Below are 57671 nucleotides of genomic sequence, written 5' to 3'. Positions count from 1 at the left end.
TCCCGGGCTCCGGGCTCGGCCCCGCGACCGAGGTGAGCTGGACCGTCGCCACGGACAAGGCGTTCACCTCCGTCGTGGCTACCGGCACGGCGACCACCACCGCCACCTCCGACCACACCGTCAAGGCCGACGTGCGCGGACTGCAGCCCGCCACGGACTACTGGTTCCGCTTCACGGCCGGCGGTGTGACCTCGCCGGCCGGCCGCACCCGTACCGCGCCCGCCGAGAACGCCGCCGCCGACCGGCTGCGCTTCGGGGTGGTCTCCTGCGCCAACTGGGAGGCCGGGTACTTCTCCTCCTACCGGCACCTGGCCGCCCGCGGTGACCTGGACGCCTGGCTGCACCTGGGCGACTACATCTACGAGTACGGCACCGGGGGCTACGCCGCCCGCGGCACCGTCGTCCGCCCGCACGCGCCCGCCCACGAGATCGTCACGCTGGCCGACTACCGCACCCGGCACGGGCGCTACAAGACCGACACCGACCTGCAGGCGCTGCACGCCGTGGCCCCGGTCGTGGCGATCTGGGACGACCACGAGTTCGCCAACGACGCCTGGTCCGGCGGCGCCGAGAACCACACCGAGGGCGCCGAGGGCGCCTGGACGGCCCGGGTGGCCGCCGCCAAGCAGGCCTACTTCGAGTGGATGCCGGTGCGTCCCTCGGTGGCCGGCACCACCTACCGGCGGCTGCGCTTCGGCAAGCTCGCCGACCTGTCCCTGCTCGACCTGCGCTCCTTCCGCTCCCAGCAGGCCTCGATCGGCAGCGGCTCGGTGGACGACCCGGACCGGACGATCACCGGCCGGGCCCAGCTGGACTGGCTGAAGGCCGGTCTGAAGGCCTCGGACACCACCTGGCGGCTGATCGGCAACTCGGTGATGATCTCGCCGGTCGCCTTCGGCGCGCTGCCGGACCACCTGCTGGCGCCGCTGGCGAAGCTGCTCGGCCTGCCCGCAGAAGGCCTGGCGGTCAACGTCGACCAGTGGGACGGCTACACCGACGACCGCCGCGAGATCCTGGCCCACCTGCGGGACAACGGCATCCGCAACACGGTGTTCCTGACCGGCGACATCCACATGGCGTGGGCGAACGACGTCCCGGTGAAGGCGGCGACCTACCCGCTGTCGGCCTCGGCCGCGACCGAGTTCGTGGTCACCTCGGTCACCTCCGACAACCTGGACGACATCCTCAAGGTCGCCCCGGACACCGTCTCCACGGTCGCCGAGGCCGCCGTGAAGGCCGCCAACCGGCATGTGAAGTGGCTGGACATGGACTCCCACGGCTACGGCGTGCTGGACATCACCGGCGAGCGGGCGCAGATGGACTACTACGCGCTCTCCGACCGCACCGACCCGAACGCCTCGTCGACCTGGGAGCGTTCGTACCGCACCCTGTCGGGCACGCAGAAGGTCGAGCGGGTCTACTCGCCGGTACGCTGAGCCTCCCGAACGTCGATTTCCGGCCAACCCCCCGTGCCGTGCGGGGACCGGCCGGCGCGGGGCGGGCGGTGGGGAGCCCCCGGGTCCGAATCCGGACACACCGCCCGCCCCGCGTTCCGCGGTGTTACGCCGGCCGGCACGGACCCTCAAGGGTCCTTCGTTGTCTAGGGATTACCCTCTGTCCGCCAATGGGCCGGAAGGGGGCTGCACCGGTTCTGGCATGGACACATAACCTCCGGGCGGCGAGGAGGAAATTCCTCCCGTACGTCCCACGAGGAGTGCCCCCACATGTCACGCACCCCCCGTTCCCGCCGTCTCGTCGGTCTCGCCGCCGTGGCCGGAACCCTGGCCCTGCTCCCCCTCACCGGCGCGACGGCCACCGTGAGCAGCGCCTCCGCGCACGCGAGGACCCCCGCGGAGCAGTGCGCGGACAGCGGCGACGCCGCGGCCCGCAAGATGAAGGGCTCCACCGCCCACGAGCCCAACGCCATCAGCGACGCCACCGCCAAGGCGATGGACGCGGACCTGAGGAAGCGCGTCGCGAAGATCAAGGCCGAGAGCAAGGGATCCCGGGTCGCCGCCGCCGCGACGACGACCATCCCGGTCTACTGGCACGTCATCCACAGCGGCAGCACCGGCAAGCTCAGCGCCGCCGCCGTCGCCGGCCAGATAGCGGTGCTCAACGCGGCCTACGCCGGCCAGGGCACCGGCAACGTCGACTCCGGCTACCGGTTCTCGCTGGTCGCGACGGACTACACCGACAAGGCCGCCTGGTACAACCTGACCGAGGGCTCCTCGGCCGAGACCTCGATGAAGACCAGCCTCCGCAAGGGCGGCGCGAGCGCGCTCAACATCTACTCGGCCAACCTCCAGGACGACCTGCTCGGCTGGGCCACCTTCCCGAGCTGGTACGCCGGCGACCCCGAGGACGACGGCGTGGTCATCCTCGACGCGTCCGTCCCCGGCGGCTCCGCCACCAACTACAACCAGGGCGACACCGCCACCCACGAGGTCGGCCACTGGATGGGCCTCTACCACACCTTCCAGGGCGGCTGCGGCGCCAACGGCGACTACGTCTCCGACACGCCCGCCGAGAAGACCGCCGCCAGCGCCTGCCCGACCGGCCGTGACACCTGCACGGCCGGCGGGGTGGACCCCATCCACAACTTCATGGACTACACCTACGACTCCTGCATGTACCAGTTCACCGCAGGCCAGGTGAGCCGCATGAAGAGCTCGTGGGCCGCCTACCGGGCGGGCTGACGCCACCGTCCGCGTCCGGCCGGTCACGGGGCCGGCCGGCCGCGGCGGCGAGGGCGGGGAGCGCGGGAATGGCATCGGCTGTCGGACCCCCGGCGTAGGATTCCAACGCCGCCAGATGACGACCGATGCCGGAGGTGTCGCTTCCCGTGACCACGCCGTTCACCCACCTTCACGTCCACACCCAGTACTCCCTGCTGGACGGAGCGGCGCGGCTCAAGGACATGTTCAAGGCCTGCGGTGAGATGGGCATGACGCACATCGCCATGACCGACCACGGCAACCTGCACGGGGCGTACGACTTCTTCCACCAGGCCAAGGGCGCCGGGATCACGCCGATCATCGGGATCGAGGCGTACGTCGCCCCCGAGTCGCGGCGGAACAAGCGCAAGGTCACCTGGGGCCAGCCGCACCAGAAGCGGGACGACGTCTCGGCCTCCGGTTCGTACCTGCACAAGACGATCTGGGCGGCGAACGCGACGGGTCTGCACAACCTCTTCCGGCTCTCCTCCGACGCCTACGCCGAGGGCTGGCTCACCAAGTACCCGCGCATGGACAAGGAGACCATCGCCCAGTGGTCGGAGGGCCTGATGGCCTCCACCGGCTGCCCCTCGGGCGAGGTGCAGACCAGGCTCCGCCTCGGCCAGTTCGACGAGGCGGTGAAGGCCGCCGCCGAATACCAGGACATCTTCGGCAAGGAGCGGTACTTCCTGGAGCTGATGGACCACGGCATCGAGATCGAGCGCCGGGTCCGCGACGGGCTGCTGGAGATCGGCAAGAAGCTCGGCATCCCGCCGGTCGTCACCAACGACTCGCACTACACCTACGCGAGCGAGGCCGACGCCCACGACGCGCTGCTGTGCATCCAGACCGGCAAGAACGTCTCCGACCCGGACCGCTTCCGCTTCGACGGCACGGGCTACTACCTGAAGACGACGGACGAGATGTTCGCCATCGACTCCTCCGACGCCTGGCAGGAGGGCTGCCGCAACACCACGCTGCTGGTCGCGCAGCAGGTCGAGACCGAGGGCATGTTCGAGGCGCGGAACCTGATGCCCCGCTTCGACGTCCCCGAGGGGTACACCGAGGTCACCTGGTTCCGCGAGGAGACCATGCGCGGCATGCAGCGCCGCTACCCCGGAGGCATCCCGGACGACCGGATCAAGCAGGTCGAGTACGAGATGGACACCATCATCCAGATGGGGTTCCCCGGCTACTTCCTCGTCGTCGCCGACTTCATCATGTGGGCCAAGAACAACGGCATCGCCGTGGGCCCCGGCCGCGGTTCCGCGGCCGGCTCGATCGTCGCGTACGCGATGGGCATCACCGACCTCGACCCGATCGACCACGGCCTGATCTTCGAGCGCTTCCTCAACCCCGAGCGCGTCTCCATGCCCGACGTCGACATCGACTTCGACGAGCGCCGGCGCGCCGAGGTGATCCGGTACGTCACCGAGAAGTACGGCGCCGACAAGGTCGCCATGATCGGCACCTACGGCACGATCAAGGCCAAGAACGCGATCAAGGACTCGGCCCGCGTCCTGGGCTACCCGTACGCCGTCGGCGACCGCCTCACCAAGGCGATGCCCGCCGACGTCCTCGGCAAGGGCATCCCGCTCTCCGGCATCACCGACTCCTCGCACCCGCGCTACAGCGAGGCCGGCGAGATCCGCTCGATGTACGAGAACGAGCCTGACGCCAAGAAGGTCATCGACCTCGCCCGCGGCGTCGAGGGCCTGGTCCGGCAGATGGGCGTGCACGCCGCCGGTGTGATCATGTCCAGCGAGCCGATCGTGGACCACGCCCCGGTCTGGGTGCGGCACTCCGACGGCGTCACCATCACGCAGTGGGACTACCCGAGCTGCGAATCGCTCGGCCTGCTGAAGATGGACTTCCTCGGCCTGCGCAACCTCACGATCATGGACGACGCGGTCAAGCTCGTGAAGGCCAACAAGGGCGTCGACATCGAATTGCTGGCCCTGCCCTTCGACGACCCCAAGACCTTCGACCTGCTCGCCCGCGGCGACACCCTCGGCGTCTTCCAGTTCGACGGCGGCCCCATGCGCTCCCTGCTGCGCATGATGAAGCCCGACAACTTCGAGGACATCTCCGCCGTCTCGGCCCTCTACCGGCCGGGCCCGATGGGCATGAACTCGCACATCAACTACGCCCTGCGGAAGAACAAGCAGCAGGAGATCACCCCGATCCACCCGGAGCTCGAGGCCCCCCTCAAGGAGGTCCTCGACGTCACCTACGGCCTGATCGTGTACCAGGAGCAGGTGCAGAAGGCCGCCCAGATCATCGCCGGGTACTCCCTCGGCGAGGCCGACATCCTCCGCCGCGTCATGGGCAAGAAGAAGCCCGAGGAACTGGCCAAGAACTTCACCATCTTCCAGGAGGGCGCCCGGAAGAACGGCTACAGCGACCAGTCGATCCAGGCGCTGTGGGACGTGCTGGTGCCGTTCGCCGGCTACGCCTTCAACAAGGCGCACTCGGCCGCGTACGGCCTGGTGTCGTACTGGACGGCCTACCTCAAGGCCAACTACCCGGCCGAGTACATGGCCGCGCTGCTCACCTCCGTGCGCGACGACAAGGACAAGTCGGCGATCTACCTCAACGAGTGCCGCCGCATGGGCATCAAGGTGCTCCCGCCGAACGTGAACGAGTCGGACGCGAACTTCACCGCGCAGGGCGACGACGTCATCCTGTTCGGCCTCACCGCCGTCCGCAACGTCGGCCAGAACGTGGTGGACTCGATCATCCGCTGCCGCAAGTCCAAGGGGAAGTACACCTCCTTCCCCGACTTCCTCGACAAGGTCGAGGCCGTGGTCTGCAACAAGCGCACCGTGGAGTCCCTGATCAAGGCCGGCGCGTACGACGAGATGGGCCACACCCGCAAGGGCCTCACCGAGCACTACGAGCCGATGATCGACAACGTGGTCGCGGTCAAGCGCAAGGAGGCCGAGGGCCAGTTCGACCTCTTCGGCGGCATGGGTGACGACGCCGGGGGCGACGAACCGGGCTTCGGGCTCGACGTCACCTTCTCCGACGTGGAGTGGGACAAGACGTACCTCCTCGCGCAGGAGCGCGAGATGCTCGGCCTGTACGTCTCCGACCACCCGCTCTTCGGCATCGAGCACGTCCTCAACGACAAGGCGGACGCCTCCGTCTCGGCCCTGGCCGGCGACTACGCCGACGGCGCGATCGTCACCATCGGCGGCATCATCTCCGGTCTGCAGCGCAAGATGACCAAGCAGGGCAACGCCTGGGCCATCGCCACCGTCGAGGACCTCGGCGGCTCCATCGACTGCATGTTCTTCCCGGCCACGTACCAGTTGATCTCGACCCAGCTCGTCGAGGACGCCGTCGTCTTCGTCAAGGGCCGGCTCGACAAGCGCGAGGACGTGCCGCGCCTGGTGGCCATGGAACTGATGGTCCCCGACCTCACCGACGCCGGGACCAACGCGCCGGTGACGATCTCCATCCCGACGGTGAAGGTGACCCCGCCGCTGATCGCCCGCCTCGGCGAGGTGCTCGCCAGCCACAAGGGGAGCACCGAGGTCCGGGTGCGGCTGCAGGGCGCCCGCAAGACGACGGTGCTGCGGCTCGACCGCCACCGCGTCACTCCCGACCCGGCACTCTTCGGCGACCTCAAGGCCCTCCTGGGCCCCTCCTGTCTCGCCACCGCCCAGCAGCAGGCGGGCTGATCACCTCCCGCGCGAGCGGGCGGACGTGCCGAGGGTGGCACCCCTTCCGGACGGGGTGCCACCCTCGGTCGTGAGTGTCCGGCGCTCGCGCGCTAGTTGTGGCCGAACTTCTTCTGCCGCTTCTGCGACACGTGCGGTTCGGCGCCCGGGACCGTCATCGCCATCTGCTCGCGTCCGCCTGCGCTCTTCGCGTGCTCTTCGGTGGTCGCGGCGCTGCGGTCGTGGTGCTGGCCGGTACGTTCGCCCCGGTTCTTGTTCTTGCCCACGATTCCTCCTTGGGGGAAATCTCGGATGATGGGCCGCACTCAGGCTTGCACGGGAGTACGAAGGTCGCATTTCGGGCAGTTGCAGAGTGTGGCGCGCCGGTGATCGCGTAACCGGTCACAACGCCCCGGTGTTCGGGCAGACTCGGGGCAACAGCGTTACCGGGGGGACGGACGGCAGGACTTTCGGAGAAGAGGGTGAGACCGATGGACCGCTGCGTCGTCCTCGTGGATGCCGGCTACCTGCTCGGGGCTGCCGCGAGCCTCCTCGCCGGAGAGCCCTCACGGTCCAGGATCACGGTCGACCACGCCGAGGTCGTCGCGGGCCTGCGGGAGCGCGCCGAGAAGGAGACGGGCCAGCCGCTGCTGCGGATCTACTGGTTCGACGGCGCCCCCGACCGCGTCCCCCAGCCGGAGCACCGCAGACTGCGCGTGATGCCCCGGGTGACGGTCCGCCTGGGCGCGCTGACCCGGACCGACGGCCGCTGGGCGCAGAAGGGCGTCGACGCGGCCATGCACGCCGAGCTGTCGGAGCTGGCCCGCAACCGCGCCTGTTCCGACGTCGTCCTGGTCACCGGCGACGGCGACCTCCTGCCCGGCATGATGTCGGCGAAGGAGCACGGCGTCGCCGTCCACCTGTGGGCCGTGCAGGCCGCCGACGGCGACTTCAACCAGTCCGAGGACCTGGTCGCCGAGGCCGACGAGCGGCGCGTCCTGGACCGGGAGTGGATCACTCGGGCCATCCACGTGCGCGAACCCGCGGGGGTCTGCGCGCCCCTCACCCCGCGGCCCGAGATCGCCGCGATCCTGTCCGCGCCGCTGCCCGAGACCACCCGCAGCGCCGAGCCGCAGCCCGCGGCGGACCAGCCCGCGGAGCCGGCCGCCGTCGCGCCCCAGGTCGTCACCGTCGAGCGCAACGGCACCCGCCCGAACCCGCAATCGCCCGCCGCCGCGACCGGCAAGGGCATGGTGCCCACCCCCAAGGACGTCGCCGGCATCGTCCACCGCGGGCACTCCTCCCCGCACCCCGCCTCCCCGTCCGCCACCGGGGCCACCCTGCGCTGGTCCTCCGACCGCGGGCTGGTCGGCGGCGCCGAGGCCGCCGACGCGGGCCTGCCCACGCTGGCCCAGCTCACCAGCCCCGAACAGCGCTGGGCGGACCGCGAGGAGGACATCACCGCCGTCAGCGGCGACCCGTACGAGGTCGGCCAGGTCTTCGCCCGCCGCTGGATCGGCCGGCTCACCGACACGTCCCACCTCCAGGTGCTCTCCGCCGAGTACCCGCGCGTCCCGCACCGCATCGACGGCGAGCTGCTGCGCTACGCCGCCCGGTTCGGGCTGCTGGCCCACAAGGACGACCAGATCGACGAACACGACCGCTACGCCATCCGGGCGGGCTTCTGGCGCGAGATCGACGCCCGCGCGGTCGTCGCGAGGGCCTCTCCGGGGGAGTGAGCGCGCCCGGACCCGACCCTGCGGCACGTCCCGGCCGGGATGCAGCGTAGGCTCGATGCTCGTGAGTACGGGCACGGGACAGGGCGCCACCACGCGGACGGCGATGGTGGTGACCGTGCGCGGGCTGGTGAAGAGCTATCCGGCCGGGCGGGGGCGGCGCGGCGCCGCGAGCCCCCCGGTGCGCGCCAACGACGGCATCGACCTGGACATCCGGGGCGGTGAGATCTTCGGGCTGCTCGGCCCCAACGGTGCCGGAAAGACGACCTTGGTACGCCAGTTGACGGGGCTGCTGCGCCCCGACGCGGGCACCGTCCAGCTCCTCGGGCACGACCTCGTCCGGCACCCGGAGCGCGCGGCGCGGCTGGTCGGCTACCTCGGCCAGGAGTCGAGCGCGCTGGACGAGCTGACCGTCGCCCTGGCCGCCGAGACCACCGGACGGCTGCGCGGTCTGGACGCCAGGGCCGCGCGCGCCGAGCGGGACGCCGTCCTGGAGGAGCTGGACCTGACGGCCCTGGCCTCACGGCCGGTGAAGAGGCTGTCGGGCGGGGAGCGGCGGCTCGCCTGCTTCGCCGCCGCCCTGGTGGGCGAGCGGCCGGTGCTCGTGCTGGACGAGCCGACCACCGCCATGGACCCGGTCGCCCGGCGCGCGGTGTGGGCGGCGGTCGACCGGCGGCGCGCCGAACGCGGCACCACCGTGCTGCTGGTCACCCACAACGTGATCGAGGCGGAGACCGTACTGGACCGGGTCGCGGTCATCGACGACGGCCGGGTCATCGCCTGCGACACCCCGGCCGGGCTGAAGGCACTCGTCGCCGACGAGGTACGGCTGGACCTGGTGTGGCGGGAGACGCCCCCGCTGTCGGTGCCCGTCGTGGCGGCCCTGCGCGACGCCGCCCACGTCACCGGGCGCCGGTGGACGCTGCGGCTGCCGCAGCAGCGGGCCCGTTCCGTGGTCGCCGAGCTGACCGGCGGCCCGGCCTTCGGCGCGCTCGACGATTTCACCCTGACGGCGCCGAGCCTGGAGGATGTCTACCTGGCGCTCGGCGGCCGCCGGAAGGGACTGGTCAAGGCGTGAACGGCGGCAACGGCGAAGACGTGACCCTGGACGTGGACCGGAACGTGGACCTGGACGTGCGCGGCACCGCGCAGCGGGGCGGCGTGGAGTGACGATCATCTCCGCGGGAGCGGACACCCGGACGGCGGCACCGGCGGCGCCCGCCGCCCCCCTCGGCGAGGCGGCCGCGACGCTCGCCCCGCGCGCCCGGCTGCTGCCGGCGATGGCGGCGGTGTACCGGGCGCAGCTGTCCCGGGCGAAGGTCGCCCGGATCCCGCTGCTGTTCGTGGCGACCTTCCAGTCGGTCGGCATCATGATCATGATGCGTGGCGTCGTCGACGGCGGCCCGGCCGCGCGTGCGGTGGTCGCCGGGTCGAGCGTGCTGGTCGTCGCCTTCGTGGCGCTGAACCTGCTGGCCCAGTACTTCGGGCAGCTGCGCGCCTCCGGCGGGCTCGACCACTACGCCACCCTGCCGGTGCCACCGGCCGCCGTGGTGCTGGGCGTGGCAGGCGCGTACGCGTCCTTCACCGTGCCCGGGACGCTCGTGACGGCGGGCATCGGCTGTGCGCTGTTCCAGCTGCCGTTCGCCCACCTGTGGATCCTCGCCGCGGTCATCCCGCTGGCGGGGGCCGCGCTGTCCGGGCTGGGCGCGGCGCTCGGGCTGTTCGCGCCGCGCCAGGAACTGGCCACCCTCGCCGGTCAGCTCGGCATGTCCGCGGCGCTGCTGCTGGGAGTGCTGCCGGCCGGCAACCTCCCCCGGCCCATCGGCTACGTACGGGACCTGCTGCCCTCCACCTACGGCGTGGAGGCCTTCATCCGCAGCTTCGACGCCCACCCCGACTGGCTGGCGATCACCACCGACCTGTCGGTGTGCGCGGCCGTGGGCCTGGTGTCGCTGGCCGTGGCCACCTGGGCCTACCGCCGGGCGGCCTGCCGGTGACCCGTGGGTGTGGTGCCGGTGAGGTGCCGGTGCCGCGTGCCACGGAAGGACCTGGCACGATGGCAGGGTGACCGCACCCCTGACCCCCCATGATCAATGGCCGCCCGCGCCGCTGCCGCCGTTCCCGCAGCAGGAGAGCCGCATGGATCCCGTCCGGGAGCTCAAGAGCGGCGCGCTGACCGCGGTGCTCGTGGCCGTGGCGGGCGTGGTCCTCGGCCTGCTGTGGCTGTGGCTCGCGCCGCGGATCCCGCTGGTCTCCGACGGCAAGGCGGTCTACCTCAAGGACACCGAGGGGGAGCAGGCGATCGGCGCCGACGGCGTCTTCGTGCTGCTCGGGCTCGGCATCGGAGTGCTGACCGGGGCCGTCGTCTTCTGGCGCAACCGGCGCGGAGGCGTCGGCGTCGTCCTCGGCATGGCGGTGGGCGCGGTACTGGGCTCCCTGCTGGCCTGGCGGCTGGGCACCTGGCTCGGCCCCACCAGCGACCTGATCGCGCACGCCAGGGCGGTCGGCGCGAAGAAGGTGTTCGACGGCCCCCTCGCACTGCAGGCCAAGGGCGCGCTCCTGGCCTGGCCCGTAGGGGCCGTCCTCACCCATCTGCTGCTCACCACGGGTTTCGGCCCCCGCGACGAGCAGCCCCCCACCGTGCAGTGGACGCCGCCGCCCCCGGGCGCGTGACCCGCGGCCCGCAGGTCACGCCGGGCGCCTGCCGTGGTTGGCGTTGCGCTTCTTGATCCGCCACTTGCGCTTGCGGGTGCGCTTGGACATCGGGCCTCCCCTGGACCGGGTGTGCTTCCCGGCAGAGTGCGCCCGTACGGGCCCGCCGTCCAGGGGTCAGGCGCGACCGATCGGCGCGACGACCGCGTCCGTGAGCCGCACCAGGTCCTGCGGCGCCAGCTCGACCTCCAGGCCGCGCTTGCCCGCCGAGACGAAGACCGTGGGGTGCTCCAGCGCGGAGGCGTCCACGACGGTGCGCAGCCGCTTGCGCTGCCCCAGCGGGGAGATGCCGCCCCTGACGTATCCGGTGGTCCGCTCGGCGGCGGCCGGATCGGCCATACCGGCGCGCTTCCCGCCGGCCGCGGAGGCCAGCGCCTTGAGGTCCAGTGAGCCCGCGACGGGGACGACGGCGACGGTCAGCGCCCCGTCCACGTCGGCGACGAGGGTCTTGAACACCCGGTCGGGGGAGGTGCCCAGCGCCTGCGCGGCCTCCTCCCCGTAGCCGAGCTCCGAGGCGGGGTCATGGGCGTACGCGTGCACGGTGAAGGCGGCACCCGCCTTCTCCAGGGCGACGGTGGCGGGCGTGCCGCCGGAGGATGACTGCTTCTTCTTGGCCATGGCGCTGTGAGGATACGTCAGTTCGGGCTCGGGACCTGCCGGGTCAGGTCCACGGCGGGCAGGGTGCCGAGCTTGTTGATGACGGCCGCCTCGCGGCGCAGCAGCCGCAGTTCCCGCTCCAGCCGGGCCGCGGTGTCCGGGGCCTCCAGCAGGGCCTGCTTCTCCGGGGTCTCGGCGACGGTCGCGGCCGCCACCAGGTACGACAGCACGGTCGGGTCGTCCGGCAGCTCCTGGCTCCCCGCCAGGCTCCGCTCCCGCGCCCCGGCCAGCCGCTTCTGGTAGGTGCGGAAGGCCCGCGCCACGTCGGCCGCCAGCGCCCCCGACCCGGTGCCGGGCTCCTCCGGGACCGCCTCGACCTCTCCGACCAGGTACGGCCCTGAGGCGTCCACCGACAGCAACCGGAAGCGCGTCGTACCGGTCGCCACGACGTCGAAGCCGCCGTCCTCGCGCTCCCCGATCGTCGCCGCGTCCGCGGTGCAGCCCAGCGCGTACAGCGCCCCGGACAGGTCCGGCGCGTACCCGGCGGCGGCCTCCTCCGCCCCGGCGGGGGCGACCTCGTGGCCGTCCCGGATCGCCACGACGCCGAAGGTGCGCGGCGCGTCCTCCGGCAGGGCCAGCAGGTCGCGGAAGAGCGCGCGGTAGCGCTCCTCGAAGACGTTCAGCGGCAGCACGAGCCCCGGGAAGAGGACGGAGCCGAGCGGGAAGAGCGGAAGGCGAGCGGTCACGGTCAGCAATCCTAGGGCCTGCGGCGTTCACCCCCATCGTCGCCCTCGTCCCGCACCACCCGTTTTCGCCCCGGACGACCCGTATGCGGCCATCGCCCCCCACCGGGCGCACCGGCTCGCCGGGCCCGCAGGCCCGCGGCGGCGTCAGCCGCGGCGCAGCAGGCGGGAGGCGCCGGCGGCGACCGTGGTGGCGAGGATCCAGCCGAGCATGCTGAGGACCGCGGCGGCCCATTGGGCGTTGCCGGTCAGGCGCCAGGCGTTGTCCTGCCCGAGGTTGATGACCGGCAGGAGCAGGTCGAGGGCGAACAGGGAGGGGTTCCAGTGGGGGAAGGCGCCGCCGTCGACGGGATCGGGCCTGCCGTGCGCGGTGAAGAAGACCGCGCCGAAGGCCCAGAGCAGCGCCATCCATATGGCGGCGCGGCCCGGGCGGTAGCCGTAGCCGACGGTCACGTCCTGCAGGTAGCCCCAGAGCTTGCCCGCCAGGGGGAGGGTCTCGCGGCGCCGGCGTTGCTTGGCCAGCAGCACCTCGCGGGCGTCGGCGTCCTCGCCGCTCGCGCGCAGGGCGGCCGACAGGTGCTCGTACGGCTCGGGGCTGTACTCAGGGGTGGCCGCGGCCAGCCAGGCGATCCGGGCGCGCAGCGGGAAGGCGCCCTCGGGGCTGAGGGAGCCGTAGGCGAAGCCGGTCAGGTCGAGACCGCCGGCGTCGGGCCAGCAGGTACGGCTGTCCGTGAGGTTGCCCACCCGCGCGCCCGCCAGCGAGATCGTCCCGGTCGGGGGCTGGTCGAGGGTGAGCCGCAGCTCGGGCGTCTGGATCCGGCGCAGTGACAGTTGCTGGCCGCCGGTGAGCCGGAACCGCGCCTGGTGGATGATCACCGCGTTGCCGAACCGGCCGTCGTCCAGCCGCACTCCGCCGTCCGAGCTGAAGCGCCGGGTGCGCACGCCCAGCGGCGGGGTGCCGCCGCCGGATCCGCCGGTGCCGACGTAGCCCGCGCTCAGGTAGAGGGTGTGCTCGACGGTGACCCGGGCCGCGTTGAGCGCGTAGCGCCCGTACGGGTTGTGCAGCCGGCTGCCGCGCAGGCTGAGCCGGCCGCCGATGCGGGCGCTGCGCAGGCTGATCTCGCCGGTCGCCTCGATCAGCTCGGCCTCGACGTCCTGGGCGACGCTGAGCCCGTCGGCCGCCAGCGCCCGGCCGTGCCGGTCCTTGCGCAGGGTGATCTGGTTGAGCAGCAGGTCCGTGCCGATGTGGGCGTCGGTGAGCCGTATCCCGCCCTCGATCGTGCACTGCGGCAGGTGCAGGTCCCCCGAGGTGTGCAGACGGGCCGCCTCCAGCCGCGGTATGGCGCAGCGCACCATGCGCAGGGTCGTGAAGCTGCACTCCGCGAGCAGCACCTGTTGCTCGAAGCGGCAGTCGTGCAGCTCCACATACGGCACCACCGTGCCGCCCGAGAGGTTGAGCTGACCGCTGATCTGGGCCCCGGACAGCTTCACGCACGACACGCGCCCCGAGGCGGCCTGCGGCCCGTCGAGCAGCAGCTTGGCGATCACCTCGGCCCGCACCGTGCGGTCCGGTCCCCAGAAGCGGTCGGCGGCCGGGTCGTCCCGCTCCGGGATGCCGGTGCGCAGGTCGTACAGCTCTCCCCGGCGGAAGGCCTCCCACAGGCCCTGCTCCACAGCGCTCCAGTCGTGCGGCGGCGCGACGTCCGACGGCTCGGTCACCGGTTTCCCTCCCGTGGCTGGCGACGACGACGGAAACGCTAGCCGGGGAGATCATGGGACGGGGCCCGTACGCGTATCACGGACTGATACTCGACGAAGGCCGTGAGGGCGGTTCTCTACACTTGGGAGGGTGATCTCCCGAATCGATCTGCGCGGCGACGCCTTCCCGGCGGACGGCGTCGACCGCGACCTGCTGCCCCGTGCCGAGCTCGACGTCGAGGCCGCACTGGAGAAGGTGCGCCCGATCTGCGAGGACGTGAAGCATCGTGGCACCGCGGCACTGATCGACTACGCGGAGAAGTTCGACGGCGTCACCATCGACCGGGTGCGCGTTCCGGCCGAGGCGCTGACCCGGGCCCTGGCGGAGCTGGACCCGAAGGTGCGGGCCGCGCTGGAGGAGTCGGTCCGCCGCGCCCGGCTCGTCCACGGCGAGCAGCGCCGCACCGACCACACCACGCAGGTCGTGCCGGGCGGCACGGTCACCGAGCGCTGGGTGCCGGTGGAGCGCGTGGGCCTGTACGTGCCCGGCGGCCGCTCGGTCTACCCGTCCTCCGTGGTGATGAACGTGGTGCCCGCGCAGGAGGCCGAGGTCGGCTCGATGGCCGTCGCCTCGCCCCCGCAGAAGGAGTTCGGCGGGCTCCCGCACCCGACGATCCTCGCCGCGTGCGCGCTGCTCGGCGTGGACGAGGTGTACGCCGCGGGCGGCGCCCAGGCCGTCGCGATGTTCGCATACGGCACCGAGGAGTGCCGTCCGGTGAACATGGTCACCGGCCCCGGCAACATCTGGGTCGCCGCCGCCAAGCGCCTGCTCAAGGGCCGCATCGGCATCGACGCGGAGGCCGGCCCGACCGAGATCGCCATCCTCGCCGACGCCACCGCCGACCCGGTGCACGTCGCCGCCGACCTGATCAGCCAGGCCGAGCACGACCCGCTGGCCGCCGCCGTCCTGGTCACCGACTCCGTGGACCTCGCCGAGGCGGTGGAGAAGGAGCTGGAGACCCAGGTCGCGGCGACCAAGCACGTCGAGGACCGGATCGCCCCCGCGCTGTCCGGCCGCCAGTCCGGCATCGTCCTGGTCGACGGGATCGAGCAGGGCCTGCAGGTGGTGGACGCCTACGCGGCCGAGCACCTGGAGATCCAGACCGCGGACGCCGCCGCCGTCGCCGCCCGGGTGCGCAACGCGGGCGCGGTCTTCGTCGGCGCGTACGCGCCCGTATCGCTCGGCGACTACGCGGCCGGCTCCAACCACGTCCTGCCCACCGGCGGCTGCGCCTGCCACTCCTCGGGCCTGTCCGTGCAGTCCTTCCTGCGCGGCATCCACGTCGTGGACTACACCCGCGAGGCGCTCGCCGGGATCGCCGCGCACGTGGTGACCCTGGCCGACGCCGAGGACCTGCCCGCGCACGGCGCCGCGGTCCGCGCCCGATTCGATTGGACGGTACCGGGTCCGTGACCGGCATCGACGACCTGCCCATCCGGGACGAGCTGCGCGGCAAGTCCCCCTACGGCGCCCCGCAACTCGACGTCCCCGTACGCCTGAACACCAACGAGAACCCGTACCCGCTGCCCGAGGCGCTGGTCGAGCGGATCGCCGAGCGGGTCCGCGAGGCCGCCCGCGACCTCAACCGCTACCCCGACCGGGACGCGGTCGAGCTCCGCACCGAACTGGCCGGGTACCTGACCCGCACCGCGGGCCACGAGGTGGGACTCGCCAACGTGTGGGCCGCCAACGGCTCCAACGAGGTCATCCAGCAACTGCTGCAGACCTTCGGCGGCCCCGGGCGCACCGCGATCGGCTTCGAGCCCTCGTACTCCATGCACGGGCTGATCTCCCGCGGCACCGGCACCGGCTGGATCTCCGGCCCGCGCCGCGAGGACTTCACCATCGACGTGGCCGCCGCCGCGCGGGTCATCGCCGAGCAGCGGCCGAACGTGGTCTTCATCACCTCCCCCAACAACCCGACCGGCACCGCCGTCGCCGCCGACACCGTGGTGGCGCTGTACGAGGCGGCCCAGGCGGCCCGGCCCGCGCTGGTGGTGGTCGACGAGGCGTACGGCGAGTTCAGCCACGGTCCGTCCCTGCTGCCGCTGATCGAGGGCCGCCCCAACATGGTGATCAGCCGCACCATGTCCAAGGCCTTCGGCGCCGCCGGCCTGCGGCTGGGCTACCTCGCCGCCGACCCGGCGGTGGTGGACGCCGTCCAGCTGGTCCGGCTGCCGTACCACCTGTCCGCCGTCACCCAGGCCACCGCGCTGGCCGCCCTGGAGCACACCGATACGCTGCTGGGGTACGTCGAGCAGCTGAAGGCCGAGCGGGACCGCCTGGTCGGCGAGCTGCGGGCGATCGGCTGCGAGGTCACCGACTCCGACGCCAACTTCGTCCAGTTCGGCCGCTTCGAGGACAGCCACCGCGCCTGGCAGGCGATCCTCGACCGCGGCGTGCTCGTCCGCGACAACGGCGTACCGGGCTGGCTGCGGGTCACCGCGGGCACCCCGGCCGAGAACGACGCGTTCCTCGAAGCGGTACGCGAGCTGAAGAAGGAGCAGTAACCACATGACCCGCGTCGGCCGCGTGGAGCGCACGACCAAGGAGACCTCCGTCGTCGTCGAGCTCGACCTCGACGGCACCGGCAGGACCGAGATCTCCACCGGAGTCGGCTTCTACGACCACATGCTCGACCAGCTCGGCCGCCACGGCCTCTTCGACCTCACGGTCAAGACCGAGGGCGACCTGCACATCGACACCCACCACACCATCGAGGACACCGCCCTCGCGCTGGGCGCCGCCTTCAAGCAGGCGCTCGGCGACAAGGTGGGCATCTACCGCTTCGGCAACTGCACCGTGCCGCTGGACGAGTCCCTCGCCCAGGTCACCGTCGACCTGTCGGGCCGCCCGTACCTGGTGCACACCGAACCCGAGAACATGGCGCCGATGATCGGCTCCTACGACACGACGATGACCCGGCACATCCTGGAGTCCTTCGTCGCCCAGGCGCAGATCGCGCTGCACGTCCACGTCCCGTACGGGCGCAACGCCCACCACATCGTGGAGTGCCAGTTCAAGGCGTTGGCCCGGGCCCTGCGCTACGCCTCCGAGCGCGACCCGCGCGCCGCGGGCATCCTCCCGTCGACGAAGGGCGCCCTCTGATGAGCAAGCCGGCCGTTCTCTTCATCCTGCTCGGCCTCTTCCTGGCCGGCGGGGTGTACTCCTTCTGGAAGCAGAAGATGCCCAAGAGCATCGTCGTGCTGCTCGGTGTCGGCTCGGCCATGTCGCTGGCGGCCGGCCTGCTGCGGCTGTAGGGGGTTCCGGCAGATGAGCAAGGCCGCCAAGAAGGTCGTGGTCCTCGACTACGGCTTCGGCAACGTCCGTTCCGCCGAGCGCGCGCTCGCCCGGGTGGGCGCGGACGTGGAGATCACCGCCGACTTCGACAGGGCCATGAACGCCGACGGGCTGCTCGTCCCCGGCGTCGGCGCCTTCGCCGCCTGCATGGCCGGGCTGAAGGCGGTGCGCGGTGAGTGGATCATCGGCCGCCGGCTGTCGGGCGGCAGGCCCGTGATGGGCATCTGCGTCGGCATGCAGATCCTCTTCGAGAGGGGCGTCGAGCACGGCGTCACCACGGAGGGCTGCGAGGAGTGGCCCGGCACCGTGGAGCCGCTGCGCGCACCGGTCGTGCCGCACATGGGCTGGAACACCGTCAAGGCGCCCGAGGACTCCCGGCTGTTCGCCGGCCTGGACGCCGAGGCCCGCTTCTACTTCGTGCACTCCTACGCGGTGCGCAGCTGGGAGCTGGAGACCGCCAACCCCGGCATCCGGGTCCCGAAGGTCACCTGGGCCACGCACGGCGAGCCCTTCGTCGCGGCGGTGGAGAACGGTCCGCTGTGGGCCACCCAGTTCCATCCGGAGAAGTCCGGCGACGCCGGCGCCCAGCTGCTGACCAACTGGCTCGACACCTTCAAGGACTAGGACGTACGCCGCCATGAGCACGACGCACCGCCTCGAACTCCTTCCCGCCGTCGACGTCCGCGACGGCCAGGCCGTCCGCCTCGTCCACGGCGAGTCCGGCTCCGAGACGTCCTACGGCGACCCGATGGCCGCCGCCCTGGCCTGGCAGCAGGCCGGTGCCGAATGGCTGCACCTGGTCGACCTGGACGCCGCCTTCGGCACCGGGGACAACCGGGAGCAGATCGCCGAGGTGGCCCGCTCCATGGACATCAAGGTCGAGCTGTCCGGCGGCATCCGCGACGACGGGACGCTGGCCGCGGCGCTCGCCACCGGCTGCACCCGGGTCAACCTCGGCACCGCCGCCCTGGAGACCCCGGAGTGGGTCGCCAAGGTCATCGCCGAGCACGGCGACCGGATCGCGGTCGGCCTGGACGTCCGCGGCACCACCCTGCGCGGCCGCGGCTGGACCCGCGACGGCGGCGACCTCTACGAGACGCTGGCCCGCCTGGACTCCGAGGGCTGCGCTCGCTACGTCGTCACCGACATCAACAAGGACGGCACCCTCCAGGGCCCCAACGTCGAACTGCTCAGGAACGTGTGCGCCGCGACCGACCGGCCGGTGGTCGCCTCCGGCGGTGTCTCCTCCCTCGACGACCTGCGCGTCCTGGCGACTCTGGTCCCGGAGGGCGTCGAAGGCGCCATCGTGGGTAAGGCCCTGTACGCCAAGGCGTTCACCTTGGAAGAGGCTCTGGAGGCTGTGTCGCGATGACCCAAACCCCTGCCGTACGGCGTGTGCAGAGCGACAGCCCCTGGGAGGAGCAGTTCGGTTTCGCACGTGGCGTCGCGGCGGGGGACCGGGTCCTCGTCGGCGGCACGATGCCGTTCGTCGGCACCATGCTGTACGGCGAGGGCGACCCGTACGAGCAGGCCAAGACGGCGTTCACCAACGCGCTCGGCGTGCTGGAGGAGTTCGGCCTCGGCGCCGAATCGGTCGTCCGCACCCGCATGTATCTCACCCACACCCGCGACGTGGACGCGGTGGGCCGGGCCCACAAGGAGTTCTTCGACGCCGTGCGACCCACCGCGACGGTGGTCGTCGTCTCCGGTTTCGTGGACTCCCGGGTCCTGGTCGAAGTCGAACTGGAAGCATTCCGAGGAGCTTGAGCACCATGACCCTGGCGGTCCGAGTCATCCCCTGCCTGGACGTGGACAACGGCCGGGTCGTCAAGGGCGTCAACTTCCGGAACCTGCGGGACGCCGGCGACCCCGTCGAGATGGCCAAGCTGTACGACGCCGAGGGCGCCGACGAGCTGACCTTCCTCGACATCACGGCCTCCTCCGGCAACCGCGAGACGACCTACGACGTGGTGCGGCGCACCGCCGAGCAGGTCTTCATCCCGCTCACCGTCGGCGGCGGCGTGCGGTCCGCCGAGGACGTCGACAAGCTGCTGCGTGCCGGGGCCGACAAGGTCGGCGTCAACACCGCCGCGATCGCCCGGCCCGAGCTGCTGCGCGAGATCGCCGAGCGGTTCGGCCGCCAGGTGCTGGTGCTGTCCGTGGACGCCCGCCGCACCGACGCCGGGACGCCGTCCGGCTACGAGGTGACCACGCACGGCGGCCGCCAGGGCACCGGCATCGACGCCGTGGAGTGGGCGCACCGCGCGGCCGAGCTGGGCGCCGGCGAGATCCTGCTCAACTCGATGGACGCCGACGGCACCAAGGACGGCTACGACACGGAGATGATCGCCGCCGTCCGCAAGCACGTCACCGTCCCCGTCATCGCCTCCGGCGGCGCGGGCCGCCTCACCGACTTCCCCCCGGCCGTCGCGGCCGGCGCCGACGCCGTCCTGGCCGCCTCCGTCTTCCACTTCGGCGACCTGCGCATCGGCGAGGTCAAGCGGACCCTGCGGGACGCCGGGCACCCGGTGCGCTAGGCCGTGTCGTCAAATGAGCGCCGGCCGCCCGGAGGGCGGGCCCAGCGGCGTCTGGTGCGGTGCATCGCAAGGCGGAGAGTCGTCCTCGTAGTGGGTTACTCGGACGATTCGACAACGCAGCGTGGGGGCACCCCCGGCCGAAGGCTGGGGGAGTGCCGTGCCAGGCGTCGCCGAGCAGGCGGGCATTTGACGACACGGCCTAGGCCGGCCCGTTCCGGCCCGCGGCCCGGACGGCGACGCGGTCGCAGGCCAGGAGCGGCCGCGCGGCGGCGAGGGTGAGGGCGGTGAGGGTGACGCCGCTCGCGGCGCTGACGGCGGCCGCGGGGAGGGAGCCGTCGGCGAGGATCAGGCCGCTGACGGCTGAGCCGCCCGCGATGCCGGTGGTGACCAGGGTGACCAGCCAGGCAAAGGCCTCGGTGACGGTGCCCGCCGGGGCGAGTTCGCCGGTGAGCCCGAAGACCACGGTGAGCAGCGGCGCGAAGAACACCCCGCTCAGCAGGGCGGCGACCACCATCGGCAGCGGGCCGGGGACCAGGGCGAAGGGCCAGAAGGTGACGGCCATCCCGGCGGCGGTGACGGCCGCCTTGGTGGCCGGGTCCGCCCGCCAGGGCAGGACGGCGATCAGCAGGGCGCCGATCAGGGCGCCGGTGGAGTTCAGCGCCAGCAGGGTGCCCGCGCCGCCGGGCAGCGGGTGGCGCTCGGCGTAGGCGACGGCGAAGACGTTGAACGTGCCCAGGGCCCAGCCGCATCCGGCCAGCGCGCACAGCACTACCACCAGGGCCCGGTTGCGCAGCGGACCCAGCCAGTCGACGGAACGGGTGGCGGAGGCCCAGGCGCGGGAGGGCGCGGAGGTCGCGACGGAGAGCGCGCCCACCACCCCGAGGACGGCCGCGGCCAGCAGCGCCAGCCGGGCCGGGCCGAGCACCGCCAGCCCGCCGACCAGGAGCGGGCCGGCGATGAAGACCAGCTCCTGCGCACCGGCGTCCACCGCGTACGCCGACTCCAGTTCGTCCGGCTCGACGAGGTCCGGCCAGAGCGCGCGCAGGCACGGCTCCAGCGGCGGCGAGGCGGCCCCGGCGACGGCCGGGCCGAGCACGGCCACCGCCGTGCTGCCCGGTGCGGCGGCCAGCGCGGCGAAGCCGCAGGCCGAGACCAGCGCCGAGACGATCAGCACGCGCGGCTGGCCCAGCCGGTCCGCCCACCGTCCGAGCAGCGGCCCGCCGATCGCTCCGGACACCGCGTAGACGCCCCCGGCGGCGCCGACCAGCCGGTAGTCGGCGCCGGCCGCGCGCAGCGCCAGCGCGATGGCCAGGGCCGCCATGGCGGTCGGCAGCCGTCCGACGAGCGAACCGGACAGCAACCGGCCCACATGGGGCCGGCGGAGCAGCTTCAGGTACGGCACACGTCACCCACGGAGGTCGAGCGCTGCGGCGATCACGTCGTGCACCAGGGTCTCACCGGACGCCCGGTTCTCCTTCAGCCGTTCGAGGTCCTCCGGGCCGAACCAGCCGTACTCCGTGTGCTTGCCCGGCTCCAGGCGCGGACGCGCGAGGTCCCCGTCGACGTCGACCACGAAGTCCGCCTCATGGCGCAGGCCTTGACCGTCGTCGCCCTCCCAGGTGGACACCCCGATCAGCCGCCGCACGGCGCGCAGCCGCCAGCCGGTCTCTTCCTCCACCTCGCGGGCGAGGGCCGCCAGGAGGGTCTCGCCGGGCTCCACATGGCCGCCGACGATGTCCCAGCAGTCCGGGAAGAGCCTGCGGCCGGGGGAGCGGCGCTGGGCGAAGGCCCTGCCGTCCGTGTCGAGGACCACCGCCCCGACGGCCCAGGTCTCGCCCGGGCGCGGCACCGGTATCCCGGGCCCCGCCGACCCTACGTCCGTTCCCGTCCCACCCTGGTTCGCGCCCATGGCCGCAGAGCGTAGCCCGATGTGCAGGATCAGTTGCGCAATTTCTGTTGCGCAAATTTCCTTTCCTATCTAGCCTCCCGGGTATGCCCGATGAAGAGGCGGAGGAGAACTCCGCAGACCCCCGCAGGATCACCGACCTCGACGCGCTCAAGGTCTTCACGCACCCGCTGCGCATCGAGCTCTACCGCGCCCTGTTCACCGCCCGCACCGCGACCGCCTCCCAGCTGGCCGACCAGGTCGACGAGGCGGTGTCGCTGGTCAGTTACCACCTGCGCAAGCTCGCCGCGCACGGCTTCATCACCGAGGCCCCCGGGCAGAGCTCGGACGGCCGCGAACGGTGGTGGAAGGTCAGCTCCGAGCGCGGATTCACCTTCCGCACCTCGGACTTCGCCGACCGCCCCGAGGGCGCCGCCGTCATGGGCGAGGTGACCCGGCAGCTCCTCGCCACCCGCTACGCGCGCTACGCCGCCTACCTCGACCAGCAGTTCGCCTGGGACAAGGAGTGGACCGACGCGTCCTTCAGCTCCGAGTACATGCCCCGGCTCACCGCGCAGGAGATGCGCCGGTTCGGCGATGAGCTGGGCGAGCTGGTCATGCGCTGGGTCGACCGCGGGCGCGCCGCCGAGGAGGCGGGCGACACCGAGGGCCGTGAGCACGTCGCGGTGCACCTGTACGGATTCCCCCACCGGCCGTGAACCCCGAAGGAGGCGACCGCATGACGGCGCCCGCCACCGCCGCACCGTCCCTGTCCCCTTCCCGTGCCCCCGCCCACCGGGACGCCAACGTCCTGCGCTGGCTCGCCGCCTTCACCGCCTCTCTCGTCGGCGACGCCGTGTGGTTCCTCGCCCTGTCCTGGGCCGCCACCCGCGCCGGCGACCCCGGGCGGGCCGGCCTGGTCCTCGCGGCCGGCGCCGTGCCGCGCGCGGTGCTGATGCTCGGCGGGGGAGTGCTGGCCGACCGGTTCGGGCCGCGACGCATCGTCATCGGCAGTGATCTGACCCGGTGCGCGGTGATGTTCGCGGCGGCCGCGCTGCTCGCCCTCACCACCCCCGGGCTGTGGGCGCTGGCCGTCGTCGCGGTGCTCTTCGGCGCCGTGGACGCGGTGTTCCTGCCCGCCGTCGGCGCCCTGCCGCCGCGCATCACCGGCCCGGACCAACTGGGCCGCCTGCACGGGATGAAGGGCATCGCGATGCGGGTCGGCAACGTGGCCGGCGCGTCGCTCGGCGGCACGGTCGTCGCGACCGGGGGCGCCCCCACCGCGTTCGCCGTCGCGGGCGTGCTGTTCGCGGTCTCGCTCGTGCTGCTGCTCGCCGTCCGCGTGGCCCCGCTGCCGCCCGACGACGGTGCCGCGCAGGCGGACGGCACCCCGTGGCGGGAGCTGGTGGACGGCCTGCGCCACATCCGGGGACGGCGCGCGCTCACCGCGCTCATGGTCGTCATCGCGGTCGGCGAGCTCGGTTTCACCGGGCCGTTCAACATCGGCCTCGTGCTGGTCGCCGCCGACCGGGGCTGGGGCGCCGCCGGGCTCGGCTGGATCGTCAGCGGCTTCGGCGCCGGCGCGGGCGCCGCTTCACTGCTGCTGACGGTGCGCGGCCGGCTGCCGCGCGCCGGGCTGGCCCAGGCCTGCTGCCTGGGGCTGGGGGCGGTCGCGGTTGCCGCCTTCGCCTTCGTCCCCGCGCTGCCGGGGGCGGTCGCCGTGGCCGTCGTGATCGGCCTCGTGGCAGGACTGAGCGGGGCACTGTGCGGAGCCCTGCTGCAGACCCTCACCGAACCCGCCTACCTCGGCCGGGTCAGTTCGGTGGCCGCGCTGTTCTCGCTCGGCGTCGCCCCGATGAGCTACCCGCTCACCGGGGCCGCCATCGGCGCCTGGGGTCCGCAGCCGGTGTTCGTCGTCAGCGCGGCGGTCGCGGCCGCGGGAGCCGTCGCGGGACTCGCCGCGCCGGCGCTGCGGCGGGCGGAACTCGCCCGCCGCCCCGGGTAGCCGGACTCAGGCGGTGATCCCGAGCCTGGCGTCGTACAGCCGGGTCACCGCGTCCTTGTCGCCCTCGGTCTCCACCCGGGCGGAGTCCTGCCGGCCGAAGGCGAACAGCAGCAGCTCGCCGGGCTCCCCGGTGACCGTGACGACCGGGGCGCCGCGGTGCGCCACCGCGGTCTGCCCGTCCGGACGGCGCAGCACCACGCCGACCGGGGCCTTGCGGCCCAGCAGCCGGGCGGAGCGCTCCAGCCGGGACCAGAGCAGTTCGGCGAAGACGGGGTCCAGTTCGCGCGGCGACCAGTCCGGCTGGGCCCGGCGCACGTCCTCGGCGTGGACGAAGAACTCAACGGTGTTGGCCGCCTCGTCGATCTGCTTGAGGGCGAACGGCGACAGCCGCGGCGGCCCGGTGCGGATCAGCCGGATCAGTTCCTGGAAGGGCCGTTCCGCGAACTCCTTGCGCACACGCTCCGACCGGTCCGCGAGGAAGGGGATGACCAGGCCGGCCGAGGCGTCACCGCGGCGCTCCCGCACCACGATGTGGGCGGCGAGGTCGCGGGTGGTCCAGCCCTCGCAGAGGGTTGGCGCCTCGGGTCCGGCACTCTCCAGCAGGTCGGCGAGGAGCAGACGTTCACGCTGGGCATGAGTCGACATGACGTCAGCCTACGTCCGGCCCCCGCCGGTGGGCAGCAGCTACGGCAGCGGTTTCGTCAGCTTCTTGCCGTCCAGCTTGTTGCTGAGGGTCAGGGAGCAGGAGATGGTGTCCTTGCCCTGCACCTGGTAGCCCGAGAGCTTCGGGTACAGCGCGTAGTAGTAGTACCCGGGGTTGTCCTTGACGTCCTTCAGGCGCTTGGCGGCGTCCGCCTCGCACAGCTTCAGGACCTTGGCCTTGAGCGCGGCCTCGGTGTCGAAGGTGCCCGTGATGGTCTCGTTGGCGATGACCTCGGCGTCGTGCGGGCCGTTGCAGGAGACCGTCGTGACCTCGGTGACGCCGCTGTCCAGGCCCGGATCGTCGAAGCACTGGCCGGGGCTGAGCACGACGTACTTGCGGAAGGTCTCCGAGGGGTCCGGCTCCGTGGACGCGGTCGCCGTGTCCTGCGTGGCGGGGGCCGAGGCCGTGGGGCTGCTGCTCGTGGACCCGGTGGCGCCCTTGTCGTCGTCCTCGCCGCCGCTCAGCGCGATCGCCAGGCCGCCGACGACGACGGCTATCAGGACGACCGCGCCGATGACGATCGCGGCCACCTTCGCGCCGCCACCGCTGCGCGGCGGCTGCGGCGGGGGCGGGTAGCCGTAACCGCCGCCCTGCTGCGCAGGCCCGGGGAACTGCGGCTGGTTCTGGTACGGCTGCGGCTGGTACTGCTGCTGCGGCTGGGGTTCGTACTGCGGCGGGCCGAAACCCCCCGGGGGCGGCCCGAAACCGCCGCCCTGTCCGGGGCGCGGGTCGTCGGGCGGCGACGGCGGAGGAAAACTCATGGACGAAGCATGCCCCATACGGGTGAGCGGGGTGAGGGCAGGAGCCGAAGTCACGCCGCCCGCAGCGGGCAGAATGGGGGTATGGAATCCCCGCTCGACCCAGCCGTCGCCGCCCGTCTCAAGCGCACCGCCGACGGCCTCGTCCCCGCCGTCGCGCAGCAGTACGACACCGGCGAAGTCCTCATGCTCGGATGGATGGACGACGAGGCGCTGCACCGCACCCTCACCACCGGCCGCTGCACCTACTGGAGCCGCAGCCGCCAGGAGTACTGGGTCAAGGGCGACACCTCCGGGCACGTCCAGCACGTGAAGTCCGTGGCCCTGGACTGCGACGGCGACACGATCCTCGTCAAGGTCGACCAGGTCGGCGCGGCCTGCCACACCGGCGACCGCACCTGCTTCGACGCGGGCGAACTGCCGCTGGCCTGAAGCGGCCGCGCCCGGGCACTAGGCTGCGGACCATGACCACGGGCACCGTCACCCCCGACCTCGACACCTTCCGCAAGCTGGCGCAGGACCGCCGTGTCATCCCGGTCAGCAGGAAGCTGCTGGCCGACGGGGACACCCCGGTCGGCCTGTACCGGAAGCTCGCCGCCGAGCGCCCCGGCACCTTCCTGCTGGAGTCCGCGGAGAACGGCCGCTCGTGGTCCCGCTACTCGTTCGTCGGCGTCCGCAGCGCCGCCACCTTGACCGAGCGCGACGGCCGGGCCCACTGGCTCGGCACGCCGCCGGTCGGCGTGCCGGCCGGGGGCGACCCGCTGGAGGCGCTGCGGGCCACGATCGAGGCCCTGCACACCCCGCGCGACCTGCACGACGACGCGGGCCTGCCGCCGTTCACCGGGGGCATGGTCGGCTACCTCGGCTACGACGTCGTGCGCCGCCTGGAGCGCATCGGCGACCACGCCCGCGACGACCTGGGCCTGCCCGAGCTCACGATGCTGCTCACCTCCGACCTGGCGGTGCTCGACCACTGGGACGGCTCGGTGCTGCTGATCGCCAACGCGATCAACCACAACGACCTCGACACCGGCGTCGACGAGGCGTACGCCGAGGCCGTGCGGCGGCTCGACGCCATGACCGAAGACCTGGCCCGTCCCGTGGACTCCGCGCCCGCCGAGCTGCCGCCGTCCCGGCTGCCGGAGGAGGTCACCTCGCGCTTCGGCGGCGCCGCGTACCAGGCCGCGGTGGAGACGGCCAAGGAGTACATCCGGGCCGGCGACGCCTTCCAGGTCGTGCCCTCGCAGCGGTTCGAGACCCCCTGCCCGGCGAGCGCGCTCGACGTCTACCGCGTGCTGCGGGCGACCAACCCCTCCCCCTACATGTACCTGCTGCGCTTCGACGGCTTCGACGTCGTCGGCTCCAGCCCCGAGGCGCTGGTCAAGGTCGAGGACGGCCGGGCCATGGTGCACCCCATCGCGGGCACCCGCCCGCGCGGCGCGACGCCCCAGGAGGACCAGGCGCTCGCCGACGAACTGCTCGCCGACCCCAAGGAGCGCGCTGAGCACCTGATGCTGGTCGACCTGGGCCGCAACGACCTCGGGCGGGTCTGCGAGCCCGGCAGCGTCGAGGTCGTCGACTTCATGTCGATCGAGCGGTACAGCCACGTCATGCACATCGTCTCCACCGTCACCGGCAGCCTCGGCGCCGGCCGCACGGCCTTCGACGTCCTCACCGCCTGCTTCCCCGCGGGCACCCTGTCGGGGGCGCCCAAGCCGCGGGCGATGCAGATCATCGACGAGCTGGAGCCCACCCGGCGCGGGCTGTACGGCGGCGCCGTGGGCTACCTCGACTTCGCCGGGGACTCCGACACCGCCATCGCCATCCGCACCGCGGTGCTGCGCGGCGGGACCGCCTACGTCCAGGCCGGCGCCGGCATCGTCGCCGACTCCGACCCGGTCAGCGAGGACACCGAGTGCCGGAACAAGGCCGCCGCGGTGCTCCGCGCCGTCGACACGGCGGGCCGGATGCGCGGCGGGGCGTGACCGCCACCGGCAGGACCCGCGTGCCGGGGCGCGGCAGCGACGGGGGATAGTGGTCCGGTGAGCAGTTCCGTACCCCAGCCCCGCACCGTCGCAGAACCGTCCGGCGAGCCCGCACCCCGCCGGGCGGCCGGCCGCGGCAGCCTCGTCCTCGCCCTGGCGAGCGGCGTGGCCGGCGCCGCGGTCGTGCTCCTGGCCTCGGGCAAGACCTGGCAGAAGGGCAGCGCCCCGTTCGCCGGCGGCGGGATGCCGGTCAGTGTCTCCGGCCACCAGGTCACCGGGGTGCCGGGCGCGCTCGCGCTGGTGGGACTCGCCGCCCTCGTGGCGGTCTTCGCCGTACGGGGAGCGGCCCGGCTGCTCGTCGGCGGGCTGCTCGCGCTGTGCGGGGCCGGGGCCCTCGCGGCGGCGCTGCTCGCGCTCGGCGACACCGCGGCCCTGGACGCCGCCGCGGCGACCGCCAGCGGCCTCAGCCGTACGACCGTCACCGGGGCCGCCACCAGCGCCTGGCCGGGCGTCTCCGCGGCCGGTGGGGCGCTGCTGCTGTCCGCAGGCGCCGTCGCCCTCCTCCGCGCCCGGACCTGGCCCGGGATGTCGAACCGGTACGACCGCGACACCCCGAAGGCGTCGCAGCCCGCCCGTACCGCCGCACCCGCCGCCGGCGAGGAGCGCCCCGAGGACCTGTGGAAGGCGCTGGACCGCGGCGAGGACCCCACCGAGGCGCCCTGACGCGCCGGGCCACCCCCCGCGCGCGGAGCGTCAGCGGAACGGGGGACAATGGCGCCTGACGCGCGCCATCGCGCGGGCGGAGCAACTGACGACCCTTTTGTAGAACGACTTGGGAGCACTCATGGCGGGCAACAGCCACGGACACACCCCTGCCGCCTGGACCGGCGTGACCATCGCCTTCATCGGCTTCTGCGTCGCGGCTGCCTTCGTCGTCCTGGCGGAGCCGATCGGTATGTTCGCCGGCCTGGCGGTCGCCGCCCTGGGCGGTCTGGTCGGTCTCGGCATGCGCGCCGCGGGCCTCGGCAAGCCGGTGCCGGAGAAGCAGCACGGCTGACCCGGGCACGGACCCCGCAGCCGCCGCCGGCGCATCCGCCGGCGGCGGCTGCGTCCTTTCCGGCCACCCCGGGTGTCCCTGCCGGCCGCGGCGCGGGACAATCACCGCGTGACCGAGACCGCCGCCAGGCCGAAGCCGATTGCCCTCGCCGCCCCGCTGGGCGTGCTCGGCGGTGTCGCCGCCGCCTTCGCGTACGTCGGCACCTTCGACCCGAACGAGGCCGGGCACTACCCGGTCTGCCCCCTGCTGCACTACACGGGCCTGTACTGCCCCGGCTGCGGCGGGCTGCGCAGCGCGTACGCGGTCGTGCACGGCGACTTCGGCACGGCGTTCGGCCTCAACGCGCTGGCCGTGGCGGGCTACCTGCTCTTCGCCGTGGTGTGGACGGTCTGGCTCATCCGGACGCTGCGCGGCCGGCCCTTCCCGCTCGCGCTGCGGGCCGTCCACTGGTGGGCGATCACGGGTGCCGTGCTGCTCTTCACCGTCGTCCGGAACCTTCCGTTCGGGACCGCGCTGGCGCCCTGACCAGCGACGAAGGGACGACCGGACCGTCCGTCCGGTGGGCCCCCGCCCCGCCGGATGCGGGTCCTCCGCCCACCGGCGGTTACCATCGCAGTGCTGGTGGAACATCTCACTGGCTTGATCGTTTCGCTTTCGGAAGGGGTCCTCTCGCGTGAGTGTGCTCGACGAGATCATCGACGGAGTCCGCGAGGACCTCGCCGAGCGGCAGGCCCGGGTCTCCCTCGACGAGCTCAAGGAGCGGGCGGCGAAGGCGCGCGACGCCAAGGACGGCGTGGCGGCCCTGCGCGGCGACAGCGTCAAGGTCATCTGCGAGGTCAAGCGGTCCAGCCCCTCCAAGGGCGCTCTGGCCGCCATCGCCGACCCCGCGGGCCTGGCCGCGGACTACGAGGCGGGCGGCGCCGCCGTCATCTCGGTCCTCACCGAACAGCGCCGCTTCGGCGGCTCGCTGGCCGACCTCGAGGCCGTCCGGGCCAAGGTCGACATCCCCGTGCTCCGCAAGGACTTCATCGTCACCGCCTACCAGCTCTGGGAGGCCCGCGCCTACGGTGCCGACCTGGCGCTGCTGATCGTCGCGGCGCTGGAGCAGGACGCGCTGGTCTCCCTGATCGAGCGGGCCGGGTCCATCGGGCTCACCCCGCTGGTCGAGGTGCACGACGAGGAGGAGGTCGAGCGCGCCGTCGACGCGGGCGCCCGCATCATCGGCGTCAACGCGCGCAACCTCAAGACCCTCGAGGTCGACCGCGGCACCTTCGCCCGCGTCGCCCCGGAGATCCCGGACCACATCGTCAAGGTGGCCGAGTCCGGCGTCCGCGGCCCGCACGACCTCATCGCCTACGCCAACGACGGCGCCGACGCCGTCCTCGTCGGCGAATCGCTGGTGACCGGCCGCGACCCCAAGGCCGCCGTGGCCGACCTCGTGGCCGCCGGCGCGCACCCCGCGCTGCGCCACGGACGGGGCTGACCGGCACCATGACGACCTACGCGCGACTGGCCCGGGGCTGCCGTCCCCGTGGCTGCCGCGCGCCCGCGCGGCGCGTCCTCGGCCGCCGCGTGCGCTACCACATCGGCTGCGAGCCGGGTCAGATCAACGGGCGCCGATGGCGCTGACGGCAGCGCCGTCCTCCTGATGACCGGGGCACGGGCGTGCCCACCGGCGACCGCGCCGGTGAGCGTCCCGCCGTGCTCCCCGGCCGCGGGCGTGCGCATGCCGCCGGCGGCGCCGAACGCGCCGTAACGTGACCATTGGTACGCGAAACCCTGGGGGCTGCCGACGCACGCCCCCGAAGGAGCCGAGAACGTCATGTCCGAAGACTTCTTCATCCCCGACCCCGAGGGCCGGGTGCCCAGTGCCGAGGGCTACTTCGGCCGGTTCGGCGGCAAGTTCATCCCGGAGGCGCTGGTCGCCGCCGTGGACGAGGTCGCCGTGGAGTACGACAAGGCAAAGTCCGATCCGGCCTTCGCCGCGGAACTGAACGACCTGCTGGTGCACTACACCGGCCGGCCGAGCCCGCTCACCGAGGTGCCGCGGTTCGCGGAGCACGCCGGCGGGGCACGGGTCTTCCTCAAGCGGGAGGACCTCAACCACACCGGCTCGCACAAGATCAACAACGTGCTGGGCCAGGCGCTGCTCACCAAGCGCATGGGCAAGACCCGGGTCATCGCCGAGACCGGCGCCGGCCAGCACGGCGTGGCGACGGCCACCGCCTGCGCCCTGTTCGGCCTGGAGTGCACCATCTACATGGGCGAGGTCGACACCGAGCGCCAGGCGCTCAACGTCGCCCGCATGCGCATCCTCGGCGCCGAGGTCATCCCCGTGAAGTCCGGCAGCCGCACGCTGAAGGACGCGATCAACGAGGCGTTCCGCGACTGGGTCGCCAACGTGGACCGCACCCACTACCTCTTCGGCACGGTCGCGGGCCCGCACCCCTTCCCGGCGATGGTGCGCGACTTCCACCGCGTCATCGGCGTCGAGGCCCGCCGCCAGATCCTGGAGCGCGCGGGCCGGCTGCCGGACGTGGTCGCCGCCTGCGTGGGCGGCGGGTCCAACGCGATCGGCCTGTTCCACGCCTTCATCCCGGACGGGTCCGTGCGTCTGGTGGGCCTGGAGGCGGCAGGGCACGGCGTGGACTCCGGCGAGCACGCGGCGACGCTCACCGTCGGCGAGCCCGGCATCCTGCACGGCTCCCGCTCCTACGTCCTGCAGGACGACGAGGGCCAGATCACCGAGCCGTACTCGATCTCGGCCGGCCTGGACTACCCCGGCATCGGCCCCGAGCACGCCTACCTCAAGGAGACCGGCCGCGCCGAGTACCGCCCGGTCACCGACGACGAGGCGATGCAGGCGCTGCGCCTGCTGTCCCGCACCGAGGGCATCATCCCGGCCATCGAGAGCGCCCACGCCCTCGCCGGCGCGCTGGGGGTCGGCCGGGAGCTGGGCGAGGAGGGCCTGGTCCTGGTCAACCTCTCCGGCCGCGGTGACAAGGACATGGACACGGCCGCCCGCTACTTCGGGCTGTACGACGAGTCTGAAGGAGCACAGCGGTGAGCGGGCAGATCGAGCTGCTGGACCGGACCCTGGCCGGTGCCAGGGCCGAGGGGCGCGCCGCCCTGGTGGCCTACCTCCCGGCCGGTTTCCCGACCGTGGAGGGCGGCATCGAGGCGGCGAAGGCGGCCCTGGAGGGCGGTGCCGACGTCGTCGAGATCGGCCTGCCGCACAGCGACCCCGTGCTGGACGGCCCGGTCATCCAGACCGCGGACGACATCGCGCTGCGCGGCGGTGTGCGGATCAAGGACGTGCTGCGCACGGTGCGGGAGGCGCACGCCGCGACCGGGAAGCCGATCCTGGTCATGACGTACTGGAACCCGGTGGACCGCTACGGCACCGAGCGCTTCGCGGCCGAGCTGGCAGAGGCGGGCGGCGCGGGCTGCATCCTGCCGGACCTGCCGGTGGAGGAGTCCGAGGTGTGGCGGAAGGCCGCCGAGCAGCACGGACTGGCCACCGTCTTCGTGGTCGCCCCGAGCAGCCGGGACGAGCGGCTGGCGAAGATCACGGCGGCGGGCTCCGGCTTCGTCTACGCGGCCTCGCTGATGGGCGTCACCGGCACCCGTGAGAGCGTCGGCGCCGAGGCGGCCGACCTGGTGCGGCGCACCCGGGCCCAGACCGAGCTGCCGGTCTGCGTGGGCCTGGGCGTCTCCAACGCCGCCCAGGCGGCCGAGGTGGCGGGTTTCGCGGACGGGGTGATCGTCGGCTCGGCGTTCGTCAAGCGGCTGCTCGACGCGCCGGACCTGGAGCAGGGCCTGGCCGGGGTGCGCGAGCTGGCGGCGGACCTCGCCCAGGGCGTCCGCCGGTAGCGGCGCCTCACTCTTCCGGGCGAAACATGGGCCGGGGGTACGCGCGAGCGTGCCCCCGGTTCGTTGTGCCTGGGTGTGAGCGAGAAGAACCGTGAAGGAAAGCGCAGTGCCCGGGACCGGCTGCAGGAGCAGCGCGCGGAGGACGAGCGCCGGCACAAGCGCAAGAGGACGCTGATCGTCGCGGGCTCCGTGGTGGGGGTCCTGGCCGTCGGCGCCGTCATCGGGATCGTGGTGGCGGGCAGCGGCGGTGGTTCCGGCGCCCCGGCCGTCACCCCGGTGGGCGCGACCGGCAAGGACAAGCTGGCCCTCCCCAACGGCGCGAGCGACGCCCCGTCCACCCTGACCGTGTACGAGGACTTCCGGTGCCCGGCCTGCGCGGCCTACGAGAACGAGCTCCGCGACACCATCCACGCCCTCCAGGACCAGGGCCAGCTCAAGGTCGAGTACCACCTCGTCCGGCTCATCGACGGGAACCTGGGCGGTACCGGATCGCTCAACGCCGCCAACGCCGCGGCCTGCGCGCAGGACGAGGGCAAGTTCCGCGCGTACCACGACGTCCTCTACCGGAACCAGCCGCAGGAGAACGACGACCACTTCGCCGACAAGACCTACCTGCTGGAGCTTGCGGGCAAGGTGCCGGGACTGAAGACCGACGCCTTCACCACCTGCGTGAAGGACGGCACGTACGACGACTGGGTGAACGCCAACAACGAGGCCTTCGGCGCCGCCGGCTTCAACTCCACGCCCACCATCCTGCTCAACGGCGGGGGGAACCTGCTCGCCAAGGGGCAGCCCAACCTGACCGCGGACCGGCTGAAGCAGCTGGTCACCGAGGCCAACAAGGGCAAGAAGCCCGGCACCGCGACGCAGGGCGCCACCCCGCCGAGCGCTTCCGGGTCGCCGGGTGCGCCGGGATCGGCGAGCGGCTCCGCGACCGCGGGAGGCTCTCCCGCGGCCTCGCAGGGCGGCTGAGCTCCCGCCCGTTATCCAGCCGTTGCCGGGCGGGTGCCCGCCGCACCCGCCCGGCACGGTAGCGTCGGCAGTGCCATGGAACTCATCGCCTTCATTCCCAGCCCGTCGCGCGGGGTCATCCACCTCGGCCCCATCCCTCTGCGCGGCTATGCCTTCTGCATCATCATCGGTGTCTTCGTGGCCGTGTGGCTCGGCGGCAGGCGATGGGTCGCCCGCGGCGGACTGAAGACCACGGTCGCCGACATCGCCGTCTGGGCGGTGCCCTTCGGCCTGGTCGGCGGCCGCCTCTACCACGTGATCACCAGTTACGAGCTCTACTTCGGTGAGGGCAAGGACTGGGTCAACGCGTTCAAGATCTGGGAGGGCGGCCTCGGCATCTGGGGCGCCATCGCCCTGGGTGCCCTCGGCGCCTGGATCGGCTGCCGGCGCCGCGGCATCTCGCTGCCCGCGTACGCCGACGCCGTGGCGCCGGGCATCGCCTTCGCACAGGCCATCGGCCGCTGGGGCAACTGGTTCAACCAGGAGCTGTACGGGCGCGCCACCGATGTGCCCTGGGCGCTGAAGATCGACAGCGCCCACCGGCCGGCGGACAGCCTGGACGTCGCGACGTACCACCCGACCTTCCTCTACGAGTCGCTGTGGTGCGTGGGCGTGGCCCTGCTGGTCATCTGGGCCGACCGGCGCTTCCGGCTCGGCCACGGCCGCGCCTTCGCGCTCTACGTCGCGGCGTACACCGTCGGGCGCTTCTGGATCGAGTACCTGCGCGTCGACGACGCCCACCACGTCCTCGGCCTGCGTCTCAACGACTGGACGTCGATCCTGGTCTTCGTCGCCGCCGTGGTCTACATCGTGGTCTCGGCGAGGCTGCGGCCGGGCCGTGAGGAGGCCGTCGAGCCGGCGGCCGTCGCCGCGGCCGAGGCCTCCGCGGAGGGGACGGACCCCGACGCGAAGGCCAAGGACGCCAAGGACGCCGAGGGCGAGCAGGCGACGGACACGGAAGCGGACGTGGACGCCGAGAAGACCGAAGCCGACGGGGCGGAGCCCGGCCCGGACCGGGACGAGGAGGACGGCGCCGTCCCCGTCGACGCCGAGGCCAAGCCCGCCAAGAACCTCTGACGCGTACGTCGCGCAGCCCGCGGCCGCCGTTCACCACCCTGGTGACGGCGGCCGCGGCGTTTCGTCTCCGGGCGCGTTTTCGCAGGTAAGGCAGGCTTTCCTTGCTGGAAACGCAGGGAATTCGAGCGTACGGTCGAGGCGTTCGAGGGAGGGACGCGGGGATCGCCGCCCCGGGGGAAGGAGCAGATCGACCATGCCGTCAGCCATGGAGGACGAGCGGGTCGCGCCGTACCACGTGGCGCACCACACCCACCGGGACGTCAGCGGCGGCTGGCTTCGTCCGGCCGTGTTCGGGGCGATGGACGGCCTGGTGTCGAACCTCGCGCTCATGACCGGCGTCGCGGGCGGCAACGTCGCCCCCTCGACCATCGTGATCACCGGATTGGCCGGACTCGCGGCGGGCGCCTTCTCGATGGCCGCGGGCGAGTACACCTCCGTCGCCTCCCAGCGGGAGCTGGTCCAGGCAGAGCTGGACGTCGAGCGGCTGGAACTGCGCCGCAACCCCACGGACGAGCTGCGCGAACTGGCCGCGCTGTACGTCGCCCGGGGCGTCGAGCCGGAGCTGGCCGAAGAGGTGGCCCGGCAGATGTCCAGGGACCCGGAGCAGGCCCTGGAGATCCACGCCCGCGAGGAGCTGGGCGTCGACCCGACCGACCTGCCGTCGCCGCTGGTGGCGGCCGGTTCCTCGTTCGTGTCCTTCGGCGTCGGCGCCCTGCTGCCGGTGCTCCCGTACCTGATCGGCGCAACGGTGGTCTGGCCCGCGGTGATCGTCGCGCTGATCGGTCTCTTCCTCTGTGGGGCGGCTGTGGCCCGTGTGACGGCGCGCAGCTGGTGGTTCAGCGGACTTCGGCAGCTCGTCTTGGGCGGAGCCGCCGCCGGGGTTACCTTCGTTCTGGGCGCGCTGTTCGGCACCGCCGTCGGCTGAGCCGGGTGACGGCCACAAGCCACTTGTTACCCGCTCGTTTCAGCGCGACCAACACAGGGCATCAGTCTGTGGCGCCGTGGGCAGTGTCGCCTGCGTCTCACGTGAGCGATGCTGGCCCATACTGCCTGCTCGTAGCGCTGCTTAGTCCACATGATGGAACTGGCTATCCACTTTTCGGCCATCCGGCCATCATGTAACCTGCACGAAATCGCAGAGGGCCAACGTCGTCCCTAGTGCGCATGTCATATGCCAGATGACGACGACGGGAGAGCCGATGCGTTCCGCGTCCACGCACCCCCAGACCGCCGGCTCCGGTTCCGGCCGGTGGTCCCACATGGACGGGCGTCCCGCCCCCCAGGGGATGTACGACCCCCGCAACGAGCACGACGCCTGCGGCGTCGGCTTCGTGGCCACCCTCACCGGCGAGGCGGACCACGCGCTCGTGGAGCAGGCACTGACCGTGCTGCGCAACCTGGAGCACCGCGGGGCCACCGGCTCCGAGCCGGACTCCGGCGACGGCGCGGGCATCCTGATGCAGGTCCCGGACGCGTTCCTGAGGGCGGTCGCCGGTTTCGAGCTGCCCGCCGCCGGCCGGTACGCGGTCGGCACGGCCTTCCTGCCCGTCGAGGACGAGGACCGCCGCAAGGCCGTCGAGTCCATCGAGCGGCTGGCCGCCGAGGAGGGACTGACCGTCCTCGGCTGGCGCGAGGTGCCGATCGGCCCCGACGTCCTCGGCGCCACGGCGCGCTCGACGATGCCGCACTTCTCCCAGCTCTTCGTCTCGGACGCCGAGGACGCGCGGTCCGGGATCGACCTCGACCGCCCCGCCTTCGTGCTGCGCAAGCGCGCCGAGCGCGAGGCGGACGTCTACTTCCCGTCGCTGTCGGCCCGGACGCTCGTCTACAAGGGCATGCTGACCACCGGCCAGCTGGAGCCCTTCTTCCCGGACCTGTCCGACGAGCGCACCGCCACCGCCATCGCCCTGGTGCACTCCCGCTTCTCCACCAACACCTTCCCCAGCTGGCCGCTGGCGCACCCGTACCGCTTCGTCGCCCACAACGGTGAGATCAACACCGTCAAGGGCAACCGCAACTGGATGCGCGCCCGCGAGTCGCAGCTCGCCTCGGGCCACTTCGGCGGCGACCTGGACCGGATCTTCCCGGTCTGCACGCCGGACGCCTCGGACACGGCGACCTTCGACGAGGTGCTGGAGCTGCTCCACCTCGGCGGCCGCTCGCTGCCCCACAGCGTGCTGATGATGATCCCCGAGGCGTGGGAGAACCACGACTCGATGGACCCGGCCCGGCGCGCCTTCTACCAGTACCACTCCACCCTGATCGAGCCCTGGGACGGCCCGGCCTGCGTCACCTTCACCGACGGTTCCGTCGTCGGCGCCGTCCTGGACCGCAACGGCCTGCGTCCGGGGCGCTACTGGGTCACCGACGACGGCCTGGTCGTGCTCGCCTCCGAGTCCGGCGTGCTGGACGACATCTCCCCGGACAAGGTGGTCCGCAAGGGCCGGCTGCAGCCCGGGAAGATGTTCCTGGTCGACACGGCCCGGCACCGGATCATCGAGGACGACGAGATCAAGGCCCAGCTCGCCGCCGAGCACCCCTACGCGGAGTGGCTGGAAGCCGGCCTGATCCACCTCAACGACCTGCCCGAGCGCGAGCACATCGTGCACACCCACGCCTCGGTCACCCGCCGCCAGCAGACCTTCGGGTACACCGAGGAGGAGCTGCGGATCATCCTGGCGCCGATGGCGAAGACCGGCGGTGAGCCGCTGGGCTCCATGGGCACCGACTCGCCGATCGCGGCGCTGTCCGAGCGGCCCCGGCTGCTCTTCGACTACTTCACCCAGCTGTTCGCGCAGGTCACCAACCCCCCGCTGGACGCCATCCGGGAGGAGCTGGTCACCTCGCTGATCAGCGCCGTCGGCCCGTCCGGCAACCTGCTGGAGCCGTCGCCGGCGTCCTGTCGCAACATCACCCTGCCCTTCCCGGTGATCGACAACGACGAGTTGGCCAAGCTCATCCACATCAACGCCGACGGCGACATGCCGGGCCTGAAGGCCGCGACGCTGTCGGGCCTGTACCGGGTCTCCGGCGGCGGCGAGGCCCTGGCCGCGCGGCTCACCGAGATCTGCGCCGAGGCCGACGCCGCCATAGAGGACGGCGCCCGGCTGATCGTGCTCTCCGACCGGCACTCGGACGCCGAGCACGCGCCGATCCCGTCGCTGCTGCTCACCTCCGCCGTGCACCACCACCTCATCCGCACCAAGCAGCGCACCCAGGTGGGCCTGCTGGTCGAGGCCGGCGACGTCCGCGAGGTGCACCACGTCGCGCTGCTCATCGGCTACGGTGCCGCGGCGGTCAACCCGTACCTGGCGATGGAGTCGGTCGAGGACCTGCTGCGCGCGGGCACCTTCCTCCAGGGTCTGGAGCCCGAGGCGGCCATCAGGAACCTGATCAAGGCGCTGGGCAAGGGCGTACTGAAGGTGATGTCCAAGATGGGCATCTCCACCGTCGCCTCCTACCGCGGCGCGCAGGTCTTCGAGGCCATCGGCCTGGACAACGACTTCGTCGACACCTACTTCCACGGCACCACGACCAAGCTCGGCGGCGCCGGCATCGACGTGGTCGCCAAGGAGGTCGCCGCCCGGCACGCCAAGGCCTACCCCGCCTCCGGCATCGCCCCGGCGCACCGCCGGCTGGAGATCGGCGGCGAGTACCAGTGGCGCCGCGAGGGCGAGCCGCACCTGTTCGACCCGGAGACGGTCTTCCGGCTGCAGCACGCCACCCGCTCGCGCCGCTACGACATCTTCAAGCAGTACACGGACCGGGTGAACGAGCAGTCCGAGCGCCTGATGACGCTCCGCGGCCTGTTCGCCTTCAAGGACGGCGAGCGCGCCCCGATCCCGGTCGACGAGGTCGAGCCGGTCTCCGAGATCGTCAAGCGCTTCTCCACCGGCGCCATGTCGTACGGCTCCATCTCGCGCGAGGCGCACGAGACGCTGGCCATCGCCATGAACCAGCTGGGCGGCAAGTCCAACACCGGCGAGGGCGGCGAGGACCCGGACCGCCTGTACGACCCGGCGCGCCGTTCCGCGATCAAGCAGGTCGCCTCCGGCCGCTTCGGCGTCACCTCGGAGTACCTGGTCAACGCGGACGACATCCAGATCAAGATGGCCCAGGGCGCCAAGCCCGGTGAGGGCGGCCAGCTGCCCGGCCACAAGGTCTACCCGTGGATCGGCAGGACCCGGCACAGCACCCCCGGTGTCGGCCTGATCTCGCCGCCGCCGCACCACGACATCTACTCCATCGAGGACCTGGCGCAGCTGATCCACGACCTCAAGAACGCCAACCCGCAGGCCCGCATCCACGTGAAGCTGGTCTCCGAGGTCGGCGTCGGCACGGTCGCGGCGGGCGTCTCCAAGGCCCACGCCGACGTCGTGCTGATCTCCGGCCACGACGGCGGCACCGGCGCCTCCCCGCTGACCTCCCTGAAGCACGCGGGCGGCCCCTGGGAGCTGGGCCTGGCCGAGACGCAGCAGACGCTGCTGCTCAACGGCCTGCGCGACCGCATCGTCGTCCAGACCGACGGCCAGCTGAAGACCGGCCGCGACGTCGTCATCGCCGCCCTGCTGGGCGCCGAGGAGTTCGGCTTCGCGACCGCCCCGCTGGTGGTCTCCGGCTGCGTGATGATGCGGGTGTGCCACCTGGACACCTGTCCGGTCGGCATCGCCACCCAGAACCCGGTGCTACGCGACCGCTTCACCGGCAAGGCCGAGTACGTGGTGAACTTCTTCGAGTTCATCGCGCAGGAGGTCCGCGAGCTCCTGGCCGAGCTGGGCTTCCGCTCGATCGAGGAGGCCGTCGGCCACGCCGAGCTGATCGACACCACCGCGGCCGTCACCCACTGGAAGGCGCAGGGCATGGACCTCGCCCCGCTCTTCCACGTGCCCGAGCTGCCCGAGGGCGCGGCCCTGCACCGCACCATCGACCAGGACCACGGCCTGGGCAAGGCGCTCGACAACGAGCTCATCGCGCTCGCCAAGGACGCCCTCGACAACGGCGACCCGGTCCGCGCCCAGGTCGCGATCCGCAACGTCAACCGCACGGTCGGCACCATGCTCGGCCACGAGGTGACCAAGAAGTACGGCGGCGCCGGCCTGCCCGACGACACCGTCGACATCACCCTGACCGGCTCCGCGGGCCAGTCCTTCGGCGCCTTCCTCCCCAAGGGCATCACGCTCCGCCTGGAGGGCGACGCCAACGACTACGTCGGCAAGGGCCTGTCCGGCGGCCGGGTGATCGTCCGTCCCGACCGGGGCGCCGACCACCTGGCCGAGTACTCGACCATCGCCGGCAACACCATCGCGTACGGCGCCACCGGCGGTGAGCTCTTCCTGCGCGGCACCACCGGCGAGCGCTTCTGCGTCCGCAACTCCGGCGCCACCGTCGTGTCCGAGGGCGTGGGCGACCACGGCTGCGAGTACATGACCGGTGGCCGGGCACTGGTGCTCGGCCCGACCGGCCGCAACTTCGCGGCCGGCATGTCGGGCGGCATCGCGTACGTCCTCGACCTCGACCCGGACAACGTCAACACCGGCATGGTGAACGTCGAGGAGCTGGACGCCGACGACATCAAGTGGCTGCACGACGTGGTGCGCCGCCACCAGGAGGAGACGGGCTCCACCGTCGCCGAGAAGCTCCTCGCCGACTGGGGCCACACCCTCACCCGCTTCGGCAAGGTCATGCCGCGGGACTACAAGGCAGTGCTCGCCGCCAAGAACGCCGCCGAGCAAGCCGGGCTCTCCGAGTCCGAGACCGTCGCGAAGATGATGGAGGCGGCAAATGGCTGACCCGAAGGGCTTCCTCACCACGCCCCGCGAGACCGCTCCGACCCGTCCGGTCGAGGAGCGCAAGCAGGACTGGAACGAGGTCTACGTTCCCGGCGGCCTGCTGCCGATCATCACCAAGCAGGCCGGACGCTGCATGGACTGCGGCATCCCCTTCTGCCACAACGGCTGTCCGCTGGGGAACCTGATCCCCGAGTGGAACGACTACGCCTACCGTGAGGACTGGAAGGCCGCCAGCGAGCGCCTGCACGCGACCAACAACTTCCCGGAGTTCACCGGTCGCCTCTGCCCGGCCCCCTGCGAGTCCGCCTGTGTGCTCGGCATCAACCAGCCGGCGGTGACCATCAAGAACGTCGAGGTCACCATCATCGACAAGGCCTGGGACAGCGGGGACGTCACCCCGCAGCCCCCGGACCGGCTCTCCGGCAAGACCGTCGCCGTCATCGGCTCCGGCCCGGCGGGCCTGGCCGCCGCCCAGCAGCTGACCCGGGCCGGCCACACCGTCGCGGTGTACGAGCGGGCCGACCGCATCGGCGGTCTGCTGCGGTACGGCATCCCCGAGTTCAAGATGGAGAAGCGGCACATCAACCGCCGCATCGAGCAGATGCGCGCGGAGGGCACCAAGTTCCGCACCGGTGTCGAGGTCGGCCGCGACATGCCGGGCAGCGCACTGCGCAAGCGGTACGACGCCGTGGTGATCGCCGCGGGCGCCACCCAGTGGCGCGACCTGCCCGCCGAGGGACGCGAACTCGGCGGCATCTACCAGGCGATGGAGTACCTGCCGCTGGCCAACAAGGTGCAGGAGGGCGACTTCGTCGCCCCGCCGATCACCGCCGAGGGCAAGCACGTGGTCGTCATCGGCGGTGGCGACACCGGCGCCGACTGCGTCGGCACCGCGCACCGCCAGGGCGCCCGCTCGGTCACCCAGCTGGAGATCATGCCCCGGCCGTCGGAGGACCGCCCGGCGCACCAGCCCTGGCCGACCATGCCGATGACGTACAAGGTCACCTCCGCCCACGAGGAGGGCGGCGAGCGGGTCTACGCCGTCAACACCATGAGGTTCGAGGGCGACGAGGACGGCAACGTCAAGGCGCTGCACCTGGTCGAGGTCGAGTTCCAGGACGGGAAGTTCGTCCCGCAGCCCGGCACCGAGAAGGTGATCCCTGCCGAACTGGTCACCCTCGCCATGGGCTTCACCGGCACCGACCAGCGCAACGGCCTGGTCGAGCAGCTCGGCCTGGAGCTCGACGCCCGCGGCAACATCGCCCGCGACAAGGACTTCACCACCAACGTGGACGGTGTCTTCGTCGCCGGTGACGCGGGCCGCGGCCAGTCGTTGATCGTGTGGGCCATCGCCGAGGGCCGTTCCGCGGCCCGCGCGGTGGACCACTACCTCACCGGCGCGAGCATCCTGCCGGCCCCGATCCGTCCGACGGATCGCCCGCTGACGGTCTGACCCTCCGTCACACCTGAGACGTCCCGTACAAGGGCGTACGGAACGGAACGCGGCGCCTGCCCTCACCCGACCGGGGGCAGGCGCCGCACTGCCATGTCGTGGAACTCCACCAGGGCGTCCTCGGTGTAGGCGCCCACGCCGCCCCGGGTGTAGGGGCGTTCGGCGTCCGCGAACGAGGTCAGGAAGCGCCCGTCGACCGTGATCGTGAGCGTGGCGCCGCGCTGCTCCACCTCGATCCGGTACCAGCGCCCGGTGGGGAACGGCGCCGGACCGGTGGCCAGGAAGCGCTGGCCACCCGGGTACGCCGGGTCGCGCTTGCCCAGCTCCCAGCCGTTCGGCTTGAGGGCGAGGTAGTAGAAGTGCTCCGGGTCGCGGTACGCCCACACCAGCCACGGCACTTCCCACGGGTTGGGCCGGGGGGTGCGCAGCTGACGGAGCGTCCGCGTCCGCGCCCCGTAGGCCATGTCCCCGTACTCCTCGGTGGAGACCACCAGGCCCGCGTGCGTGACGTCCGGGCGGTCGGCCACGCCCGGCGAGAGCAGCAGCGACGTGGCGTCCCCGCGGTTGTCGCCGTAGCCGTCGTACACCGACAGCCAGGGCCCGTGCACCGTGCCGTCCGTCCAGCCGGGCCCGGCGCCGCCGCGCCCCTGGCACGCGTACACCACGCCGCCCACCACCAGCAGCAGGGCGAGCACCAGCCCGGCGGACCGCGGGCCCCTCCGCCGCGGTGGGCGGAGGGGCCGGAGCACGGAGGACCTCAGGACGGTGGTCATGCCGCGGGGGAGGGCTCCGGGGCACGGGGCGGCGGGACCGCGGAGGAGAGCGTGGTGGGCACGTCCTCGCCGAAGTCCTCGGCGAGCTGGGCGAGCACGCGTTCTGCCGCCCGTCCGTCGCCGAAGGGATTGCCCGCGGTCGCCATGCGGTGGTACTCCGCCGGGTCGTCCAGCAGCCGGCCCGCGGCCGTCAGGATCGCCTCGGGGTCGGTGCCGATCAGCCGGGCCGCGCCCGCCTCCACGGCCTCCGGCCGCTCGGTGGTGGTACGGAGCACCAGCGCGGGCTTGCCGAGGCTGGGCGCCTCCTCCTGGATGCCGCCGGAGTCGGTGAGGACCAGCTCGCAGTCGGCGAGGGTCGCCGCGAAGTCGGGGTAGCCCAACGGTTCGACGACGTGCACGGCGTGGTGGCCGGTCAGTTCGGGCAGCAGGGCCTCGCGCACGGCCGGGCTCTTGTGCAGCGGCAGCAGGATCTCCACGTCCCCGCGCCGGCCGAGCCGGCGCAGCGCGCGGCCCATGGCGCGCATCCGCTCCCCCTGGTTCTCCCGGCGGTGCAGGGTGAGCAGCACCCGGCGGCGGCCGCTGCCCGGGAAGGCGCTGCGGCCGACGCCCTCGCCGAGCACCCACAGCAGGTTGTCGATGACCGTGTTGCCGGTGGTGAACACCTGGGTGTCGGGGGTGCCCTCGGCGAGCAGGTGGGCGGCGGCCCGCGGGGTGGGGGCGAAGTGCCAGCGGGCGATGCGCCCGATCAGCCGGCGGTTGAGCTCCTCGGGGAACGGGTTGTCGAGGACGCCGGTGCGCAGGCCCGCCTCGACGTGGGCGACGGGGACGCGTTCGTAGAAGGCGGCCAGCGCCCCGGCCAGCGCGGTGGTGGTGTCGCCCTGGACGATCACCAGGTCCGGACGGTCGTTCCTGATGACCTCGCCCAGTCCCTCCACCAGACGGGCCGTCAGCTCCGAGAGCTGCTGGCGCTCGCGCATCACGTCGAGCCCGGCCCTGGCCGGCACCTGCAGCAGCTCCAGCATCTGGTGGAGCATCTCGCGGTGCTGTCCGGTGGTGACCACGATCGGCTCGAACAGCTCCGAGGCCGCCATCGCCCGGGCCACGGGGGCCAGTTTGATCACCTCCGGCCGGGTGCCGAGGACGAGCATCGCGCGGATCGTTTGCGTCGTTCCGGGCGATTCGGATGGGTGAGCGGACATGGTTCCCCCCTGGGACGGTGGTGCAGGTGATCGGGACGAGAAGGAGTACGGGCCGTCAGGTGCGCGCGGTCTTCAGCCAGGTGCGCTTGCCGGTGAGCATCCGCCACAGGCCCCACCAGCCGGCGGCGAACCAGATGTAGCCGTAGAGGATGAAGGCGTGCGCCGCCAGGACGGAGCGCACCAGCCCGAGTGTGCGCTCGCGCTTGGCGTAGACGAAGCCGTAGACGTAGGCCGCGGTGAAGGAGAGCAGGTACGGGCCGAGCAGCCACATCGGCGAGACCAGCGGCCGGCCCTCCTGGAACGAGGCGGCGACGGTGCCGCCGACGGCCACCAGGAAGGACAGCGGCAGCAGCGAGGTGAGCAGGATCAGCACCGGGCTGGACAGGTGGTAGAGCAGGTCCAGGGCCGGGCGGGTGGAGACCTCGCGCAGGATCAGCGGCACCAGGCCGGCGGACTGCAGGTGGCCCTGGAACCACCGCGAGCGCTGCCGCACCAGCCGTCGTACGTCGAGCACGGCCTGCTGGGAGACGGCGGCGGTGGTGCAGTACTGGTTGCGCCAGCCGCGCGCGATCAGCCGGACCCCGAGGTCGAGGTCCTCGGTCAGGCTGTCGCTCCAGGGGCCGTCGCCGCCGAGCGTGTCGAGCGCGGACAGCCGCATGAACTGCCCGTTGCCGCCCATGCCGACGCTGCCCAGGAAGCGCCGGGCGCTCTGGAAGACGTCGCCGTAGACGACGAACTCCATGTCCTGCAGCCGGGCCAGCAGCCCCAGGTGCCGGTTGTACATGCGGACGCCGATCTGGACGGCGCCGGTGGCCGGGTCGTCGAAGTACGGGTCGACGGCCTGGATGGTGTGCGGGTCGAGCCGGCCGTCGGCGTCGACGACGCAGAGGATGACGTCCTCGGGGGCGCGGTGGCCGAGCAGTCCGGAGGCCCGCAGGTGGCGCACGCCCGCGTTGAGCGCCGCGCCCTTGCCGCGCCGGGCGTCGGGGAGCCGGCGCCGGTAGAGCCAGACCCGCGAGCTGTCGGCGGCCCGGGCGACCTCGGACGTACGGTCGTCGGAGGCGTCGTCGATGACCAGTGCCACGAAGCTGTCGGCGGGCAGTGAGGTGATCCGGGCCAGGCTCTCGGCGAGGACCTTCTCCTCGTTGAGGCAGGCGAGCAGGAAGACGTAGAAGCGCTGCCGTCCCGGCTGGCGCACCCGGCGGATGTGGCGCCGGGAGAGCAGGAACAGCGTGGTGTTGTAGGTCCCGGCCAGCACGATCAGCGCGGTCGCGGCCCACAACGCGAACTGGCCGGTCATGACCGGCCCCCGGCGGTCCGGCCGGCCGCCGCACGGGCCGAGGGACGGCGGAGCCAGAGTCTCGCCGCCATCAGACCGAATGCGATCAGGCAATACAGCAGGAAGCCCATTCCTGCCGCTATTTGTAAACCCCTGGCGAACGGAATGCCAGGAACAGCCCTCGAAGCCGTGGCCATACCAGCCAGCGGCAGCATTGTGCCCAGTGCGGGCCTTCCGTACATGAGTGAGTCCCCCCAATGCGTTCCGGCGCGAAAGGCGGTCCGGAACTCCAGGGCAGGAAGTTAGCAGATACTTTTGGATGATCATCGCCTGATAGGCGGTGCGTGGGGTTGCGCGCGGGGCGTGCGCCGGTATCGCCGCAGCTCCGGGGTGTGTACCGAAAGGGGGATTCACCCTTCTGGGGGCATTGGGTTTCCATGCCGGAATGAAAATCGAACGAGAGGCGAATCCGATGATCGTGTTGACATCGGGCATTGCGGCTCTGAACAATCGGCGACCTGTTCTGAACCGGTGCAATGGGGGGAAACATGCAATCCCGCATCAGGAGGCCCGGGAAGTCCCGGGTCTCCGTCATCGTCATGCTCATCACGGCCCTCTTGGGGGTCGCATTCCTGTCCGCCCCGGCGGGCGGTGCCGCAGGGCGCGGCCCCGCGGGCAAGGGCGACCACCGCCACCGCGGCGAGCTCCTGGGCGGCCGCGCCGGCCTCGGCGAGGTCGACTTCACGGGCTGGGCCGCGGCCCAGCGTGCCGCCGACCGGGAGCGGCGCGCCAAGGGCCCGGTCCGCGGGGGCGGCCGGCCGCCACGGGCCGGCCGCGACCTGACCGGCGCACGCGCCCCGCTGGCGGCCGCACCCGCGAGGGCGGCTGCGGCCGCCGCCGGCACCACCGCGCTCGTGCTGTACGACACCGCCGGCCCCTACGGGCACCTCGGCGAGCTCTACGCCATGGCCACCGCCAACCTCGCCGGCCACTTCGGGACCGTGACCGCCAAGCCCGTCTCGCAGTACACCGCGGGCATGGTCAACCAGTACACGGCCACCTTCTACATCGGCTCCACCTACTACGGCGGGAGCATCCCCGACGCCGTCCCCGCCGCCTTCTACCAGGACGTGGTCACCACCACGCGTCCGGTGACCTGGCTCGCGGACAACATCTGGTCGCTGGCGAACGCGACCGGGGTCGCGCAGTTCCAGACCAAGTACGGCTGGGACCCCACCGCGTCGTACTTCGAGGCGAACGGCAGCGTCGGCACCGTCACGCAGGTGACGTACAGGAACCAGAACCTCACCCGGAAGATCCCGGCCGGCCAGGACGGCGGCGTGCTGCGCCCCGCCATCTCGTCGGGGCCCGGCTACCCGGCGGTGACGCAGCTGGCCACCGCGCGCGACACCGGCACCGGCACCGACTTCCCGTGGGCCGTGCGATCGGGCAACCTCACATACGTCGGTGAGATCCCCTTCGCCTACGTCTCCGAGAGCGACCGGATCATCGCCTTCGAGGACCTGCTCTTCGACTCCCTCGCCCCCGCCACCGCCGAGCGGCACCGGGCCATGATGCGGCTGGAGGACATCAGCCCCAACTCCGACCCCGCGCAGCTGCGGGCCATCGCCGACTACCTCGCCGCGGAGCAGATCCCGTACGGCATCAACGTCATCCCCGTCTACACGGATCCGAGCGGCACCTACAACAACGGCCGGCCGCAGACCGTCACCCTGGCGCAGCGTCCCGAACTGGTCACCACCCTGAAGTACATGCTCCAGCATGGTGCCGTGCTGATGAACCACGGCTACACCCACCAGTACGGGAACACCGCCAACCCCTACAACGGCGTCACCGGCGACGACTTCGAGTTCTACCGGGCCCACGTCGACGCCTCCGACGACGTGGTCTACGAGGGCCCGGTCGCCGGGGACTCCCTGTGGGCGCAGACCCGGGTCACCCTGGGTCTGGCCCAGTTCGCCCTCGCGGGACTGCCGGTGCCCAAGCTGTGGACCACCCCGCACTACGCGGCCTCCGCCACCGACTACAAGGTCTTCGCCCAGAACTACACCGCGCGCCTGGAGCGGTCGCTGTACTTCTCGGGCACCCTCGGCGGCAGCACGGCCGACCCCAACCGCTTCATCGGGCAGTTCTTCCCGTACGTCGTGAAGGACGTGTACGGCACCACCGTGCTCCCCGAGAACATCGGCAACTACGAGCCCGAGGCCTACAACAACCACCCGGCGCGCCTGCCGGCCGAACTGATCGCCTCGGCCAAGGCGAACCTCGCCGTCCGCGACGGCTTCGCCAGCTTCTTCTACCACCCCTACTACCCGGTCCAGCCGCTCAAGGAGACGGTCGAGGGCATCCGCGCCCTCGGCTACACCTTCGTCAGCCCCGCGACCGCCGCGTGACCCTGCTCCGGAGGACCGCCGCCGCGACCGTCGCGGCGGCGGTCCTCGCCCTCACCGCCGGCTGCACCACCGTCGGCGCCCGGCCCGCGGACCGCCCCGACGGCCGGCCGCACGAGCGCCCCGGGGCCGGTGCGGGCGACCGTGTCCGCGGCATCGCGCTGCCCTCCTGGGCCGCGGACGACTACGACAGCCCCGCCGCCGGGCGCTACCTGCGCGGCATCGCCGCCACCGGCGCGCGCTGGGTGTCCTTCACCCCCACCTGGTACCAGTCCGGCGTCCACGGGACCTCGATGCGCACCACCGAGGAGACCGCGAGCGACGCGAGCCTGCGGCGGATCGTCCGCGAGGCCCATGCCGCCGGCCTGAAGGTGCTGCTCAAGCCGCACGTCGACCTGACCGGCGGCGGCGACCGGGCCGGCATCACGCCCACCGACCCCGATGCCTGGTTCACCGCCTACACGCGCTTCATCACCCACTACGCGGAGCTGGCGGGCGGGCTCGGCGTCGAGCAGTTCTCCGTGGGCACCGAACTGGCCGGCACCTCGCGGGACGGCGGGCGCTGGCGGGCGGTGATCCGCGCCGTCCGGGACGCCTACGACGGTCCGCTGGTCTACGCCGCCAACTACGACGAGTACGAGCACGTCCCCTTCTGGGACGCCCTCGACCTGATCGGGGTCGACGCCTACTGGCCGCTGGCCGAGCGTCCCACTGCCGACGTCGGCCGGCTGCGCGCCGCCTGGCGGCCCGTGATCCGGGAGCTGGCCGGCTACTCCGCCCGGCACCACCGCCGCGTGCTGTTCACCGAGGCCGGCTACGTCAGCCAGCGCGGGACGACCACGGCCCCGTACTCCTGGACCGTCAGCCGGCAACCGGCGGAGGCCGAGCAGGCGGCCGCGTACCAGGCGTTGCTCGCCGCCCTGGACGGGGAGCGCTGGTGGGCCGGGGTGTGCTGGTGGATGTGGGACGACTGGCCGGACAGCGGGGAGACCCCGGCCCGGCTCGCGTACAGCCCGCGCGGCAAACCCGCGGAGGAGGTGCTGCGCCGCTGGTGGCGCACATGAGCGTGACAATTCAGGCGAAACGCTGACATTGTGTCGTCATGACGGCTCTCGCACCCGGCGCAACCGAGGACACGACGGACTTCGCCGACGCCGACCGGGGATTCCTCGGTGCCCTGACCCCCGGCCGCGTCACCGACGGCGACGGCCGGGTGGTCTGGGACGGCGACGCGTACTCCTTCCTGCAGGGCCCGTGCCCCGACACGGCGCACCCCGGCCTGTGGCGGCAGAGCCGGCTCGCCTCCCGGCAGGGGCTGTTCGAGGTCGTCGAGGGGATCTACCAGGTACGCGGCCTGGACCTGTCGAACATGACCCTCGTCGAGGGGGACCGCGGGGTCGTCGTCATCGACCCCCTCCGCTCCGCCGAGTGCGCCGCCGCCGCCCTCGCCCTCTACCGCGAACACCGCGGGGAACGGCCCGTCACCGCCCTCATCTACAGCCACTCGCACGTCGACCACTTCGGCGGCGCCCGCGGTGTCCTGCCGCACGGTCACGACCCGGTGCCCGTCCTGGCCCCGGCCGGCTTCCTGGAGCACGCGGCGGGCGAGAGCGTCGACGCCGGGGTCGCGATGACCCGCCGTGCCGTCTACATGTACGGCTCCGAACTGCCCAAGGGCCCGGCCGGGCAGATCGGCTGCGGCCTCGGCCAGACCGCCTCCACCGGAACCGTCACCCTGATCCCGCCCACCGTCCTGGTCACCCGCACCGGCCAGGACGAGACGATCGACGGGGTCCGGATCATCTTCCAGCTCACCCCGGGGGCCGAGGCGCCCGCCGAGATGAACTTCCACTTCCCCGCCAAGCGGGTGCTGTGCATGGCGGAGAACGCCACCCACACCATGCACAACGTCCTCACCCTGCGCGGTGCGCAGGTCCGCGACGCCCGGCTGTGGGCGCACTACCTCAACGAGGCCCTCGTCCTGTTCGGCAACGCCTCCGACGTCGTCATCGCCTCCCACCACTGGCCGACCTGGAGCCGCGAGGGCATCCACCGGCTGCTGTCGCACCAGCGCGACCTCTACGCCTACCTCCACGACCAGACCCTGCGGCTGATCAACCGGGGCCTCACCGGCAGCGAGATCGCCGAGGAGCTGACCCTGCCCCCGGCCCTGGAACGGATCAACTCCAACCGCGGCTACTACGGCTCCCTCAGCCACAACGTGAAGGCCGTCTACCAGCGCTACATGGGCTGGTTCGACGGCAACCCGGCCCACCTGTGGCAGCACCCTCCGGCGGAGGAGGCACGCCGCTACGTGGACTGCCTCGGCGGCACCGACGCCACCGTCGCCAAGGCCAGGGAGTACGCCGAGGCCGGCGACCTGCGCTTCGCCGTCACCCTGCTGGGCCACGCCGTCTTCGCCGACCCCGGGCACGCCGCCGCGGCGGAGGAACTGGCCCTGCTCTACGAGCGGCTGGGGCACGGCTGCGAGAACGGTCCCTGGCGCAACTTCTACCTGATGGGCGCCCAGGAACTGCGGCAGGGGGTGACCCGGACCCCCGTCGTGATCGCGAACCCGGAGCTGATGGCCGCCCTGACCGTCGACCAGCTCATCGACTCCCTCGCCATCCGCGTCAACGGCCCCAAGGCCTGGGACGTCCACCTGACCATCGACTGGCGCCTCACCGACGAGCACCGCACCTGGCACCTGACCCTCTCCAACGGCGCCCTCACCTACTTCTCCACCCAGGACGGGCGCCCCGCCGTCCGGCACGCCGACCTGACGCTCACCCTCAGCCGGCCCGAGCTGCACCGGCTCCTCGCGGGCGGCCGCTTCGAGGGCGTCGACCACGAGGGGGACCTGAAGGTGGTCGCGACCCTGGTCGGGCTGCTGGACGCCGCCGACCAGGACTTCCCGATCGTCACCCCGTGAGGATCCCCCCGCGCGCGCCCGGCACCGTGGTCCACCACCGCACCGTCGAGGCGAACGGGATCCGGCTGCACATCGCGGAGCAGGGCGAGGGCCCGCTCGTGCTGCTGCTGCACGGCTTCCCCGAGTGCTGGTACTCCTGGCGCCACCAGTTCGCGCCGCTCGCCGCCGCCGGCTACCGGGTGGTCGCCCCCGACCAGCGCGGCTACGGCCGTAGCGAGCGGCCCGGCGCCGTCGACGCGTACACCGTCCTCGACCTCGTCGGCGACGTCGTCGGGCTCGTGCACGCCCTCGGCGAGAGCCGGGCCGTCGTCGTCGGCCACGACTGGGGCGCCCCCGTCGCCTGGCACACCGCGCTGCTGCGGCCCGACCTCGTCCGCGCCGTGGCGGGCCTCAGCGTCCCGCCGACCTTGCGCAGCGGCGACACGCCGCCGCTGCGGTCCATGCGCGAGCTGTACGACGGGCGGTTCTACTGGAACTACTTCGAGCGGCCCGGTGTCGCCGACGCCGAGTTCGCCGCCGACCCGCGGAGGACCTTCCGTCGTTTCCTGTACGGCGCGTCCGGCGACAACCCCGCCAACGACCCGGTCCCGGCCCAGCCCCTGGTCCCGCCCGGCGGCGGCTTCCTCGACCTCGTCGAGGAGCCCGAGGAACTCCCGGACTGGCTCACCGAAGAGGACCTCGACGCCTTCGCCGCCGAGTACGCCGAGGCCGGCTTCACCGGCGGGCTCAACTGGTACCGCAACCTCGACCGCAACTGGCGGCTGACCGCGCCCTGGGCCGGTGCCGCCCTCCAGGTCCCCGCCCTCTACGTCACCGGCGACCGCGACCTCGTCCACGGTTTCCCGGGGATGTCCGAGCTGCTCCCGGTGCTGCGGGAGCTCCACCCCACGCTGCGCGAACCGGTGGTGCTGCCCGGCTGCGGCCACTGGACCCAGCAGGAGCGCCCGGCGCAGGTCAACGCCATGCTGCTGGACTTCCTGCGGGAGGTCGCGCCGCCCACCGGCTGATCACGTGTCGCACTCCAGCACGGTGCGGCACAGCCCGCACCGTGCCTTCACCCGGCCGCGCACGGGCACCCGGATCCGCTGGTGGCACGTGGGGCAGGAGAAGGAGACCCGCTGGGGGCCGGCGCCCTCGAAGGCGTAGCCGGCCGCCGGGTACGCCCCGCCGCGGCGCCGGTCGTGGGCGTACCGGCGGCGGCCCGCCCAGCCGCAGCCGACCATCGGCGGATGGCGCAGATCGGACTCGGCGAGCCGCAGACCGGTCCGGTAGGCCTCCTGGGCCCTCGGACTGGTGAGCCACGGCTCGATGTCGTCGCCGAAGGCCTGCGCCCGCTTGGCCAGGACGTAGCCGAACTCCTCCGGGGTGAGGTAGCCCAGCTTGGACGCGGCCGTGGTCAGCCGCTCCCCGAGCAGCGCCGGCTCCTCCCGGTAGGAGTCCAGCAGCAGCCAGCCCGCGCCCAGGTAGGTCGTGGCGGTGTCGGTGAGGATCTCGTTGTCCCGCACCCCGGGGTACTCCAGGCCGAGCCGGTGCAGGTAGACGTGCATGACCTCGTGCGCCAGCACCGCCCCCACGTCGCGCCGGTCGTCCCGGAAGCGCGCGTGCAGCTCCACGAAGTACTCGGGCCCGGCGGCCAGTTCCACGTTGCCCGCGTGCACCATGTCCCGGAAGCTGACCACCATGCGGGCCTCCGGCAGCCGGAAGTGCTGCACGATGGCCCGGGCCACCCGCTGGGCGCCCAGATGGAGGTCCTCCTCCGCGGGGAACGCCACGGCTTCCGGGCGCACGCTCGCGGGGAAGCGGCTCACCGTGTCGTACGACAGCCGCCGGTACAGCGCGGTGAGGGCGGCCCGGACCTTCTCCAGGTGCGGGAAGCCGTGTTCGATCGGGCTGGACGACGGCTCGGTCACGGCGCCTCCCCGGGCGGGTACGACGCTTCGAGCCTACGCGTCGACCCAGGCCGTTGTCGCCGTGCGTTCCGGTCCCGTGCCGCTCGCCGAACCCCGCACCGGCACGCCCAGCGCGGCCAGCCGCTCGGCGGCGGTCGGCGCGGTGCCGCCCTCCGCCTGGTACACGCTGACCAGCAGCCGCCCGCCGGGCTCCACGAGTTCCGCCAGCAGCCTGCGGACCAGGTCGCCCAGCCGGCGCTCGGGCACGCAGTCGACGAGGGTGTGCACGAAGGTGAACCGGCCGCCGTCGGCGGGCCGCCAGTCCAGCGCGTTGCCCACCTCGATCCGCCCGGCCCACTGCGGCAGCCGGCGCCGGGCCAGCGCCACCAGGCGCGGGGCGAAGTCCACACCGTGGGGCTCGACCACCCGGCCCCGCTCGGCCGCCCACCGCCGCACCGACTCCATCAGCAGCCCGTTGGCGCAGCCGACGTCCAGGAAGGTGCCGTCCTTGTGGAGCGCCTCGACCACCATCGAGCGCCGCGCCCGCCACTGCTCCGGCTCCCGGCCGAAGCCCGAACCGCCCTCGGGCGTGGTCGCCCGCAGGTAGGCGGGCTCCAGCAGGCGCAGGTTGTCGGCGAAGTACGAGGCCTCGTCCTGCTCCCGGAAGGAGCGCTCCGCGTCCAGCACGGCACGCCGCTCGGGGCCGTGGGGGAGCAGGCCCGCGATCGTGCCGGCGTCGGCCACGACCAGGTCCGCCTCGGCGGCGTGCGGCCGCCGGCCCCGGTACCGGTCGCCGTCCAGCCAGGCGTAGAGCCGCTGTTGCCCCGCGTCCCAGGCGAAGGGGTGCACCCGCTGCCGGTAGTAGCCGGCGCTCTCCAGCGGCACCCGGGCGGCGGTGTCGAGCATCCAGTCCTCGCCGGGCAGCACCTCGCCGGACGGCAGGCGCACCACCCCGTCCGCGCCGCGCACCGCGCCCGCCAGGCCGCCCGGCAGGAACGGCACGAAGGTGACCCGCCGCACCGACGCGGGGTCCGGGTCCTCCTCGGCCAGTGCGTACGCCGTCCACCGTGCGTCCATGCCGTTCCCCCTCGGCCGAGTGCCTTCGCCCCGGCCCGGCCGGGCGGGACGTGCCGCCGCCGCACCCGGCGGCGGCACGGGAACACCGTACAAGCGGCCGCCGGCACCGGGCCGCCGCTCATCCCGTGACGGCCGGCCCCGGCGCCTGCCCGTAGCAGAGGCAGAACGGGTGCCCGGCCGGGTCGGCGAAGACCCGGAAGCCGCTGCGCTCGCCGCCGCTGTCGTGCAGGAAGGCGGCGCCCAGCGCGACGACCTCCTGGTGGGCGCGCTCCACGTCGGCGCGGGTGGGGACGTCGAAGTCCAGGTGGAACTGCTGGGGGTGCTCCGGGTCGGGCCAGCGTGGCGGCCGGTGGAAGGGCACCTCCTGGAAGGCGATCCGGGTGCCGTCCGGGGCCGTCAGGGTCACCCACGAGGGGTCTGCGGTGTCCAGGGCCCAGCCGAGGATCCCCTGGTAGAAGGCGCCCAGCGCGGCCGGGTCCGGGCAGTCGATCACGGTGCACTGCAAGGTGGCGATCATCCGACGAGCCTGCCCGGCCTCCTCCTCGGGACGCAAGGCCCGCCCCCGGGACCATACTTTCGGCTGATACGGAACAGGTCGGCCGGGGGAGGCCCCGGCACCCCCGGGCTCCGTACGGTGGGACCCGTGGCCGGCCGTCCGTCGCCCGGCGGCCGGTCACGGCATCCGTACCCGCCGTCACCCGAAGGACCCCACCACCGATGTCCGCCGCCTGTGCCGCCTCCGCCGTGACCGCCCCCGCCGTGACCGTCCGGAGCGCCTCGGCCCGGATCGCCGCCGCCGTCGCCTGCCGCGCGGTGCTCGCGCCGGTGCTCGCGGTGTGCGCGGTCCTCGCGGTGTGCGTGGCCAGGGCGGCCGGGGTCCCCGGCATCCTCGGCGGCCCCGGACCGGCGCTGACCGGTGCGTTCCTGCTGGGAGCGGGCGTCTGCGGCGTCCGCTACGCCGTCCGCCCGAGGTGAGGGGGCGATGAGGATGACGCACCGTCGCATCAACGTCCTCGCCCTCGTCCTCCTCGGCCTCGCCGCCGCCGCGACCACCTGGGCGGTCACCCGCGCGGGGCAGGGCGCCGCCGCCGTGGTCCACGGCAGCACGCCCGCCCGCGCCTCCGACCCGGCCGGGCACACCCCGGTGCGCATCGACATCCCCAGCGCCGACGTGCACGCCCGCGTCGTCGACCTCGGGATCACCGACGACGGCACCCTGCAGACCCCCGCGACCGAGCAGGGCCGCTATGCCGGCTGGTACGACCGCAGCGCCGCCCCCGGCGACACCGGCACCTCCGTGATCGTCGGCCACGACGACGGCGGACGCGGCCGCGCGGTCTTCCACGACCTGCACGCCGTGCGCCGCGCCGACACCGTCGTCGTCACCCGCCGTGACGGCAGCCGCGCCCGCTTCACCGTCACACGGATCGAGCACGTCCCCCGGCACTCCTTCCCCGCCCAGGACCTGCGCTCGGACGGCGGCGTGCCGACGCTGCGGCTCGTCACCTGCGCGGGCGACCGGCACGACGGCCACCGTCCCACCGGGGCACTGGTCGTGCACGCGAGCGCCGTCCGCTCCTCCTGAGCGGCGCTGCGGGCCGGGATCCCCTCTCCACCGCCCCGGTTGCCGCCGCATTTCCGGCGGAGGATCGTGAAGAGCGGGGCTGCCCTCGCATCGGATGCCGGAGCCGAGCGCCCTCGCCGCCGCGGGCCACCCGGTGACCCGCCGCCTCGGGCGCCGCCCGGCGGACCCCGGGTCATCCCCCGTCAGCCGGGTCGCCTCGGGCACCTGGGACGCAGGGTCACGGGAGGCCGTGATGTGCTTCGTGCATTCTGGAACCGCAGGCGCCGGCAGCCTGGTGCAGCGGGCCTCCGCAGGACCGGCCGCGGCCGCGCTGTCGGCACTGGCCGCCGGGGGCGGGACGGTCGGCGGCATGGACGTCGCAGGCTCCGGCAGCCCGGACGTGACGACGGGACCGGACGGGGACAAGGTCGTGGACGGGTTCGGCCGCGTACTGCACAACCGGTGGAACCGGGACCTGCCCCCGGTGACCACGGTGCGGCCGGGCGAGGTCGTCCAACTGCTGTGCCGGGACGCCCTGGACATCGGGGCCGCGGCCCGGACGATGACCCCCGAGGCGACCCTGACCATCGACCTGGGGAAGGTCCATCCGCTCACCGGCGCCATCGAGGTGGAGGGCGCGAAGCCGGGCGACATCCTCGAGGTCGAGGTCCTGGACGTCGCCCCGCTCGTGGACTTCGGCTACGTCGTCGTCAGCCCCGCCCTGGGCCTGTTCGGATCCCTGCGCCCCGAACTGCTCGCCCCGCTCGCCCCCTGGAGCGAGGCCTCCCAGTTCAGCGACCCCACCCCCGGACCGGCCGCCGGTGCCCTGCCGGCGGACCAGCCCCACAACAGCGGCGCCCCGTTCCTCCAGTTGTTCGGCTTCGAGCGCGGCCAGAACACCGGGTTCGCCACGTTCACCGGCGCCGACACCGGCCGGCAGGCGCGCATCCCCATCGCACCCTTCATGGGGATCATGGGCGTCGCGCCCCTGCGCAAGGGCATGTACCGCACTTTCCCGCCCGACGTCAGCGGCGGAATGGGCGGCAACACCGACATCCGGCAGCTGGTCAAGGGAGCGCGGATACAGATCCCGGTCTACGCCGAGGGCGCGCTGTTCTCCGCCGGGGACGGGCACATGGCGCAAGGCGACGGAGAGGTGACCGGGACGGCCATCGAGACGCTCATGGCCGTCACCCTGCGGTTCGGCGTCATCCCGGACACGGTGATCGCCGGTCCCCGGGCCGTCGTGCCCGCCGCGGACCCGACCCAGCTGGCCATGCCCGAGGAGATGCTCGCCCAGGGTTACTACCAGACGACCGGCACCGGACCGGACCTGATGGAGAACGCGAAGAACGCGGTCCGGGACATGGCCGACTGGCTCGCCGGCGACCAGGGGCTGAGCCTGCACGAGGCCTACACGCTCTGCAGCGTGGCGGGCGACCTGAAGATCAACGAGACGGTGGACCTGCCGTCCTGGCTCGTGTCGATGACCCTTCCGCGCGGCATCTTCACCTGACGGCGCGCCGTCCCGGACGCCCGGTCGACCGGCCCGCGCGACCGCGGCCCGTGGCGAACGGCCGTGCGCCGCGGACCGGGCATGGGGCAGCATGACCGCATGCCTGTTCTCACACGTGCCGAGGCCGAGACCCGCGCCCGGCGGATCGCCGTCCAGCACTACTCCGTCGACCTGGACCTCACCCGTGGCGACGAGGTGTTCGGATCGACCACCGTCATCCGCTTCACCGCGCTCGCCGACGGCGACACCTTCGTCGAGCTGAAGCCCGCCGCGCTGCACGGCGCCGTCCTGGACGGGCGGCCGCTGGACCCCGCGTCCCTGGACGACAACCGGCTGCCGCTCACCGGGCTCGCGGCCGGCCCGCACGAACTGCGGGTCGAGGCGGACATGCGCTACTCCCGCACCGGTGAGGGCATGCACCGCTTCACGGACCCGGCCGACGGCGAGACGTACCTGTACACCCAGCTCTTCCTGGACGACGTGCAGCGCGTCATCGCCGCCTTCGACCAGCCCGACCTCAAGGCCGTCTTCGAGGTCGCCGTGACCGCGCCCCCCGCGTGGACGGTCCTCGGCAACGGCGTCGCCGGGCGCACCGGGGAGGCCGAGGGCCGCTGGCGCGTCGCGGCGACCCCGCCGATCAGCACCTACCTGCTCGCGGTCGCCGCCGGACCCTGGCACTCGGTGCGCACCGAGCACGCGGGCCTGCCCTTCGGGCTGCACTGCCGCCGCTCCCTCGCCCCGTACCTGGACGCCGACGTCGAGGAGCTCTTCGACATCACCCGGCGCTGCTTCGACCGCTACCACGAGCTGTTCGAGGAGCCGTACCCCTTCGACTCCTACGACCAGGCCTTCGTCCCCGAGTTCAACGCGGGCGCGATGGAGAACCCGGGCCTGGTCACCTTCCGCGACGAGATGGTCTTCCGTTCCGCCGTCACCGACACCGAACGGCAGACCCGCGGCATGGTCGTCGCCCACGAGATGGCCCACATGTGGTTCGGCGACCTCGTCACCCTGCGCTGGTGGGACGACATCTGGCTCAACGAGTCCTTCGCCGAGTACATGGGCTACCAGGTGCTCTCCGAGGCCACCCGGTTCACCGGCACGTGGACCGACTTCGCCGTCGCGCGCAAGGGCTGGGGGTACGACGCCGACCAGCGCCCCTCCACCCACCCCGTCGCCCCGGCCCCGGAGGCCGTCCCCGACACCGCCTCGGCGCTGCTCAACTTCGACGGGATCTCCTACGCCAAGGGCGCCTCCGCGCTGCGCCAGCTCGTCACGTGGCTCGGCCGCAAGGACTTCCTCGCCGGCATCAACGACCACTTCGCCCGGCACCGCTTCGGCAACGCGGCCCTCGCCGACTTCATCGACTCCCTCGCCCGCGCCACCGACCGCGACGTCCACGCCTGGGCCGACCGCTGGCTGCGCACCACCGGCGTCGACACGCTCACCCCCGCCCCCATGGGCGCCGACGGCGGCTGGCGGCTCGACGTGACGCACCAGGGCAGCCGCCCGCACCGCATCGCCGTCGCCGCGTACGACCGCGCCGACGCCGACCCGGCGCAGCTGGTGCTGCGCGAGCGCTTCGAGACCGACGTGCCCGCGAACGGCGAGGCGCCCGGCGGCCGCCCCGGCCCCCGCCCCGACCTGGTGCTCCTCAACGACCAGGACC

54 protein-coding genes (2 of these 54 cut by a window edge) are annotated in these 57671 nt (G+C 72.8%); 39 read left to right on the top strand and 15 right to left on the bottom strand.

Annotation, left to right across the window (positions count from 1 at the left end; translation table 11 throughout):
- The 3 genes from ABZ312_RS15725 to dnaE form a co-directional block, all read left to right on the top strand.
- Positions 1–1436 carry the 3' portion of an alkaline phosphatase D family protein gene (locus tag ABZ312_RS15725; protein ID WP_500330525.1) on the top strand. 229 nt of this gene lie to the left of the window's left edge, so the window shows 1436 of its 1665 coding nt (coding positions 230–1665); its start codon lies off the left edge, out of view; it ends in the stop codon at positions 1434–1436.
- A gap of 288 nt (positions 1437–1724) precedes the next feature.
- Entirely contained in the window at positions 1725–2699 is a 975-nt protein-coding gene (locus ABZ312_RS15720) for a zinc metalloprotease (RefSeq protein ID WP_500330527.1), read from the top strand.
- Positions 2700–2824: 125 nt separating this feature from the next.
- Positions 2825–6403, top strand: a complete 3579-nt coding sequence (gene dnaE / locus ABZ312_RS15715; protein WP_500330528.1) for a DNA polymerase III subunit alpha — start codon at positions 2825–2827, stop codon at positions 6401–6403.
- Positions 6404–6495: 92 nt separating this feature from the next.
- Here the strand turns inward: dnaE and ABZ312_RS15710 are convergent, their stop codons facing one another.
- Entirely contained in the window at positions 6496–6669 is a 174-nt protein-coding gene (locus ABZ312_RS15710; protein ID WP_499511332.1) for a hypothetical protein, read from the bottom strand.
- Between the two features lie 204 nt (positions 6670–6873).
- Between ABZ312_RS15710 and ABZ312_RS15705 the strand changes: the two genes are divergently transcribed.
- The 4 genes from ABZ312_RS15705 (at position 6874) to ABZ312_RS15690 (ending at position 10791) form a co-directional block, all read left to right on the top strand.
- On the top strand, positions 6874–8121 hold the full coding sequence (locus ABZ312_RS15705) for an NYN domain-containing protein (protein ID WP_500356941.1): 1248 nt from the start codon (positions 6874–6876) through the stop codon (positions 8119–8121).
- A gap of 55 nt (positions 8122–8176) precedes the next feature.
- A complete protein-coding gene (locus tag ABZ312_RS15700; RefSeq protein WP_500330531.1) occupies positions 8177–9196 on the top strand; it encodes an ABC transporter ATP-binding protein in 1020 nt (339 codons plus the stop codon).
- A gap of 202 nt (positions 9197–9398) precedes the next feature.
- Positions 9399–10115 (top strand): ABC transporter permease, encoded by a 717-nt coding sequence (locus ABZ312_RS15695; RefSeq protein WP_500330585.1) that lies wholly within the window; start codon positions 9399–9401, stop codon positions 10113–10115.
- A gap of 67 nt (positions 10116–10182) precedes the next feature.
- Positions 10183–10791, top strand: a complete 609-nt coding sequence (locus ABZ312_RS15690) for an ABC transporter permease (protein ID WP_500330532.1) — start codon at positions 10183–10185, stop codon at positions 10789–10791.
- Between the two features lie 15 nt (positions 10792–10806).
- Here the strand turns inward: ABZ312_RS15690 and ABZ312_RS15685 are convergent, their stop codons facing one another.
- From ABZ312_RS15685 to ABZ312_RS15670, 4 genes are all read right to left on the bottom strand, one after another.
- Positions 10807–10881 (bottom strand): 50S ribosomal protein bL37, encoded by a 75-nt coding sequence (locus ABZ312_RS15685; protein ID WP_488180945.1) that lies wholly within the window; start codon positions 10879–10881, stop codon positions 10807–10809.
- 66 nt (positions 10882–10947) lie between these two features.
- Complete coding sequence (ybaK, locus tag ABZ312_RS15680) at positions 10948–11448, bottom strand: Cys-tRNA(Pro) deacylase (RefSeq protein ID WP_500330533.1); 501 nt, start codon at positions 11446–11448, stop codon at positions 10948–10950.
- A 17-nt stretch (positions 11449–11465) separates the two neighbouring features.
- On the bottom strand, positions 11466–12173 hold the full coding sequence (locus ABZ312_RS15675; RefSeq protein ID WP_500330535.1) for an LON peptidase substrate-binding domain-containing protein: 708 nt from the start codon (positions 12171–12173) through the stop codon (positions 11466–11468).
- 144 nt (positions 12174–12317) lie between these two features.
- On the bottom strand, positions 12318–13889 hold the full coding sequence (locus tag ABZ312_RS15670) for an oxidoreductase (protein WP_500330536.1): 1572 nt from the start codon (positions 13887–13889) through the stop codon (positions 12318–12320).
- Between the two features lie 130 nt (positions 13890–14019).
- Here ABZ312_RS15670 and hisD point away from each other — a divergent pair, with 130 nt between their 5' ends.
- Genes hisD through hisF form a run of 8 tightly spaced genes read left to right on the top strand, consistent with a single transcriptional unit; the run spans position 14020 to position 19766 of the window.
- A complete protein-coding gene (hisD, locus tag ABZ312_RS15665; protein WP_500330538.1) occupies positions 14020–15342 on the top strand; it encodes a histidinol dehydrogenase in 1323 nt (440 codons plus the stop codon).
- Complete coding sequence (locus ABZ312_RS15660; protein ID WP_500330539.1) at positions 15339–16439, top strand: histidinol-phosphate transaminase; 1101 nt, start codon at positions 15339–15341, stop codon at positions 16437–16439. Before hisD ends, ABZ312_RS15660 begins: the two co-directional genes overlap by 4 nt.
- A gap of 4 nt (positions 16440–16443) precedes the next feature.
- On the top strand, positions 16444–17037 hold the full coding sequence (gene hisB / locus ABZ312_RS15655) for an imidazoleglycerol-phosphate dehydratase HisB (RefSeq protein WP_319661088.1): 594 nt from the start codon (positions 16444–16446) through the stop codon (positions 17035–17037).
- Entirely contained in the window at positions 17037–17189 is a 153-nt protein-coding gene (locus ABZ312_RS15650) for a CG2302 family histidine operon protein (RefSeq protein WP_499511324.1), read from the top strand. Before hisB ends, ABZ312_RS15650 begins: the two co-directional genes overlap by 1 nt.
- 13 nt (positions 17190–17202) lie before the next feature.
- Positions 17203–17853 (top strand): imidazole glycerol phosphate synthase subunit HisH, encoded by a 651-nt coding sequence (hisH, locus tag ABZ312_RS15645; protein ID WP_500330541.1) that lies wholly within the window; start codon positions 17203–17205, stop codon positions 17851–17853.
- A 13-nt stretch (positions 17854–17866) separates the two neighbouring features.
- A complete protein-coding gene (gene priA, locus ABZ312_RS15640; RefSeq protein WP_500330543.1) occupies positions 17867–18601 on the top strand; it encodes a bifunctional 1-(5-phosphoribosyl)-5-((5-phosphoribosylamino)methylideneamino)imidazole-4-carboxamide isomerase/phosphoribosylanthranilate isomerase PriA in 735 nt (244 codons plus the stop codon).
- Positions 18598–18996: a RidA family protein gene (locus ABZ312_RS15635; protein WP_499511321.1), complete on the top strand. Its 399-nt coding sequence runs from the start codon at positions 18598–18600 to the stop codon at positions 18994–18996. Before priA ends, ABZ312_RS15635 begins: the two co-directional genes overlap by 4 nt.
- Before the next feature lie 5 nt (positions 18997–19001).
- Positions 19002–19766: an imidazole glycerol phosphate synthase subunit HisF gene (hisF, locus tag ABZ312_RS15630; RefSeq protein ID WP_500333195.1), complete on the top strand. Its 765-nt coding sequence runs from the start codon at positions 19002–19004 to the stop codon at positions 19764–19766.
- A 199-nt stretch (positions 19767–19965) separates the two neighbouring features.
- On the opposite strand, the gene ABZ312_RS15625 is transcribed toward hisF, so the two are convergent.
- A complete protein-coding gene (locus ABZ312_RS15625) occupies positions 19966–21168 on the bottom strand; it encodes an MFS transporter (protein WP_500437856.1) in 1203 nt (400 codons plus the stop codon).
- A gap of 3 nt (positions 21169–21171) precedes the next feature.
- Positions 21172–21675, bottom strand: a complete 504-nt coding sequence (locus ABZ312_RS15620; RefSeq protein ID WP_500356943.1) for an NUDIX hydrolase — start codon at positions 21673–21675, stop codon at positions 21172–21174.
- Positions 21676–21758: 83 nt separating this feature from the next.
- Here ABZ312_RS15620 and ABZ312_RS15615 point away from each other — a divergent pair, with 83 nt between their 5' ends.
- On the top strand, positions 21759–22370 hold the full coding sequence (locus ABZ312_RS15615; protein ID WP_500330549.1) for a winged helix-turn-helix domain-containing protein: 612 nt from the start codon (positions 21759–21761) through the stop codon (positions 22368–22370).
- Between the two features lie 20 nt (positions 22371–22390).
- Positions 22391–23656: an MFS transporter gene (locus ABZ312_RS15610; RefSeq protein WP_500437854.1), complete on the top strand. Its 1266-nt coding sequence runs from the start codon at positions 22391–22393 to the stop codon at positions 23654–23656.
- A gap of 6 nt (positions 23657–23662) precedes the next feature.
- Here ABZ312_RS15610 and ABZ312_RS15605 read toward each other — a convergent pair whose 3' ends face one another.
- Both ABZ312_RS15605 and ABZ312_RS15600 read right to left on the bottom strand, forming a co-directional pair.
- Positions 23663–24301: a TIGR03085 family protein gene (locus ABZ312_RS15605; RefSeq protein ID WP_499511315.1), complete on the bottom strand. Its 639-nt coding sequence runs from the start codon at positions 24299–24301 to the stop codon at positions 23663–23665.
- A 39-nt stretch (positions 24302–24340) separates the two neighbouring features.
- Complete coding sequence (locus tag ABZ312_RS15600) at positions 24341–25120, bottom strand: hypothetical protein (protein ID WP_500437852.1); 780 nt, start codon at positions 25118–25120, stop codon at positions 24341–24343.
- An 81-nt stretch (positions 25121–25201) separates the two neighbouring features.
- Between ABZ312_RS15600 and hisI the strand changes: the two genes are divergently transcribed.
- From hisI to ABZ312_RS15530, 14 genes are all read left to right on the top strand, one after another.
- Complete coding sequence (gene hisI / locus ABZ312_RS15595) at positions 25202–25549, top strand: phosphoribosyl-AMP cyclohydrolase (protein WP_499511313.1); 348 nt, start codon at positions 25202–25204, stop codon at positions 25547–25549.
- A 32-nt stretch (positions 25550–25581) separates the two neighbouring features.
- Complete coding sequence (locus tag ABZ312_RS15590) at positions 25582–27102, top strand: anthranilate synthase component I (RefSeq protein WP_500330554.1); 1521 nt, start codon at positions 25582–25584, stop codon at positions 27100–27102.
- Between the two features lie 57 nt (positions 27103–27159).
- A complete protein-coding gene (locus tag ABZ312_RS15585; RefSeq protein WP_500330556.1) occupies positions 27160–27825 on the top strand; it encodes a TIGR02234 family membrane protein in 666 nt (221 codons plus the stop codon).
- Between the two features lie 121 nt (positions 27826–27946).
- Positions 27947–28159, top strand: a complete 213-nt coding sequence (locus ABZ312_RS15580) for an HGxxPAAW family protein (RefSeq protein WP_500330558.1) — start codon at positions 27947–27949, stop codon at positions 28157–28159.
- Between the two features lie 108 nt (positions 28160–28267).
- Positions 28268–28684, top strand: a complete 417-nt coding sequence (locus tag ABZ312_RS15575; RefSeq protein ID WP_500330560.1) for a DUF2752 domain-containing protein — start codon at positions 28268–28270, stop codon at positions 28682–28684.
- 148 nt (positions 28685–28832) lie between these two features.
- Positions 28833–29642 (top strand): indole-3-glycerol phosphate synthase TrpC, encoded by an 810-nt coding sequence (gene trpC / locus ABZ312_RS15570; RefSeq protein WP_500330562.1) that lies wholly within the window; start codon positions 28833–28835, stop codon positions 29640–29642.
- A gap of 8 nt (positions 29643–29650) precedes the next feature.
- A complete protein-coding gene (trpM, locus tag ABZ312_RS15565) occupies positions 29651–29788 on the top strand; it encodes a tryptophan biosynthesis modulator TrpM (RefSeq protein ID WP_431959897.1) in 138 nt (45 codons plus the stop codon).
- 193 nt (positions 29789–29981) lie between these two features.
- A complete protein-coding gene (trpB, locus tag ABZ312_RS15560; RefSeq protein WP_500330564.1) occupies positions 29982–31226 on the top strand; it encodes a tryptophan synthase subunit beta in 1245 nt (414 codons plus the stop codon).
- On the top strand, positions 31223–32032 hold the full coding sequence (gene trpA / locus ABZ312_RS15555; RefSeq protein WP_500330566.1) for a tryptophan synthase subunit alpha: 810 nt from the start codon (positions 31223–31225) through the stop codon (positions 32030–32032). Before trpB ends, trpA begins: the two co-directional genes overlap by 4 nt.
- 75 nt (positions 32033–32107) lie before the next feature.
- Positions 32108–33004 carry a DsbA family protein gene (locus ABZ312_RS15550; protein ID WP_500330567.1) on the top strand — a complete coding sequence of 299 codons (897 nt, stop codon included), beginning with the start codon at positions 32108–32110 and terminating at the stop codon, positions 33002–33004.
- 75 nt (positions 33005–33079) lie between these two features.
- A complete protein-coding gene (gene lgt, locus ABZ312_RS15545) occupies positions 33080–34120 on the top strand; it encodes a prolipoprotein diacylglyceryl transferase (RefSeq protein WP_500437850.1) in 1041 nt (346 codons plus the stop codon).
- A gap of 205 nt (positions 34121–34325) precedes the next feature.
- Complete coding sequence (locus tag ABZ312_RS15540; protein WP_500330587.1) at positions 34326–35045, top strand: VIT1/CCC1 transporter family protein; 720 nt, start codon at positions 34326–34328, stop codon at positions 35043–35045.
- A gap of 274 nt (positions 35046–35319) precedes the next feature.
- The gene (gene gltB, locus ABZ312_RS15535) at positions 35320–39909 is read left to right on the top strand and encodes a glutamate synthase large subunit (RefSeq protein WP_500330589.1); all 4590 of its coding nucleotides are present in this window, start codon (positions 35320–35322) and stop codon (positions 39907–39909) included.
- Positions 39902–41362 (top strand): glutamate synthase subunit beta, encoded by a 1461-nt coding sequence (locus tag ABZ312_RS15530; RefSeq protein ID WP_500330571.1) that lies wholly within the window; start codon positions 39902–39904, stop codon positions 41360–41362. The genes gltB and ABZ312_RS15530 overlap by 8 nt, the downstream gene beginning before the upstream one ends.
- A gap of 62 nt (positions 41363–41424) precedes the next feature.
- Here ABZ312_RS15530 and ABZ312_RS15525 read toward each other — a convergent pair whose 3' ends face one another.
- The 3 genes from ABZ312_RS15525 to ABZ312_RS15515 form a co-directional block, all read right to left on the bottom strand.
- Positions 41425–42135, bottom strand: a complete 711-nt coding sequence (locus ABZ312_RS15525) for a calcium-binding protein (RefSeq protein ID WP_500330573.1) — start codon at positions 42133–42135, stop codon at positions 41425–41427.
- Positions 42132–43283 carry a non-hydrolyzing UDP-N-acetylglucosamine 2-epimerase gene (gene wecB / locus ABZ312_RS15520; RefSeq protein WP_500330575.1) on the bottom strand — a complete coding sequence of 384 codons (1152 nt, stop codon included), beginning with the start codon at positions 43281–43283 and terminating at the stop codon, positions 42132–42134. The genes ABZ312_RS15525 and wecB overlap by 4 nt, the downstream gene beginning before the upstream one ends.
- A gap of 106 nt (positions 43284–43389) precedes the next feature.
- Positions 43390–44634 (bottom strand): glycosyltransferase family 2 protein, encoded by a 1245-nt coding sequence (locus tag ABZ312_RS15515; RefSeq protein ID WP_500330576.1) that lies wholly within the window; start codon positions 44632–44634, stop codon positions 43390–43392.
- Positions 44635–45161: 527 nt separating this feature from the next.
- Between ABZ312_RS15515 and ABZ312_RS15510 the strand changes: the two genes are divergently transcribed.
- Genes ABZ312_RS15510 through ABZ312_RS15495 form a run of 4 tightly spaced genes read left to right on the top strand, consistent with a single transcriptional unit; the run spans position 45162 to position 50963 of the window.
- Positions 45162–47027 carry a DUF2334 domain-containing protein gene (locus tag ABZ312_RS15510; RefSeq protein ID WP_500437848.1) on the top strand — a complete coding sequence of 622 codons (1866 nt, stop codon included), beginning with the start codon at positions 45162–45164 and terminating at the stop codon, positions 47025–47027.
- Complete coding sequence (locus tag ABZ312_RS15505; protein ID WP_500359980.1) at positions 47024–48088, top strand: glycoside hydrolase family 113; 1065 nt, start codon at positions 47024–47026, stop codon at positions 48086–48088. The genes ABZ312_RS15510 and ABZ312_RS15505 overlap by 4 nt, the downstream gene beginning before the upstream one ends.
- Positions 48089–48126: 38 nt before the next feature.
- The gene (locus ABZ312_RS15500; protein ID WP_500331931.1) at positions 48127–49956 is read left to right on the top strand and encodes an alkyl/aryl-sulfatase; all 1830 of its coding nucleotides are present in this window, start codon (positions 48127–48129) and stop codon (positions 49954–49956) included.
- A 26-nt stretch (positions 49957–49982) separates the two neighbouring features.
- Positions 49983–50963, top strand: coding sequence for an alpha/beta fold hydrolase (locus ABZ312_RS15495; protein WP_500437880.1), 981 nt, complete (start codon positions 49983–49985; stop codon positions 50961–50963).
- Here ABZ312_RS15495 and ABZ312_RS15490 read toward each other — a convergent pair whose 3' ends face one another.
- The 3 genes from ABZ312_RS15490 to ABZ312_RS15480 all read right to left on the bottom strand — a co-directional run bounded on the left by ABZ312_RS15490 (position 50964) and on the right by ABZ312_RS15480 (position 53439).
- Complete coding sequence (locus tag ABZ312_RS15490; protein ID WP_500331932.1) at positions 50964–51866, bottom strand: hypothetical protein; 903 nt, start codon at positions 51864–51866, stop codon at positions 50964–50966. It abuts the gene before it with no gap.
- Between the two features lie 33 nt (positions 51867–51899).
- Positions 51900–52922: a class I SAM-dependent methyltransferase gene (locus ABZ312_RS15485; protein WP_500331933.1), complete on the bottom strand. Its 1023-nt coding sequence runs from the start codon at positions 52920–52922 to the stop codon at positions 51900–51902.
- Positions 52923–53040: 118 nt separating this feature from the next.
- Positions 53041–53439 (bottom strand): VOC family protein, encoded by a 399-nt coding sequence (locus tag ABZ312_RS15480; RefSeq protein WP_500331934.1) that lies wholly within the window; start codon positions 53437–53439, stop codon positions 53041–53043.
- Between the two features lie 200 nt (positions 53440–53639).
- Between ABZ312_RS15480 and ABZ312_RS15475 the strand changes: the two genes are divergently transcribed.
- The 4 genes from ABZ312_RS15475 to pepN all read left to right on the top strand — a co-directional run.
- The gene (locus ABZ312_RS15475) at positions 53640–53897 is read left to right on the top strand and encodes a hypothetical protein (protein ID WP_500437846.1); all 258 of its coding nucleotides are present in this window, start codon (positions 53640–53642) and stop codon (positions 53895–53897) included.
- 7 nt (positions 53898–53904) lie between these two features.
- Positions 53905–54507 carry a sortase domain-containing protein gene (locus ABZ312_RS15470; protein WP_500331936.1) on the top strand — a complete coding sequence of 201 codons (603 nt, stop codon included), beginning with the start codon at positions 53905–53907 and terminating at the stop codon, positions 54505–54507.
- Between the two features lie 241 nt (positions 54508–54748).
- Positions 54749–56002 (top strand): acetamidase/formamidase family protein, encoded by a 1254-nt coding sequence (locus tag ABZ312_RS15465; protein WP_500437844.1) that lies wholly within the window; start codon positions 54749–54751, stop codon positions 56000–56002.
- 99 nt (positions 56003–56101) lie between these two features.
- Positions 56102–57671, top strand: partial view of an aminopeptidase N gene (gene pepN, locus ABZ312_RS15460; RefSeq protein WP_500437842.1) — the 5' portion only. Its footprint extends 932 nt past the window's final position; 1570 of the gene's 2502 nt are visible here — the first part of the coding sequence; its start codon is at positions 56102–56104; its stop codon lies off the right edge, out of view.

This window comes from Streptomyces sp. NPDC006207, assembly GCF_040613835.1.
Classification (GTDB): Bacteria; Actinomycetota; Actinomycetes; order Streptomycetales; family Streptomycetaceae; genus Actinacidiphila.
The sequence above is the reverse complement of the archived record's forward strand: the minus strand, read 5'-3'. Positions and strand labels throughout refer to the sequence as shown.

Coding starts and splice junctions, on each gene's coding strand:
- ABZ312_RS15720 (WP_500330527.1), top strand. CDS start 1,725: ATGTCACGCACCCCCCGTTCCCGCCGTCTCGTCGGTCTCGCCGCCGTG.
- dnaE (WP_500330528.1), top strand. CDS start 2,825: ATGCCGGAGGTGTCGCTTCCCGTGACCACGCCGTTCACCCACCTTCAC.
- ABZ312_RS15705 (WP_500356941.1), top strand. CDS start 6,874: ATGGACCGCTGCGTCGTCCTCGTGGATGCCGGCTACCTGCTCGGGGCT.
- ABZ312_RS15700 (WP_500330531.1), top strand. CDS start 8,177: ATGCTCGTGAGTACGGGCACGGGACAGGGCGCCACCACGCGGACGGCG.
- ABZ312_RS15695 (WP_500330585.1), top strand. CDS start 9,399: ATGGCGGCGGTGTACCGGGCGCAGCTGTCCCGGGCGAAGGTCGCCCGG.
- ybaK (WP_500330533.1), bottom strand. CDS start 11,448: ATGGCCAAGAAGAAGCAGTCATCCTCCGGCGGCACGCCCGCCACCGTC.
- hisB (WP_319661088.1), top strand. CDS start 16,444: ATGACCCGCGTCGGCCGCGTGGAGCGCACGACCAAGGAGACCTCCGTC.
- ABZ312_RS15650 (WP_499511324.1), top strand. CDS start 17,037: ATGAGCAAGCCGGCCGTTCTCTTCATCCTGCTCGGCCTCTTCCTGGCC.
- hisH (WP_500330541.1), top strand. CDS start 17,203: ATGAGCAAGGCCGCCAAGAAGGTCGTGGTCCTCGACTACGGCTTCGGC.
- priA (WP_500330543.1), top strand. CDS start 17,867: ATGAGCACGACGCACCGCCTCGAACTCCTTCCCGCCGTCGACGTCCGC.
- ABZ312_RS15635 (WP_499511321.1), top strand. CDS start 18,598: ATGACCCAAACCCCTGCCGTACGGCGTGTGCAGAGCGACAGCCCCTGG.
- hisF (WP_500333195.1), top strand. CDS start 19,002: ATGACCCTGGCGGTCCGAGTCATCCCCTGCCTGGACGTGGACAACGGC.
- ABZ312_RS15620 (WP_500356943.1), bottom strand. CDS start 21,675: ATGGGCGCGAACCAGGGTGGGACGGGAACGGACGTAGGGTCGGCGGGG.
- ABZ312_RS15615 (WP_500330549.1), top strand. CDS start 21,759: ATGCCCGATGAAGAGGCGGAGGAGAACTCCGCAGACCCCCGCAGGATC.
- ABZ312_RS15610 (WP_500437854.1), top strand. CDS start 22,391: ATGACGGCGCCCGCCACCGCCGCACCGTCCCTGTCCCCTTCCCGTGCC.
- ABZ312_RS15605 (WP_499511315.1), bottom strand. CDS start 24,301: ATGTCGACTCATGCCCAGCGTGAACGTCTGCTCCTCGCCGACCTGCTG.
- ABZ312_RS15600 (WP_500437852.1), bottom strand. CDS start 25,120: ATGAGTTTTCCTCCGCCGTCGCCGCCCGACGACCCGCGCCCCGGACAG.
- hisI (WP_499511313.1), top strand. CDS start 25,202: ATGGAATCCCCGCTCGACCCAGCCGTCGCCGCCCGTCTCAAGCGCACC.
- ABZ312_RS15590 (WP_500330554.1), top strand. CDS start 25,582: ATGACCACGGGCACCGTCACCCCCGACCTCGACACCTTCCGCAAGCTG.
- ABZ312_RS15580 (WP_500330558.1), top strand. CDS start 27,947: ATGGCGGGCAACAGCCACGGACACACCCCTGCCGCCTGGACCGGCGTG.
- trpM (WP_431959897.1), top strand. CDS start 29,651: ATGACGACCTACGCGCGACTGGCCCGGGGCTGCCGTCCCCGTGGCTGC.
- trpB (WP_500330564.1), top strand. CDS start 29,982: ATGTCCGAAGACTTCTTCATCCCCGACCCCGAGGGCCGGGTGCCCAGT.
- lgt (WP_500437850.1), top strand. CDS start 33,080: ATGGAACTCATCGCCTTCATTCCCAGCCCGTCGCGCGGGGTCATCCAC.
- ABZ312_RS15540 (WP_500330587.1), top strand. CDS start 34,326: ATGGAGGACGAGCGGGTCGCGCCGTACCACGTGGCGCACCACACCCAC.
- gltB (WP_500330589.1), top strand. CDS start 35,320: ATGCGTTCCGCGTCCACGCACCCCCAGACCGCCGGCTCCGGTTCCGGC.
- ABZ312_RS15530 (WP_500330571.1), top strand. CDS start 39,902: ATGGCTGACCCGAAGGGCTTCCTCACCACGCCCCGCGAGACCGCTCCG.
- ABZ312_RS15525 (WP_500330573.1), bottom strand. CDS start 42,135: ATGACCACCGTCCTGAGGTCCTCCGTGCTCCGGCCCCTCCGCCCACCG.
- wecB (WP_500330575.1), bottom strand. CDS start 43,283: ATGCTCGTCCTCGGCACCCGGCCGGAGGTGATCAAACTGGCCCCCGTG.
- ABZ312_RS15515 (WP_500330576.1), bottom strand. CDS start 44,634: ATGACCGGCCAGTTCGCGTTGTGGGCCGCGACCGCGCTGATCGTGCTG.
- ABZ312_RS15510 (WP_500437848.1), top strand. CDS start 45,162: ATGCAATCCCGCATCAGGAGGCCCGGGAAGTCCCGGGTCTCCGTCATC.
- ABZ312_RS15500 (WP_500331931.1), top strand. CDS start 48,127: ATGACGGCTCTCGCACCCGGCGCAACCGAGGACACGACGGACTTCGCC.
- ABZ312_RS15485 (WP_500331933.1), bottom strand. CDS start 52,922: ATGGACGCACGGTGGACGGCGTACGCACTGGCCGAGGAGGACCCGGAC.
- ABZ312_RS15480 (WP_500331934.1), bottom strand. CDS start 53,439: ATGATCGCCACCTTGCAGTGCACCGTGATCGACTGCCCGGACCCGGCC.
- ABZ312_RS15475 (WP_500437846.1), top strand. CDS start 53,640: ATGTCCGCCGCCTGTGCCGCCTCCGCCGTGACCGCCCCCGCCGTGACC.
- ABZ312_RS15470 (WP_500331936.1), top strand. CDS start 53,905: ATGAGGATGACGCACCGTCGCATCAACGTCCTCGCCCTCGTCCTCCTC.